The following is a 57,671-nucleotide window of genomic DNA, read 5'->3' as shown; positions in this document are numbered from 1 at the left end:
AGCCAGTCGTTTTAAAACATACATATGTCATGGCATCGACTGGATTACTTAGGACAATGATGTAGCTGTTTGGGGCATATTTTTTAACATTCTCCGAAACATCTTTAATAATCTTTTCATTTGTTGCAACTAAATCATCGCGGCTCATCCCTGGCTTTCTTGGAAGTCCAGCAGTAATTAACACAACATCTGCATTTTGAATATCTTCATAGTTGGAAGTTCCAGTAATTTTTGAATTAAAGCCTTGAACTGGTCCAGCTTCTAGCATATCGAGTGCTTTCCCTTTTGTCGGATTGCATTGTGCAGGGATGTCAACTAATACAACATCTCCCAGCTCTTTTTGTGCCAGCATAAAAGCAGCGGTTGCACCTGTGAATCCAGCTCCGATAACCGCTATTTTTCTTCGTGTAAAGGCCATGTTTCTCCCCCGTTCAAAAAAATTTAGGATTATTGATCCTCTTCGGATTTATTTGCTATTTTCTTCTTGCTGGAACTTTTCGCCTCGGAAGGAACTTTGGCAGCTTCTTTGCTCTTATCATCCTTTTTTAATAAAACATCCCTGATAGATTCATCTGGATGTGGAATGACATGGGCGGAAACGAGTTCTCCAACTCGTGCTGCTGCGGCTTTACCTGCATCGACAGCCGCTTGAACTGCGCTGACATCACCTTGAACTAATACTGTTACAAGGGCTGCGTCTACTTTCTCTTGCTTAACCAAAGTGACATCTGCCGATTTTAACATAGCATCTGCGGCTTCTATCGATCCGATTAACCCTCTTGTTTCAATCATTCCTAATGCTCTTGCCATGATCATTCACCTCGTTTCGTATCTATATCAACAGAATCTATAATGCCAATAATCAGGGCATCAATTGGCAATTTTGTTTTACCGGACATATTGGCAGCTGCGCTTCCTCTAGTGACGATGACTTGGTCGCCAAAGCCTGCGCCGATACGGTCCACCGCGATAAACGGTGATCCAGCTGGAGTTCGGTCTGGGTTTTCCGGCTGGATAAATAAAAATTTTAACCCCAGTAAATCATCCTCTTTCCTAGTAGCCCAAACATTACCAATCACTGTCCCTTTTTGCATTAACCTTTCGCCCCTTTTAATTCTATTACCTTAATGCTTTTTCCCATCGCCCGTGCCGTATCACGCGCTAAAGGAGTAATAATGGTACTTTTCTCAATCACAATTTGGTCTTCTTTACTTTCCTCTACATCTCTCTGTGTTAACAGCTTTTTCTTACGGGAATTTGATACTGGGTCCAGCTTGACTTCGGTTCCATTGCTCATAAAGCTCTCAAATGTCTCAAATTTAACTCCAAATTTCTCCAAATTTTCCTTATATCCAAGCAAGTGCTGTACATAAGCCTTGTTCTTTGAATTTTTTTCCAACAACTGTTCCTGTAAAAAAGCGGTTGGAATGAGAGAAACGGGTATCGATTCCATTATACAGCGTGAAAGCAATTTACTATCGTCCGTATCGAAAAAACCAAGTGCTCCCTTTACCAGCAAATCCTGTGTTACATGGAGGAAAAGCACTTGGTCGAGCATGTGTAATTCTTTTCCTGTAAAGGATTCAGCTTTTAATACATTCCAATGATCCTTCATTTTCTCTAATAGTGTTGGTTCAATATATATGGGTTCCCCGACTAAAAGAAGATTTGGTTTTTGTTTGCTTACTGGTACAGAAAGTTGCTTCATTACTTCATGTACAATTTGCTCAACCATTTTGTGATCAATCATAATGATGCTTCCTCGTATTTTATGAGTCTACCCATTGTTTTCCCGGTAATAAAACCGGCATTGGCTTCATCTGTATCGACATGCATTTCAAGCTTGTATCTTGGAGAAACGCGAATTAGAACCTTGCCAAGTATGACAGGGCGTTCCCCATCAACCTCCACCTTAACATATTCCCCATTCTCAACAGTAAAGTGGTCAGCATCTTCCGGCGTCATGTGAATATGAGCCTGGGCAATGATCAGCCCCTCTTTTTTATAGAGACTCCCCTTTGGTCCAACCAATGTAATCGGAGCAGAACCCTTGATATCTCCAGATTCTCTTAACGGCGGCTTCAAACCTAGTTTAACGGAATCTGTTTGACTCACTTCCACTTGGGTCATATTACGGGCAGGACCAAGAATGCGCACTTTTTCAAGGCTCCCTCTTGGTCCTACAATCGTAATGGTTTCATTCGCAGCGAATTGACCTGGCTGTGATAATTCCGCTTTTTTTGTTAATTCATAACCCTCACCAAAAAGGGCTTCCAAGTCGCTTTTACTTAAATGACAATGCCGGGCAGAAACAGCCATAGGTATCGATAAAGGATTGATAGAAATTCCCTTTAACCGTGAAACTACTTCATTCACAATCGATTGTATGGCCTGTTGTTCCATGTTATATGCTCCTAACCTATTAAACTTTTATTATAGTTGAACCTCTAATTTTGGTAAAATGCTTTCTAATTCATTATGTGGGCGTGGGATTACGTGAACAGACATAAGCTCACCAACACGTGTTGCTGCTGCTGCACCTGCTTCTGTTGCTGCTTTAACAGCACCTACATCACCACGGACAAGAACGGTAACAATCCCGCCGCCGACATGAACTTTCCCAACTAAATGAACATTTGCTGCCTTAACCATTGCGTCTGCCGCTTCTACAGATGCTACTAATCCTTTAGTTTCAATCATACCTAATGCTGTTAATTCTCTACTCATTTTTATTTCCCCCTAATTAGTTAGTTTGATATTGTTTAATAACTTGATTTACCATTTGTGCGATTACATTTGCGTCAACTTCGCCCTTAGGATTAACTTGTTTTAATACTTGGTCAACGATAAACTCAACATCTTTCGCATCATTTGTTTGTTTATTTTCAAGTGATGGTTTCGGGATTGAGGCCTCTCTAATTCCATAGGCCATTCTCTTAATGTTGATTAGATGACGGGCTGTCACATTATCTGAAGTTATATTTCCTCCAAATGAACCACAACCCAGTGTCAGCGATGGCTTTAATCCTGTTGTTGCTCCAACTGCTCCAATCGACGAAAGGGTATTGACCATGAGTCTTGATACAGGCATTTCAAGCGCAAAGTCTTTTGCAACTTTTTCATCATTCGTATGAAGCGATAGACTATGCCCTCTTCCACCAAGATTGAGAAGCTTTAGACAGTAATCCTTTGCCTCCTCATAACTATCCGCTGTATATAAAGCAAAGATTGGCGATAGTTTTTCAATCGAAAATGGAACCTCTTTCCCTACTCTTGATTCTTCTGCGATTAATACCCTCGTATCGGATGGAACAGTAATTCCTGCCATTGCCGCAATTTTAATGGCACTTTGGCCCACAATATCCGGGTTTAATTTACCTGGTGCAGGAGAAATTACTTTTTCAAGGATTACTTTCTCTTCAGCATTTAAAATGTACGCCCCGTTATTCCTTAGCTCCCGGATAACTACCTGCAAGATATTACGGTCGACTACAAGAGATTGCTCTGTTGCACAAATTGTCCCATTATCAAATGATTTACTATCAATAATCATCGATACTGACTTAGCAATATTGGCACTTTTTTCAATATAGCAAGGGACATTCCCCGGTCCTACACCAAATGCAGGTTTACCAGAGCTATAGGCTGCACGGACTAAGGCTCCTCCGCCGGTTGCTAAAATTAGATTCACATCACGGTGCTTCAGTAATTCGTTTGTTGCAGCCATCGACGGCTTGGAAATCCAGCCGATGAGACCTTCTGGCGCGCCCGCTTCAATCGCAGCCTGTTCACAGATTTTTAGTGCTTCTATCGTACATTTGGCAGCGCGTGGATGCGGGCTGACGACGATGGCGTTTCTTGTTTTTAAAGAAATTAATGTTTTAAAAATAGCTGTTGATGTTGGGTTTGTTGTTGGGATGATCCCCGCAACCACTCCATAGGGATAGGCAACCTCGGTTACCTTATTAACACGATCCTCATGAATAATCCCAACTGTCTTTTCATTCATAATCGATTCATAAACAGCCATGGAACCGACTTCATTTTTTATTTTTTTATGCTCCACAATACCCATGCCTGTTTCTTCTACTGCCATTTTGGCAAGTTCAAGAGATTTAGCATATGCCGCATGTGCGGCGCGCTTAACAATTTCATTTACTTGTTCCTGTGTGTAGGTCAAGTATTTCAATTGCGCCTCCTTTGCCCGCTGGACAGCATCACGCATTTCTTGGATGGATTGGAGATCCTGATCAAATTGCACCATTACACACTCCCTCATTCAGTAAATCAATATTTAATTGGTTTCTCAGCTATATCCATGATTGCCTCCCGGAACGCATCTGCTGCCGCTTGGCATGCTGATTGACTTCCTGTCAAAAGGCCGCCGCCAAAGTTGGTTTCAGATGGCGGACCGAAAAATTTTACTAGTTTTACATCTGCGGCTTTTAAAGCCGCATCTAAGCCATAAACAGCTTCTAATGGAGGAGCTATTAAATATGCCAATGGTTCGCCTATTCTAATTCCTGCCTCAGAAGATAAATAGGAACCAGTGCTTGAAACGACATGCGCATATAATGCATGTGTTTTTTCCTGATTTAGTGCTACGAAATAAGCACCTGATTCAGCTGTTTGTTGAACAGCATCCATCCCGCTTTGAACTTCATCTGGTGATGGTCCAGCAATAATCCCAATCATTTCTCCCGATAATGGACCGGAGGCGTTTCCTGAACCAGCGTAAAAGGACTTCGCATACACCACATCAACATCCGCCCGTTTCGTTGCTTCATCAAGGGCTGTGTAGCCAATATCATCAACGGTTGAGGTAAAGATGGCCAGACTTCGATGATACGGCTTTAGGTTAAACTGTTTTGCCAAATCAGGGTCAACATTTGGAATCACGCGAACTGCTAATATATCAGCGTAAATACGTTCTAAAGCCAAACTTATTACCCCCTAGCTTTCCTTTTGAACAAGCGAAACTCCGCTAGCTTCATATTTTAGTATTTTTTGAATGACAGTCCCAATATACGCACCAGCCTCAACAGGAGGAATCCCGCCTTTATGGATATTCGAAATGACCATTCGGTCTGCTTCAATCGTCCCTCTTCTTGGCATATAGCATAAATAGGTACTAAGGGATTCAGCACTAACAAGACCCGGTCGTTCACCAATTAACAAAACTACTACCTTCGGCTGAAGCAATTCACCGACATCATCCATGACGGCAACACGGCCTTTTTCAATATAAAATGGCGTTCCGACATCGATACTTAGGCTTTGCAGTGATTGCTGGAGAGATAAATAGACATCCTCTGCATTCTCTTCGATCGCACTGGAGCTCAGCCCATCGGAAATAATAATTTGTACAGTTGGTTCTTTACGGCACTTTTCACTGATTAATTGCTTTGTCTCATCTGACAGCTTTCGTCCATAATCTGGGCGCCTAATGTATACTTCTTTATCGCTTACCCTCGTGCTTACTTTAAAGAGACCAAGACGATTTAAAAGTTCTTCCTTTACATCTCCATATACTGCGTCTACTGCAGCAGCATGGTCAAAACGGAATTTTAACCATGTGTCGGTTTTCGGACGCAGACCCGCTCTTCCGACCCCAATCCGTGACGGTGTTTTCGCAATAAGCTCTTGCAGCTCTTCAGGATTAGATGGATTTTCAATTTGTGAAGAAGTCAGCACAACACTTTCAGTGAAATCATCCTTTGGATTTTCTGTCCCATAATCCCCAAATTGTATCAGTCCCCCGGTATCCTTTTCTTTCACGTTAGATTCAGTTATTGGTGGATGATTCGTATTTTTGGGTTTTCCATTTGACGTATGATCCCAAAATTTCACGACCGAACTAGGTACGTCGCTGGTTCCCGTCACGTGTGTTTCAGATTCATTTGCAGATTGTAATTTTTCAACAATTAGCTTTGTAACTTTTTCTATAAGCTCAGGATTCATTTTCTTCAACTCCTATCGGGAAAAAATGGTTGGATCCCCAGCAATCTTACTCAGTTTGCCATTTTCAAGGATTCCCATTTTCTCGAGCCATTCACTAAAAATTGGCGAAGGGCGCTTATTCATCGTTTGTCTTAAGGTAGCGACATCATGGTAGCTCATCGATTGGTAATTTAACATGCAATCATCACCCATTGGCGTCGCGATGATAAAATTAACCCCAGCAGCCGTTAATAGTACACCCAAATCCTCAATGTCATTTTGGTCTGCTTTAATGTGGTTCGTATAACAAATATCAACACCCATCGGAATGCCATGCATTTTCCCCATGAAATGATCCTCTAAGCCGGCGCGAATAACCTGCTTACTGTTATACAAGTATTCCGGTCCAATAAATCCAACAACGGTATTAACGATGTATGGATCGTAATGGCGGGCAAAACCGTAATTTCTTGATTCCAGTGTCAGTTGATCAATCCCATAATGAGCTTCTGCTGATAACTCTGAACCTTGGCCTGTCTCAAAATACAAACCCTGTGGCCCAGTTCCTGTCCCTAAGGTTTTTGCCATATGATTGGCTTCCTCAAGTAAAGAGGCGGTGATACCAAATGAGCGATTCGCTGCTTCTGTCCCAGCAATACTTTGAAAAATCATGTCCGCTGGCGCCCCTTGCTCAATGGCCTTCATTTGTGCGGTAACGTGGGCAAGGACACAGTTTTGCGAAGGAATTTCCCACTCCTTAATAAAATTATGGGTAGCATGAAGCAAACGCTTAACACTCTCAACAGAATCATCGACTGGGTTAATCCCGATTACCGCATCACCAATCCCATACGATAGTCCTTCCTTTAGGGAGGCTATCATTCCTTCGACATTGTCCGTCGGGTGGTTAGGCTGTAGACGTGAGGCGAGTGTCCCTTTATAGCCAATGGTAATATTACATTTTGTTAAGATTTCGATTTTGTTTGCTGCGTGAATGAGGTCAAGGTTAGACATCAATTTAGCCACAGCAGCGATCATTTCACTATTAAGTCCACGGCTAAGTCTTTTTAGTTCCTCACCCGTTGTCGAATCGTTTAAAATATATTCTCTTAGCTCGGCTACGGACCAATTTTTAATAGATTGATAGACAGGTTCGTTGATTTGACCTTCAATAATCCGTGATACTTCATCCTCTTCGGGAGAAAGTAATGGGTTTTCACGTATATCCGAAAGCGTTAAATGACTAAGCACTAATTTAGCAGCAATCCGTTCTTGGACGGTTTCAGCTGCTAAACCCGCTAAACGGTCTCCAGACTTTTCTTCGTTTGCTTTCGCAAATAGATCCTTTAAGGAAGCAAATTGATAAACGGTTCCTAAGTAATTCGTTTGCAGCTTCAAGGAAAAATCCTCCTTTCCTAATGATGAAACGTTAATGTTTTGATAACAACTGGCACCACACTTGTTTGCAGTAAATGTCCAATATCGATATAATCTCCATTTTCCACCCGAATTTGATCGATGCAGATGATGTTTTGCTTCGGATTTTGGACTTTAATGGTTTGACCAAGAACCTTTGCATGATCGCTTTCCAAAACAATCACTAACGGCTGTTCACCATTCGGTTTTACTTTCACAGATTCCAAGATTGCTGCGGCTAATTGTTGAATATCACGAAAACCTAAATACGGGATTTCGGTTAAAAACAAGGCAAAGTTTTGTCCTTCCCGCTGTGAGTCATACACTTCTACGGCGTGTTGAACAGCTCCAGGCAATTTCTTTAAGCCCTTTTGCAAATCATGATCAAAGGAAATCTGATAAACGGGTAAATTGCGCAGTGGTAATTGACTGCTGTCCACTTGAATGGTCGCACCGCTGATTTCGGTTGTCTGTGTCCCCGCTCCAAGTACGGTAGCGCGTACGGTTTCATCCGGTTTGATCCATGGCCACTGAGCTAATTCCTTGCTTTCCCTAAGTGACGCAGCAAGAATTTCTCCGATATCATCATATTGTGCGGTTACTGGGGAACCGCTTTCGTATTTATAAAGGCATTCACTGATTCCACCTGAAAACATAATCGCAGAAATGTCTTCCTGCCAATTCGGTGCGTGACCTAAAAGTAAGGGTTTATCCGTTTTGAGCAATTGTCTGTTTAACATCCTTGCAATGACAGATGCCATAAATTCTGTTAAACCTTTTATGATTGAATCTTTTCGCTGATCGCCTTCTTTAACTAGTACCCGCCACTGTTGAAACAATTCTCTTACAGGTGGCGATATACTAGTAATCTTTGAACCCGCAAATTCTATCAGCCTGCCGCCAATATGCAAGGTACAGGTTCCGAGTAGTTTCCCTGATTTATAAATAGCAACATTGGCGGTTCCCCCGCCAATATCGATATTGGCAATCACTTTCCCTGACTTCTTTGAATATTCAAAGGCACCCGAACCTTTAGCAGCTATAATACCCTCAAGATCGGGTCCGGCAGTAGCGACGAGAAAGTCTCCTGCATGATTGGACAAATGATGAACCATTTCCTGGGCATTTTGTTTTGTTGCTGTCTCACCAGTGATAATGACAGCTCCTGTTTTGATGTCATTTGGCTTTATCCCAGCCTTTAAATATTCTCTCTGAACCAAAGATTCTACCTCACTACTATTAATGGACGTCGAAGACAATAATGGTGTCCGGTAGATTGGGCTGCGATATAATACTTCCTTGTTAATAATCTCAATTCGCGGCATATGCATCCCGCCTGCCACATTCATGAGCGAAAACTTGCTAATTACAAGCTTTGTCGTACTGGTCCCAATATCAATACCCGCGCTAAGAATTTCCTCATGTTGAGGCTCGTATCGTTTAATGGAGATCACCTCATATTTTAAAAACCAAAAAGGCGCCCTATACAATCCATCGGAAAAATGACAGATTGTATAAGGCGCCTTTGCCTACTATATTCACTTGTTATATTAGTATTTTAGTCTATTAATTCTTTTTTGTAAAGGGTTTCATAAAAAAATAGCTATTTCTTCAGGGATGGTCTTTGTGTAATTCTTCATTTCCTCCATAGTGTTGCATTTTACTAGATCTTTTATTTCTTGCATTCCTTGTCCAGTAAATGCCGATGTCATGACAATCGGTCCACTTGGTATCACCCTTTTTAATTGACGAACCGCTTCCTTGATATCTGCCTTTTCTGAATCACATTTCGTTACAACCCCGATTGGTAACTTCGTAATACCTGTACTAAATCCTGGAGGAAAGATTGTTTTTAGCTTTGTCGCATCCTGCATGTATAAAACGTGAGTAACTTCCAGTGCCGTTGCCATAATATTTTTGTAGAAAAACGGATTTTCCGTATACTCACCTGGCGTATCGACAAGCCAGTCACGATAGACAAGTGCTTGGGTCTTAACCGCCGGAACTTTACTTCCAAGGAGAGCATTCGTTAATGTTGATTTCCCAGCACCAATGGAGCCAATCAGCATCGCCCGATTTTTCTTCGTCATCGCCCTTACCCCCATTATGATTTAGTAATTTCTGCAGGTGTGTAACGTAAAACATCAGATAAGAATCGGTTAATTTCTTCCATTGCCATTTGTACCGAGGAAACGCTGCCAACAATGACCAGACTGCCTGTAAAACGATCTAAAAAGCCAATTTGCACGTCGGCCGCTTTCGTTGCTAAATCTCCAGCGATAATAACCGTCTCACTAGGCGTCAACGTTAAGATTCCCATTGCTCCCCCCTCTGCAATTCCTAGTTTATCAAACATATCCGGATCAGGGTTGGCAATTACATGACTCAATGTCACCTGTTTTCCTGGTACAAATTCTTGTATAAATCGTTTTTTCTCTTCACTCATTTCAATTACACTACTTTCTTTTCATATTCTTTTGCTGGTAAATACTCATCCTTACCAATGATACCAGCTTCACGGTCCTTTTTCTCTAGCTCAAGTGCTTTAGGTACTGATAACCAATAGGCAAGTCCGATACCGATGACACCAGCAGAAATTTTTCCAATAATGATTGGCAGGATTAAAGTCGGCTGAAAGTTTGCGGTAAAGGATAAATGGTCCCCTAATAAAAACGCTGCACAGACGGCAAAAGAAATATTGATCACTTTATCCTTCGGCGGCATCGTTTTAACCAATTTAAACATCGCAAGGATATTGGCAATCGTTGCAACCAATCCGGCGCTGCCTTCTTTACTTAACCCAAGCCTACGACCAAGTGCTTCTAGCGGGCCCCCCGCATACTTTTGCAATAAGTAAACCATTGGAAAGGCACCAGCAAGCATGATACCAATATACCCAGCGGTTTCTAATGCGCGGAATTGATCTGCTTTATCCGCCATGATTGGGTGGAAGCCCCAACCACCTAAAACGTTGGAAAAAAGTCCTGTGAAAATTTCCACGATGGAGAAAACAAGAACAAGCTTGATACCTGCATCTAAAATTCTTCCAAACCACATAAATGCATTAATCATTAAATCTGGAAGGAAATATAAGCCTACTGCAATTACAAGAACGAATAATAATAGCGGGCTTAAATTCAACAATATTTGTCCATAACCTAAGGCAAATTGGAATTTCGCCTCTCCAGAAGTCGATATAAAATCACGGACTTTTGAATTTGAAAGAGCAATAATTGTACTAGAAATAAGTGCTCCAATTGGAATCGTTAATACCCCTGCCATTACACCAAGGGCCATATATTTATGGTCTCGCTTATCAAGCATCGCAAGCCCCATTGGAATCGAGAAAACGATTGTCGCACCAGCCATGAAGCCAACGATCATCGCCATGATCCATCCCTCTTGCGTTTGTTTTAACACTTCAGCTAATTGGTATCCACCCATATCTGTGGCTAGTATGGCTGTTGCCGCAATCGCTGGATCTGCACCAATTGCCGCAAAAAATGGACCGCAAACTTTGTCAATAAACCATGATAGATATGGAATTGAAGCCATGATCCCCGCTGCAGGCACGAAAATATGCCCAACAGCATGTAACCCTTCCATAAATTGTTTACCCAAGCCATCATCACTATTACGGATCGCCGCAACTGCCCCCATTACTGCACAAGTCATGATGATGTAAATGACTATTTTTCCTACCATCTCCATGTTTAACCCCTCCTCGATCGTATAAAAAATATATAGTAAATGGAAAATGAGACAATCCCTCCTGTGAATACGCTTCTACATTTTGCAGAAAAAGACAAAAAGGTGCCGTACGGTTCCAAAAGTCAAAACCGCATAGCACCCTTGCCTAAGTTTATTCACTTGTAAAAGATTTTAAGCATTGTATTTCAAAATAATTTGCTTCGCCACATTTTCCAGTGGAACCTGTTTGTTCATACTAATTTTTCGCATTTTTCGAAAGGCGGCCTCTTCTGGAAGATTATATTTCTCCATGAGGATCCCTTTTGCTTTTTCAACCATTTTTCTGCCCAACAGCTGTTTGTTCATGTTTTCTACTTGCTCCCGATAAACCTGGGTATTCTCTGCTTGTCTTAGCGCTATTTCTACTGCTGGAATCAAATTGGCTTCTGTGATCGGTTTAACTAGGTAACCCATAATATTCGCCTGCTTCGCCTTATCAATATACTCTCTTTGGCTATAAGCGGTTAAGATAAGGATTGGTGTATTCATTTTTTTCGAAATGATTTCGCTTGCTTTTAAACCATTTAATTTTGGCATTTTAATATCCATTATGATTAAATCTGGCTTTAATGAAAAAGCAAGTTCTATTGCTTTTTCACCATCACCTGCTTGAGCAATTACCTCATATCCTGCATCCTCGAGCATTATAGTCACATCAAGGCGGACAATGGATTCATCCTCCACCACGATAATTCTTTTTTTCACGATAGACTCATCTCCCTTTCTACGGGGAATGTAACAGTGGCCAACGTCCCTAGATCGGTTCGTTGAATCGAAAAACAACCAGATAAATCATGCTCAACCATCATTCTGACAATATCTAATCCTAATGAGGGTTTTGACTTTGGCGAATATCCTTCCCCATTGTCGATCACTTGAACCTCAATATCATTGCCTTTTTGCTCAAATAGGACATCAATTTTACCTTCATCCATCGTTTTAAAGGCATGTTTTACACAATTTTGGATTAATTCATTTATCACCAAGGCAACTGATACTGCTTTATTTGATTTAATCTGCAGGTGCTGCCCCGAATAGGAAATCATTATTTTTTTATTTTCATGCTCAGATTCCCAAACAAGCATGTTGCCGATTTTTTCAAGCAACTTATAAATATCAACATCATCCACACTTGAATTGGACAATATGACTTCATAAACCGAGGCTATACTTGTAATGCGATTTAAGCTTTCCACAAAATGGACTTTGCTTTCCTCGGGCAGGCCTCTTCTCATTTGAAGCCGCAAAAGACTGGCAACCGTTTGCAAATTATTTTTAACACGGTGGTGAATTTCACGTATTGCCACTGATTTAACAATCAATTCTTTTTCTTTCTCTCTTAGTTCAGTAATATTTTTAAAAATAACAAACATGCCATTTGCTTTGTCAAAATGATCAAGCTTTATTTTTTTTACCTGAAAAACCTTATTTAACATCTCCACTTCCTGAATCATGAGTTCTTCAGGTTCATTGAGGATTGCTTGAATTCTAGGAAAATAAGAAACTAATGGCTGTACTATCGAACTATCATTTTCGCCCATTTCCTGAATTAGGTTAATTGCTGAAGGATTACAATAGAGTATTTTCCCCTCTTGATCGATAAAGAAGAGAGATTCTTCAATCATCTCAGGTATAATTGGACGATTTTCAGTCAAACCGATAAGAATTTCACTCAATGTTTCATTCGCTTCTGACAACGCTTCCATTTTTTGCTGATTTTGAAGCTGTTCACTAACGTCCTTTTCCATTATGAGCGCACCAATTACCCGGTCATTAGCGCCATTAATTGGAACAACACTTTGATCTACCGTTTTTCCCTCTTGGGTTAATGCCCGGTTTTGAAACGCTGGCTTCCCAGTCCTTAATGTATAGAGAACGGAAGGCTCAAACGCTTCATATGCAAATTTTCCCACAACAGATTTTTTATAAACTGGTTTAGTCGTTGTCGGTGCAGCCTCTGCGACGACAATCGCATGCTTTCCTTCTTTTGTTAAACAATCAACAAAAATATTTGCTTTATTCAAGTCAGCGATTAAAGGTAAATTTCCGACTAACTCTTGTAATTGTAAAACGTCTTCCTTCGATAGATTTGTATGAAGGTAGCATAATTCTTCCAGCATGTTTTTTTTCATATGTCGAATCTCCTAATAAAATGAGAAGAATTTATGACATTATTATAGTGTTTATAAGAGGTTTTTGTCAATAATCCGAAAACCTTTCAATCTCTTACTTTAATTGGGCAAATTTGATGCCGCTTACCTTAGGGGAAGTGGGGTCAGTCCCTCATCACGTTAAAGCATTAACTCACTGGGGGACTGACCCTTTATTTCACATTTCTACTTGTGAGGACATTTTTAGGGCGAAACGTCAAAAAAAGCCTTTAAAAAAGATTTTTGAAGGCGTTTTTTGCATTTTGGATAGATTTTCAATTGAATTTGTTTAAATTGCTCCTGACGAATTTCAAATGCATCAAAATCCAAATATTCCATCTTTAAATACTAGCTCGCTTGTAGGATATTGTTTTCTGTAGGTTTCTTTTTTCCATGAAGTATAAAGTACAAAAATATACTCGCAAATACGACCACTGCCAGGGTTAAATACAAGCCTCGAAAACCAACAAAAGGAATCATAAATCCTAATAGAAAAGGACCAATTCCTACGCCCGAATCCATAAATACGTAAAAGGTTGAGGTTGCAAGCCCCACTCGGTGATGCGGTGATTCCTTAATGGCAATTGCTTGACAGCAAGACGACATCGTTCCAAATCCAAGACCAATGAGCGCTCCTGCTAAAAGGAATGTGAATCCTTGGTGGGCTTGACTAAGGGTAACTAATCCGAACACAAAAAATAGTAAGGCTGGATACATCACAATGTTATCCCCTTTTTTATCTAATAACCGCCCAGTAAATGGCCTTGAAATCAAGATGAAGATAGCATATACAAGAAAGAAGAAACTTGCAGCCTCCATTAAATCAATTTCTTTTGCATAAGCAGTCATAAATGACAGGATACCAGAGTATGCAAACCCCATAATGGCAATAATGATGGAGATTGGAACAGCCTTTATTTCAAAAAAATCTTTCAACTTGAAACCTTTCAATTCATTAAGCTGATCTTTTGTGATGTGTCCTTCTGGGATACGCACAAATAATAAGATAATCGTACTTATTAGAGAAAAAAGGGTACAAACTACAAATATCATCGTAAAACTTCCTTGTTGGCTTAAATAAAGACCTAGGAAGGGACCAATGGCCATTGCAAGGGTTATACTTAATGAAAAATAGCTTATACCTTCCCCTCGACGATCATTTGGAATAATATCCATGAGAACAATTGATATAGCTGTGGTAAACACCCCAAACGCTGCTCCGTGAACAAAACGAATAAACAATAATACGTTCATGTTTTCTACAAAAAAATATAACAACATCATAATCAAAAATAAAAATAGTCCGCCATAAAGCATTTTCTTACGTCCAATGATCTCAATATATTTTCCAGCAAAAAGGCGTGAAACGAGTGCGCCCACTACAAATATACTTGACGCAAGACCCGCCATGCTTTGTGAGGCGTTAAATTCTTCAATCGCATAAACGGTTAAAGTTGTTATTAATAAATAAAAGGTTAATCCCCCAAAAAAAGTGGATACGGACATGATGATAAAATCTTTGGTCCATAATTTTGATTTATTCACCTCTATGCCTCCAATCTCTGTTATTTTTATGTTTAGTAGTGTTTTTTATACTATTTTCGATAGACCTCCTAAAAAGCGGTTTACAAAGAAAAAACGGACATCCATAAGATGTTCGTTTGAGAAAAATTATTTTTCAGTTGCTACATTGCCCATTGCAATAGAAATTCTGTTCCAAGTGTTAATTTGATTAATGATTAAAACAAGGTCAACATACTTTTTCTCATCATAGTGTTCACGCACTCGTTGATAAAGCTCATCTGGAACACGTTTTGTCGGGATTAATGTTACATGTTCTGCCAACTCTAAAGCTACTTTTTCTGCTTCTGTATAAAATTCACACTCTTTCCATGCACTGACACAATATATTCGTTGTTCGGTTTCACCCATTTTTCGAGCATCTGCTGTGTGCATATTCAAACAATATGCACAGCCATTAATTTGAGAAACTCGAATTTTAATAAGCTCACGAAGTTTTCGTTCGATTGTTGTCGTTTTCGTGTATTTTTCCATATCCATCATTATTTTCATACCATCTGGTGCAATTTCATAGTAAGAAACTCTTTGACTCATAAAGAAGGACCCCTTTGCTTTAGTATACGATCATTATACCCTATGTGTATCCCCATAGCTAAAGCTAGGGGTTTCGAAAGAATTGGCTTTAAAAGCATATTGTCTTTACGTGGGCTACTACGAGTCCCTAAACTGGCACCAATGTTAAGGACACATAAAAAAAATCTTTTTCATATGCCTTTTTCCACCTATAAGACTAATCCCCATATCTTTAAGTTTTAAGTATATAAAAAAATACCTACAGATAAAACACTCTTTTTCAAGTGTACTATCTATAGGTACCATATTATTTTTCGTTGTCTCCTTCTTTTCGTTTCAAATAATGAAGTTGTGTTTTATATCGGTTTCTACTTTTTTAAAAAATGTCGCCAATAGCCCTATCTGACACACCAAGGACTATGCAACAATTACCTGTATATTTAGAGAACTTCCCTTTTCTGAGCACTTTTAATCAGCTTAATCTCTCCATTTTTAGGGATTAATTCACTGATGTTTTCATATTTGTCTTCCCTTTTTGACTGGTTTAAGTCTTCCGCTACATATTCCTTAAAGGAGTAGCAAAAGAGTTTACGGGCCACTCTTCCTTTTTCACGAATTAAGTTAAACCAACTTTGCCCAACATAAAAAGGATTCGTTAGTATTCTATCAATTACATTTGCTATCCGGTCATCTTCTTCCCCTGGATTAAATCTTGTTTTAGTAGAAAGGGCCAAGATAAAATAGTTTTTAAACTTATCTAATTCTAGTAATTGAAGATGGTACATCTCACGCTGCATTTGATTAAAATCCCTTAGAACCGTTTTGATACTTTTCTCAATATCAATTTCAAATTTACTTGCATCTTTCCAGGTTGATAAACGGGAATCGAAAATGGACAGTGTTAGTATATAATATCCAGCATACTTTTTGGGATCAAATACTTCATTATTAACTTGGCTTTCATCTTCCGGTAAAACAACAAATTTTTTATAGTCAGCAAAGAAATTTTCAATCATATCGTATCCCTTCTTTCATAGTTTGATAAATTTGCTGAATAAAATGGCTTAATCTAAAGCTATCTGCAGCTATTTTCATTATGGAAAAAACAACCAGGGCGATCTACTCATTATCTTTTTATAGCGCAGTTCTTCTCGTAATCTGTCAAAATAACTTCTATGGTCCGTTAAATTAAAATTTGTATATATATATTTCTTTATTCATATTAAAAGTCCTCCTTATTCTTTCAAAAATCCTCATCTTTCTCAGTTTTTAATTAAATAGTCCCATGAGCGAATTGGTAATTTGTCGTAACAGGTCTTTTGGCCGAGCTGGTTCTATACACCGCAGGGATTATTGTATATACGATTTTCCGTATTGAAAAACATTAATATTTTGCTGCCTCTACGTCATGAATACTCTCAGGTTTTCTAACGGATCTTGGAGGCAAATCATTTTAAAGGTCTGCTGATAGAGTGCTAGACTATACCGGGTGCTAGCACCGATGAAAGTAAATTTCGTTCAAGATTGCAAAATAAATTGATCTCTTATCGCTCACTCCTTTATCGACCGGAAAGGCAGTCTTCTCGGGTTTGTGGAACTTGGGGATGGTCCGACTATTCTTCTTTCTGCTCATTTGGAGATAAGTTAACGAAATAGTGGAAGGTAGGGAACATTATAATAGGACTAAAAGAACATGATTTAGAAGATGCGTACCGAAAGTTGTATGGGTATTCAAAGGAAGGATTCAGCTGGCTATTAAAAATGAAGGAAAAAACATGGAAGAGAAGATTCGATTATGTGTTTGCTTCAAATGAATTATATCCAGTCCAGGCAGAGTACCTGCATGAAGCGCGTATTGAAAAAGAAAGTGATCATGCCACGCTAGAGGTTATTTTTGGCGAAAGATCCCTCCAGCATTTCAATCTTAATCCAGCCATTTGAACTTCCAGGTGGGATGTGAGTGGTATGGATTTTTACAGGTACATGCGGTGTATGTACCTGTAAAAATCGTTCCGGCCACGGTATTAGTTCATCGCCAATTTTAGGATGGGTTAGATCCCATTTCGAGACAGTTAGTAGTCCGTATCTTCTAAGACCTTTTAGAAAACTGACCTTACTGGAATTGGTTGCACTGGGCTGAAAAGTTTGGAAGGCACCTGTCACTTTTATTAGCAAAAAAGTAGAATGCTATAGGTAACGGGTTTCGTTCCCTATAGCAAAACCAAAAAAAACAATAGAAAATGTAGCATAATTAGTACTGCCTTTTGTATCTGTTTTTGCATTAAATATAGGCTTTTTTCGCATATATTGTTGTTAAAATCTTAAAGCCGATTTTAACGTGGAAATATCTATTTTGCGCTTTAGAATTCAGTTTGCTGCTCTTTTCTTAATAAACTTTTGCTGCTTTTCTGTGGGAATTTATCAAAAACATAAATTTTTGTTCTAAAAGGCAACAAAGTTTAAGAAAAGAGCCTAAATATAAAATGGCCCAGGTCACCATACTGAGCCATTTTTAATATCCATTTTTAGTAGCTTGTTTAACTTACGCACCCTTAGTTAAATAAGAAAAGGAACACTTATTAAACAAAAGCACCCTTTTGTGAGAGATATAATCTTGAAAAAAGTGTATTAATACAGTCTTTCACCATATGTTTTCTTTTTTCAGTATACCCGTTTTCGTAAGCGTCGATATCTTTATTGAGATGACTACAACTTTGTTGAATTTCTCCATTTTTATCTTGCTGGATATAAACGTAGGTTTCTTCTGGTTCATCTTTAAAAATGACATAAGCACGTGTTCTTTTTAGTCCTGCATCTTTTTTCATTGAATAGAATACTTTAACTTCTAGCAAGTCATCAGAATTATACCCCACATTATAAAGGTGGTCTTTTGTTGCGTTTTCCATAAATAAGGAGTGAATAGGATTTCCATATAATCCATCATAAACGAGAAAAGGAACCGCTATAATAACTAGTAAAAGACATAATAGTATAATTTTCTTCAAAACGAACCTCCTATTTCAGAGAATTTTTTCACTTTAAAAATAACTCAACTTTTAATCTTTGCAACAATTTAGTACTCCCTTTAATTTCTGACACAAAACTTAAACTTATATTTAAATTATATACGGAAAAGTTTGAAAAATGTTTCGTCCACATCAGTAAATATTGAAGTATTCTGCTTCGTTAATTTAACAAGAAAAAAGACCGCCGCAGCGATCTTCATCTTTAACCAAAGCTCCCCTTTGGTTAAAGTACATTTATACGGAAAAAGCCATTAACCCATTTCGAATCAACAAATAAGGATATAAGTTTATTTAGTTATTGCCAAAAAAAGGAAGTGGAACACTCCTTTTTTTAATTGAAAATTTAAGCAATCAGGCTTCGGCATGTTTCTGCACATTTAAAACAAGCATCAGCACATTTTTGGCAGTGTTCGTGGTTGTGTTTTTTGCATTCATTACCGCATGCTTCACAAATTTTTGCACATACTTTTGCCAATTCAGAAATAAATGGAGTTCCTCTGCCCATCGCCTGTTCAAAGTAAGCACAAATATCAGCACACTCTCTATCAAGACGAATGCATTCTGACATCATTTTGACATCTTCTTCTTTCAAACAAGCATCATAACAATGATTACACGCAACCATACATTCAATGAAGTGACTCAAATACAGATTGATATTGTTCATGTGTCATTATAATTTCTCTCCTTCAATTTATTCTTTATTTTAATACCCTACGTATTCTAAAACATGATTAATACTACAAAATCTACTTAAATTAACCTGCAAAGTTTGCACAATAAGACCCTTTATGCTTTAACATTTGATTTTATATTTTCAAAAATTACGAGTAAAAAATATAAAAGAATGAATGCTATAGAAATGCCCAGATATAATTCGAATTTTGATAAAAACATTTCTTTTGTCCAACCATCTTCCGGCAATAAAAAAGCAGCTAAAAAATTGGAGATTCCTATGCCATCATTTACTTCAGGAATTAAACTTGTTGTGTAATTTTGACCTAAAGCAATACTTGAAAGAATTGCGAATGCTATCATTGGTATTACTGCTTGAGAAATTTTCATTTTTCTCTTTGAAATAAAAACTCCCGCTATAATTCCGTACAACAATAAAATGAAAACCATAAAATCCCTCCCTAATTATTCCCTTATAGTTAGTACGATTTATAATCCTATAAGTTCCATTTTTAGATTGATCTAATCTGCGCCGTTAGTTCAAAAAGAAATAGCTGCCACGATGACAGCCCTGGTCTTAACCTCTTGCACCCGTTGGCTTAACAAGACTAGAACACAAAATAACCCCTCTGACTTCAAACTCAGACGGGGTTAATACAAATTCAGTTTCATCTACCTATCGGAATATTAAAATAGATTATAAAAAAGGAAATAATGGGAATAGAGATGAGCAAAGCTGTTATCGGATACTTATAATGTAATCTTAGCATTGTGAACATTATTATATTGAATATAACTGACCATCCCATTGTCCAATTATTATGATGCGATACTAAATCTAAATATCGTAAATTTATGTATTCTATTAATGAAAATAAAGTCACCCAGAACAAACCCATATCACAATGTAAATTGTCTTGCTTGGGAATTTCCCAAGATAGATTAAAACAGTGGCTGGATAACAAACAAACATAATTAATAATGATATGACCAAATGATTTGGTAGAAGATTTAAACCAAGTATGCTTTCCTTATACTCCCACATAATATAGTCGTTACAAAGAAAATTATAAAGTAAATCACCAAACCATAAGAACAAAATCGTGGAATGATATTTACCCCAATCTCTCCAGTCACCCCATTTTATTGCTGCAAATAGAAAAAATGCATTAAATACTATGTGCATAATTTGAGCTCCAAAGTTTTTATAATACTATGATTCCCGATTTTCAACTAATTAATTGTAAAATTTCGCTGTTATTACCTAAATATAAATTTCTTTTCTTTATTAAATTAACCTGCTTTGTTACTTTAAGTACATAATTTCACAATACCCTTTATATTTGGCATAAGGTTCCAATTTCCCTTAAAGAAGTTGCTCCACAATCTGGGCTGTTTACAGAAAACTAATCTTATTGAAATTCCGAAGCTTAATTGAAGTTGCAGGTGTGGGTAATGAGCGTACAGGTGTTTCCGTTTAAATATCTTCAAATGACAAAGAATAATGAGTAATCACAACACATGGAGGACTACTACGTGAACCAATTTTTAGAATTGCCTGCCCTGCTCATCCTCGACGTTCAAAGCGGCTTTGACGATCCTTTTTGGGGAGAACGTAACAACCACGATGCTGAGCACAACATTGCGAGATTGCAAAAAGAATGGAGAAAGAGAACCGGACACATCATTTACACCAAACACCTATCCTTGCTGCCAGAGTCTCCACTAAATTATAAAAACAAACAGGGCACAGAATTTAAAACTCTTGTAAAGCCATTGCCGAACGAAATCGTGTATACCAAAAATGTCAACAGTGGTTTTATTGGTACAGAATTGGAAACCTATCTCAAAGCGAATCAAATCCCTACGGTTGTGATAACAGGCTTGTCTACTCAGCATTGTGTTTCAACCACGACTCGGATGAGTGCCAACCTAGGATACCAAACATTTTTAGTAGAAGATGCTATTGCGGCATTCGGCATTACTGACCATAAAGGGGTTTATCATGACGCGGCCTCTATTCAGGAGCATGAATTAGCCATGCTGCAAAAAGAATTTGCAACGATTGTAACTACTGATGATATTCTCAACGAACTCAGTCAATTAAAAGCCTAAAGCGCAGAAAGACTCCTGCGCTGTTTATTTTTCTAGCTTTAAAAGTTTTAGCATTCGATGGTAAGGACATTTTGATATGGAAGTTTCATCATCCCGCAAAAAATATTGTCTCCACTCAAAGTTATCTTCGGCACCGTAACTGTTCAAGTCTGGATGGATCGGGGCCGAATCGTAGTTGACTAATCTTCTACGTATGCTAGCTTTAATATTCCTCGCAAAACTCTCCTTCCTACTAAACTCCTGAAGGACCCACCGAGGCGTGATGGCCAGCATCATGACATCAAAATGCCGACTATGGCGGTTCACATGGGCTGGAGTTGCACAATACATAAAATATTTTTCACCATTAAAACAAAACTCCCAGATGGGATTATCAGGATCCACCGGTATATCGGCCGGCCAGTCAGAGGAGTCAAGTGCCGTCAGTCCGCTTAGTTGCTTCCAAAATATCTGCTCATAATCCTCCACCGTATAGGTATCCCTTAGATCCATTGGTGTTTGACAAAAAATAATCAGCGAGGTATAAGAACCGAACTCTCTTGACTCGCGTGTGAACTCGCTCATCAATTCTGCCAGTTCATGTAACGTATCTGTTTTCCTCGGATCCCCGATAAATCCATAACGTAAGTGATTCTTTGAGAAACCGATTGTTGCCGGGATACAAGGGAATGGCCGATTTTTATCCCTCATCTTCGCAGAAAAATTCTCCATTGCAGTTCGTTCCCAGTCGTCGAGCTGCTCTCGATGTGAGGGGGCATCCATGTATAATTCTCTCACGTTGTTCACCTCCCGTTGTTTCCTCAATATATTCAGATGCCTATACAAATGAGAGATGTCCGTGGACAAATGGGCTGTTCTAAGAATAGTAAAAATTTTCTATGACCATACTGTACTATGCAAAAGAACATCTAGTTTGGAGGGGGGTTTTTAGATGACTTGGATATCTACCACGCTTAGAATGGACCAAAAATTCAACTTCCAATTAGTGCACGGCCCGTCATCGATCCTGATGATGTGTGGGTACCTGAGGGATATTGGGTGGAGGTTGTGGCTACTGGCCTCTCTTTTCCTACAGGAATGGGGTTTGCTGATGATGGTACATTGTACATTCTAGAAGGGGAAGTACGTGGCCTACACGTCCGGTATTACCTCCGCGAATCCTGCGCTTGCTTCCATCTGGAGAACTCGAGGTGTTTGCGGTAGAAACACTCGGCGGCCATAGAGCGATCAGCTATCGTGATGGCTATATTTATGTAAGTAGTCAAGGAGGATACCTTGCAAGAATTATTCGTTATGATGTAAGAACAGGTGAACGGGAAGTATTGATAGAAAAAATACCAAGCGGCGGCTGGCATGAACCCGGTGGCCCAGTATTCAGCCCGCATGACGGCCTGATGTATTTTGCCAATGGTGCCGTTTCACAAAATGGTGTTGTCCTTCCGTCAGGTTTTACTGTCGATATAGCCAAGCATCCAGAAGCCCATGATATTCCAGGTGTTGATATCGCTTTGACCGGAAATAATGTCACGTCAAGAAATCCGCTAATGCCCTTTCCGTTTTTAACGGAGACCGGCCTTGCGTTCTGAACTTCCCCGTCGAACATGCCTAAATGCAAATCCAAATTTTCCGTTTTAAGGGAAACCTTAAAAGCACAAAGATCTCTTAGAGAATAGGTGATCCCAGGAACGCCTCTATCCCACATATTAGAATCGGATATGACCACCACATCACAGGCTAGTTTTTCTTTATTTTGTGATAAAAACTGTGGAAGATGAGAACTTCCGATTTCTTCTTCTCCTTTTCGATTTTATGTCTCCTACATTATATTTTCTTGCTTTCTATTGTTCTATCATAGTGCGTGGATGCTGTGGTCTTTCAGAACGGTCCCCCAACGGTCATGGACATCAATCTACCGAATATAAACCAAAAAACCGCTCAAGTGAAAAACTCACTATGCGGTAAAATGTGTAATAGTATCACCGTTTTTGGGACCGTCTGGGAATCGAACCCACCAGGATCTGGCAAGCAGGTCTCAAGCAGTTTTGAAGTTTGCTGCCACCTGTTTTTCTAGTGTAATGTCACCTGAAGTACTGATAACTAAATTAATAAAAGCAGTGATAGTATGAACATATCACTGCCTTAAGCTTTTTTATTTACTGGAATTATCGTGATTCACGATAATCTTTTGAGTCGTAACAGTAGAATTTCCCGCATTGTCTGTTGCCTGATAAGTGACGGTATAAATACGGTCTCCTCTGCCCCTTCTCTCTCCACGAATCAAGAAATTAGTATCGAATGTTCCAAAATCCGCTTCTTGGATATCTTGTGTGGAATTTCCATCACCTATTCCATTATCAGACTGATTGCTAACAATAGATAACAGCTGCACGGCAGCAACGCCCGAAAAAGAATCATTCGCATTGACAGTTGCTGTAATTGGAACCATCTTATGATTTCGGTCATTGATGACTGATTGATTAAATGAAAAGGCTAAGGTTGGTGCAGTTTTGTCAATCTTCACTTCAACCGATTTTGTATCTTCCGTATTCCCTGCCTTATCTACGCTCCGATAGTAAACCGTATTCACACCTTCGTTGGTAACTTGAATTCCATCTGTATAAGGGACCCACTCGTCATTATTAATCTTATATTCGGTTTTCGCAACACCTGAATTTTCATCAGAGGCTGATAATTTTACTGAAACGTCTTGATTGGTCCAATTAGTTGGTACGCCGTTTGCTGTTGTTACTGGATCCTCACGATCTACTGGCTCTTCGCTATTACCCTCAGGCCAATTAACAAGAAGTGTATCGGGCTTCCCGCCCTCTCCAACTTTTTCCACCTTAATCCAATTGATGGAGAAGGCGTTACCACCTCCGCCGCCACGGATGGCGATGTTACCAATTAGACCATCAGCAGGTTGTGAACCATCTACTTTTATTTTAGTCGTTAACGTGTAGCTTCCCATATTCACCATACCACTGTTGAAATACGCGGGTATATGCTTAGCCACTTCGTTAGCAGAATACGGGTGGCTGTTTACGTTCGCTCCATCAGCATTTGTATAACTACCATTTGAATTATCTTTTATCCAACGTACACGGATAGAGGTAGTACCTTTTGCAGTATAGTTAAAACTTAAACGGTAGGTTGCGTCTTTCTCGGGAGTGAAAGCAACTTTTCCTCCTTCATCGGTAGTAGACCATGGCCACTGGGTTGTTTCGTTACCCAGGATGATATTTGCTCCGGACCAATTATCTCCTTTGCTAGTATCATACACATAGACACCGTCGATTTGCTTTTGCTCTTCCTTTTCCGGTTCAATATATTCGTGGGTTGCAAGAAACTCGGCAGGGTAGAGAATCCCTAGCAATGCTTCTTTGGCTTTCCCATCATAGTCAAACGGCATCGCGAATTCGCCGCCCTTCCAGCCAGTGAGTACATCTCTCACGCCGGCGAGTTTGACTGTTGTGATAACCTTTGGATTGCCCGTAGTGTTGGCTGGACCTGCAGCATACTTTCGATAGATTTGGAACAATTCAGCATACTTCATACCTTGATTATTTTCATTTTCAGGTGTAAGTTCACCGGGTGGTAAAGCAATGTCCATCTCGGTAATGTTAACCTTTACTCCTGGGAGTGTCGCAAACAGTTTGATGTTTTCTTCTACGTTTTGAACATTGGTAGAGAGATTATAGTGTCCCTGCATACCAATCACTTCAATCAGAGGTTTACCATCTGGACGGACACCTGCATACCGCTCATTAATATCTTTTACCATCTCATACACAACGCGAGCTTTGGCAGGGGAATCAAGACCAAAATCGTTGTAGATCAGTTTGACATCCCATCCATTGTTATCAACAACTTCGGCTGCTTTCAAAAAGGCAAGCTCTACCCATTCCCAGCCTAGCGCCATATACCAGCCTTCTCCTTTGGCTAAGGACGCTTTCCAATCGCCAGGGATTGAGTTTCCAATCGCTTCGTTTACAACATCCATACCTTCAATGGTGCTGCCATAGTGGCCAAGTACATTTTCAATATGAGTATTGAGGTTTACAAGAGCTGTTTCTCTATCAAATTTACCTGGCTGATTGTATCTAGCCGGTGGTGCATCCCACATCCACGTAGGTGACTGTGAATGCCACGCGAGAGTATGTCCGTAGAAAAGTATATCTGGGTTTCTATCAGAATAGGTTTTCATCACATTATCAGCACTAGTATATGTAAAAATACCTTTTTCTCTTTGAGTACTCTCAGGTTTCATCTCATTTCCAGGTGTATACGAAGCGTAATTATAAAGCAGTCCCTCAATCTCACCTTTACCAAAGATACCAAAAGAGAAGTAATCTTTATAGACATCCTTTAGTGCTGGGTAATTTTCGTAGGTTAGTCCTTTGGGAGGTAAGTCGGTGGTGGCCGCGTCGGCAACTAACGGCGAAACGCTATTTAGGACTGGTGCCGCCAGCATTACTGACAGTGATAAAGACAAAGCCCCCTTAGCGGCTTTTTTCATCAGCACTTTAAGAGATCGTTTATTTTCCATGAATATGTCCTCCAAGAAGAATTTTTCCCTGATTTATTTTGAGTGGGGTTCTCCGTGTTCATTCCCATTGGTGTCGTACAACGATGTTAAGCGCTTTCTTTTTCTAGTAAATTGTAAAATAATATTTTTCCTTATCACCTCCTTTACGTGGGAATACCGCTACAGACAGTATCAAAAGCTCATTTTTCTACTTTCATTGTTCTATGACCTTAAAAAATTTCTTATCTCTTGAGAATTTAGCTCCGTTCTATTAAGTTAATAAAGGGGGTGTACAAATGGATATTGAAATGCTGCAAAACTTGGTTCCACATATTCTTCTTTTTGTTGATAGACGTTGTACTCCCAGTTGGGAAATCATTAACAAAAAAATTGGCTTCCAGGACCTGACTTTCGTTGTGGCTGGGAAAGCCAACTATTTTATTAATGGAGTAAAATATACTGTCGAACCCGGGGACGTCATATACATACCTGAAGGCAGCGTCCGCGAAGCACATACATTCTACGAAAATCCAATGCATTCTTTCGCTTTTAATTTCAATTGGACGCCGGCGGGCAGTCCTATACCTCTGCCATTGGAACCCGTGACGAAAAATGTTATTACAAGTGAGATTAGAGGTTATATCAAGCAGATCACACAGATATGGATGAGTAAACAGCCGGGATATATCATGCAAGGTAGAGCTCTATTTATGCTGATTATCCATAAGCTTCTATTGATTTCCTCTCATAAATCAACCTATATACAAACAGATTTAAGAGTGAAAAAAGTGTTGGATTACGTTAATGAGCGCTACCCGGATAAACTTGAGTTGTCTGGAATAGCCACTCTCTTCAATCTTCATCCGGTTTATTTCGGAAAGCTATTTAAAGAAAATACTGGTTACTCGTTCAAAGGATATTTAAATTTAATTCGTTGCAATAATGCTGAGATGTTGTTGTCCACAGGTGGATTTTCTGTAACTGAGGTTGCTGAACGGTGCGGATTCAATGATGTTTCATATTTTAGTAATGTGTTTAAATTGATAAAGGGCTATCCGCCATCTAATGTTTCCAAATAAGTGGTTTCATAGAGTTATATAAGTGTTACCTAATTATAAAAATAGAGCGAGTTATTCATCCATAGAGGAACTAGATATTTTTTGTAATTATTAAATGTAATTTTCTTTTCACGCTAAATCGCTAACGAGTGCTAATTCTTGTTTACTATTAATAAAACAACAAAAATAGAGTGCTAAAACATTTAAGCTTTAGCACTCTATTATTAATGTTATGTTTACTTTCTCTTCAAAAATTGAACTACTTACTTTTCATCTGTCCGATCTAAAATGTCTTTATGACAAAATTCCCTCAATTTTTTCAATAACCTCACTCGTAAGTTCAATTTCAATGGCTTTGACATTTTCTTCTACTTGGCTTGGTCTACTTGCACCAATTAATGCGCTTGACACATTAGGCTGACGTAAAATCCATGCTAACGCAAGGCTAGGTAGAGTGATTTCTAATTCCTTAGCGATCTTCTCTAACTGTTCCACCTTAGTAAAGGTAGTCTCGGTCAACATACCCTTTATGAAGTTGTTGATTTCTGCATTTGAGGCACGGCTATCCTCTGGAATGGAATTTCCTTTATATTTTCCTGTTAAAATCCCCTGAGCGAGAGGAGAAAAAACCACCTGTCCGATCCCATGCTTTGAACTCACCGGAATAACTTCCTTTTCAATATAGCGGTTTAACATGTTATATACAGGCTGGTTCACGACAATTCGATCTAAAAGGAATTTATCAGCCACACGGACTGCCTCTTCAATCTGAGCTGCACTCCATTCACTTACACCAGCATAAAGAATCTTTCCTTGACGAATTAAATCATCAATGGCTCTCAACGTTTCTTCAACTGGCGTTTCTTGATCATAGCGGTGACAGTAAAAAATATCAACATAATCTAAGTTCATTCGCTTCAAGCTCGCATTGGCTTGTTCAATCACATGCTTCCTGGATAATCCGCGATCATTCGGACCTTCACCCATTGGCCAGAACGCTTTTGTCGTAATGACATAGGATTCACGTGGATACTCCTTTAATGCCCCTGCCATAACTCGTTCACCTTCGCCACGCTCGTAAACATTGGCAGAATCAAAAAAGTTAATCCCTAGTTCATAAGCTTTATGTATTGTTTTCTCAGCCGTGTTATCTTCAACCGTTTTCCCGTAGGTTAACCAGCTTCCTAAACTTATTTCACTTACCTTTAACCCACTATTCCCTAAACGTCTGTACTTCATCGAAATTATCCCTCCTGAATATCCAATAATAACCATGGAGCCATGGAGCCATGGGGACGGTTCTTCTGGACTACTTTTGAGAAACGTCGATGTGAGAGGGCCATGAGAACCGTCCCTATGGTGTTAATATATAAATCTTCCTTAATTATAAAAATAAAGCCGTTATTCATCCATAGAGGAACTAGATATTTTTTGTAATTATTAAATGTAATTTTCTTAGCTATCCAAAATCTATTCTTCAAGTGGAAGTTCCATAATCCTTTTAATCCCAAGATCCTTATTTAATCGGCCCATTGTTTAAGAACTTGTTCTTTTGCTATACGATAAATTTCTTCTTCTGTTTGGTTTTTGGTAGCTATTACGTTGGTTTGATAAACTTTACCTTTATGTGTTACATAGATTGTATACTTGTACACTTTTGTTCTTCCCCTTTTTATAATTCTAATAATTCTAACTCTTCATTCATTCCACTTCACTAATAAATCCACTTTCATTTAGTTATTCCTACAATTTTTTGACTTTTTTATATTTTACAAATAACGTGAAAGTTATTAAAGCTAAAAAAAAGGTCAAGATTTGACAAATACTCAACTTAACAAAAATTAATATACTCACTAGCCACGTTAATGACTGGCAAAGTCAATAAAATCAACAAACTTTTTATGATTCTAATCTCTTATGTATTTTGTTACACTTCTTAGAATGCAGAAAAATGTCGAAAAATAAAAACTAAAAAAGGCTGGCTTCTGATACCGATCTTAAATTACATTTTTGTTTTAATCCTTCAAATTAAATAACCACAAAGAAAAAAAACCACCTTAGATAAGATGGTTTTCTTGCTTATTTATTAAACTAACGCACCCCGTTAGTTCAAGAACAAAAAAGACCTGCGAAACACTTCGCAGGCTTGTTTTTATTTTACAGATTTTAGTATAGCAATCATTTGAGCAAGTTCTTTTTGTTCTTTTTCAGAAGGAGCAAATTTAAATCCAACTGCTTCCCCGAAAGTAATTTGTTATTTATTGGATGAAATTGATTATCTTATTAATTTTCGTCCTAAAAGATTCCCTAATAGAAATATTGGTACCATTAGAATGCTTAGGGGAATACTTTTGAATAGTAAATGACCGTCTATGAGTCCTAATTCAAACAAGCGATAATAGGAGAAAAAAGAATAGGGAATGACGATGAATAACGCCGTTATGACACCAGGTGTATAACTGCGAAAAATGATTGTTTGTCCAATATGCGAAAATGACTGAATAAAAAATACATTTAATGTTGCAGTAAATAGAAGAAAGTTTGCCCCGATTGGGAGTTGGCAAACGGTCATAAATGTGATTAATGATATAAAAAGTAAAATCCATGCCATACTAATAGAAAGTTGGACGGATTTCGCACCCTTAATTTTTTTAATCGATATCGTAAGTTTGGCAAGAAAAGTTTCCGGAATCTTATTTTTGTACTTTGTAATAAAACTCTCAACAGTAATAATCTCCTCTAAGCCATGAAACATAAAAGTGACAGGGAACAACCAAATAATTGTTGCAATATAATAAAGTTCATGAATTGTCTCTAGCATCTTTAGCCTCCTCAAAGGGATACCTGTGCATGTCTAATTAAGATATTGTATGCTATGGAACGAGTTTAAGAATTAAACCGTGACTATGTAGGTGATTTTATGAAGATTTTCTTGGTTCTATCTAGTATTGTACTTCCTGTAATTATGTTCTTTCTACAGAAATTCCGAATGATATTCCGTATTATTTTTAATCTAGTTGCCGTCGTATCAGCAATTATATTTGGAGATATTGCTTCTGTTTCAGTTTATGAAATCATTAAAGATCATACTGTATTTATGACAAATATCCATTCCATATTCCTAAATCCATTTTTCTTATCAACTGGAGGTTATTTAGGTATTTATCTCATTTATCGACTGATATTCATAACCCTGGATGAAGGATAAATGTGCTTTGTAATCTTCTGTCTTTTAAAGTATCATTAATAATTGTAAAAAAGACCAAAATACGCAAGTAATGCAAAACTTGCATATTTTGGTCTTATCAATTTTATTCCTTATTGTGGTAAAGCACCCGTTAGCTTAAGTACAATTCTTCACAATCAAATGGTACAATTGAAAGGTTGTCCCCAACTTATTTGTGGGAAAATACCCATCTCACAATCGCTTGTTTTTTATCCGATGAAACCAAAATTACTCTAAATTATTATTTATTTTTTTTACAACTTTTGCTGGCACTCCTGCAACAACAGTATTTTCTGGGACATCCTTAGTGACGACTGCTCCTGCCGCAACAACAGAGTTGTCCCCAATCGTCACACCAGGTAATATTGTTGCGTTCGATCCAATCCAAACATTCTCACCAATATTAACAGGTGATGGGTATGTCGTGTTTCTAGTATCTAAAGATACCCCATGATTAAGTGTTGCTATTGTAACATTCATACCAATCATTGTACCGTCTCCGATAGTAATTCCACCTCTATCTTGGAATGAACACCCTGTGTTAAAAAACACGTTTTTTCCAATCGAGATATTTTTACCAAAGTCTGTATAAAAAGGCGGAAAACACATAAAAGATGAATCCACCTTTTCACCTGTCAATTCACTAAAAATCTCTACTATTTCTTCTCTTGAATGATAGGATGTATTCAATTCCATCGTGATTTTTTGGGCTTCATAACTACATTGGATTAATAGCCCATGCAATTCTTTATCCTCACCTGAAATTGGATTGCCTTTCTTACAAAAATCTATAAAATCCTTCATCTCCATTATTAAAAATCACCTTTCTTTTTTGCTACTAATTTAATTATACTTCTTGTTTTGTTGGGTGAATAATCATATCACTTACGGATACTCTTTCAGGTATATCAATTACATAAGTAACTGATTGAGCAATATCTTCCGTAGAAGCCCCACTTTTTTGTGCTGTATGGAGTTCATCTGAAACTTTTTTATCACAAATTGTCTTATATATTTCGATTTAAATATAGACCGAATAACCACTTTGACCATTTTAAGTCCTTTCAGTATTAACTTTATATAGATGCCCACTATTACTAATTAAAATGCGTATTCTTATACAACTAACTTGCCCTTTAGTCGAACAAGCAGGGAGTAAGTTCACAATAGGTTCGTATTGATCACTTAATAAATAATCTAATTATTGGGAACGATATTCAGCAAAGGGCAAGGTAATAAACTTAAACACCTTAGAAATTTCCTCCACAAAATGTCTTGCCCAAAAATTCATTCAGTACATAGACGAATACCCAAGAATAATCAACTCAAATCACATATAATAAATTCAAATACTGACCTTCAACCAGTATTGCTTCGTAGTGACACATTCCATTGTGTCTTTGCCAGGGGAAATCCTGGCTTTTTTATTTCGCAAAAATAGTCAAATGTGGCATTAAGAGGGATACTTTTAATCCCCTTCTTCAATTAACCTGCCCATTAGCTCAAAACAGCTGCCAGAAATGGTAGCTGAATCTTATACTCTTGCACCCGTTAGCTGAAGAGTGGATAAATTTTCATAACAGCCCATACCGTAATTACGACCCAAATCAATATTATTATTAAACCGCCTATCCAATTCTTCGGCTTACCATTTCTCATCAGTTCTTCTGCTTTAACTTCACAGTCAGGTAATACATCTTTCGGTATCATCTTCAATGCTAACATTATCCCTAACGGAAGAAGAATTACCTCATCTAAATAGCCAAGAATGGGTATGAAATCTGGTATTAGATCAATCGGACTGAACGCATAAGCGACAACACAAGCAGTAAATACTTTTGCATACCAAGGTACTCGGTCATCTTTATAAGCATAATAAAGAATAAATATCTGTCGTTTTAAATTTTTCGCCCAAGCCTTAATTTTTTTAAACATTTTTATCTCCTAATAATAGTTAAGATTTTGCTTTTATTATAACAAAAGTGATTTTGATTATTGAACTATCCTGCAACGTTAGTGGAACAAGAAAAAAGCCGCCGAAGAAGCTGTTGATCTTCAACTATCGCACCCGTTAGTTTAAGTACATTTTTTCACAAACTTATTTTTTAACAGGAAAAAGGCTGCAGAAACAGCCTTACATTAATCTACGAAAATACCCAATATTTTTTATGTTCCTTGTATATGAGATTTTATAACTAAACAATTCTTGCAAAAATAAAAGAAAATATTCATCTCACCTAATTGAAAATCCACAACTGAAATAAGTTCCTGTTACCCGAGGTCTTGTGTAACTGTGGCAATGTATTTCATTTTATCGTGGGTTTTATTTACTATTTCTTCGTATGTACCTGTGCGTACAAAAGATAAAAATAAAAAAGCCCTTTTTAGGGGCTTGGCTTTAATAATCAGCACATGTCCCATTCAGTTTTATTCTGAGTGCATATGTTATAACTACCACCGCAGCAACATCTTGCATTTAGAAATACCTCCGAAGAGGCGTTTGCATGTATTGCAGACGCTTTTTTATTTTTAGAAATTGTTTAATCAAAACGCATATTTTGTCCTATCACTTATGACAATTGTCCAATCCCTCCTTGTCTTAAGAAATATATATACATAGTGAGAGTTTTTTCCTTCAGATATTCCAATAGGAGGTGTAATGATATGTGGGGCTTATGTGGCGGTTACGGATACGACGGTGGCTATGACGGTGGCTATGGCGGCAGTACTTTTGTATTAGTCGTTGTATTGTTCATTTTGTTAATAATCGTACTTGCTAGTTTTTGCTAATGTTAAATAAGCAAAATAGTTGGGATTTTTTTAAGCAAAGTCAATTGACATAAGAATAGTTGGGGGGTGCTATATATGGGTGATGGAATGGGAAGTGCTTTTGCGTTAATCGTTGTGTTGTTCATTCTACTGATCATTGTCGGAACTTCTTTCATGAGCTACTAAAATGCACAGAACAAAGGGCTAGGTTAAGTTAATCTGCCCTTTGTTCTAGAGACTTCTGAAATGAAAGGAGGATGAAGCAAATCCCATTTGATCGAAGAGAATTGAAAGGATACCACTCTAAAAAATTGTACAACATAACTTTATGACAAGTAAAACGACCATAAGGGTGAATGTTAAATATGAAAAAAACAAGGGTAACTACATTATTAGAACTATTGAATGCTATTTCTGAAAATGTGCCACAAGTTTTAGAAGTACAAGGTTCTATTCTTTCCCCTCATTCGATTACTATGCCTGAAGGCTATCATTTAACTGGAAAAAATATCGAATCATGTATAGTAAGCTTTAATAATAGTGATGGTTTTGGAGTGACTCGCAACAATACCATCTCAAACCTAACTGTAATGACAAAACAATCAAACCGAGCCATTTATACGGTGTGTGGCATTCCGGATATGGGGAATCTTGTCCTTGAAAATTTACATATTTCAGGTCAGGTTTCCATTATTTCTAGGCAAGGAACGAACAGGATTAATCTTTATGGGAACAACATCCATATTACCTCTTGCGATTCGAGGCATCACAGTGAGCAACCTCAAAAGTATGGCGTTAATGTGTACCAAGGAGCAATGACTGTATACAATTTTAATTCAAATCCAAACAGTCAAATCGATTGCAAATTAACAAACATCTCCATAGGTATTAAAAATGCTCCTGTACTCGGCTCAGGTATTTTTGTTTGCGGTTTTGGCGATGAAGGTGGCAAGGTTAATTTAGAAGCACTGACTACAGGTGCAGTCTATTCAAATGGAATGCTGCCGTATGGGACAGCAAATATTATTACCGCGGCAGTATTCATTGTGTATGGTGTGGAAGCAAAAATAGTTGAACATCATGACGAGATTGTGACTTACGGTGTGAATGATATGGTTCTGGATACATGGGGAAAAGTTGAAAAGTGGATTAGCCATGGTCAGGTTATATCTTATGGACCAAGCGGCATTGGATTTGTGAATTTTGGAACAGTAAAAGATTTCTTGGCACAGGATATTATTACATATGGATTAGGAGCAAGAGGGTTTAACCAATATGACGGTACAGTAGAAAATATTAAATTTAAATCCATCACAACCTATGGGGATGGTTCCATTGGAATACAAGTCAGTAAGCCTATTGGAAATATGATTATTGAAGAAAATGTCACAACCTATGGCTCTGTTGGCAACTCCCTAGTTAAAGGCGTAATCATGAAACTTGCGGCAAATGCCGTAAGTATTAAATCAGGGGGCAAAGTTGAAAGTTTGACCGTTAATGGAGACATTATTACGCACGGTGATGGTGTTATAAGTTACGCATTAGAAGGTGGAGAAGTGAAGGAACTTAACATTGGGGGTAACATCATTGCTAATGGTAAAAATTCGAAGGAAAGCACAAAATAATTGCAATAAAGGGGAGTATTATCTTTGTTAACCGGAGATTTAGCGTTTTTATCTTTAGGTAACAAATTATCCTAGCTTTAGAATCCGATGATGCACTTGTTGCCTTTATAGGTGGCGAAAAAATTAAATGAAATATTTACTTTTCTGGACCTTTTGTTACAGCGAGTATAGAAGGTATCCGAAGGCTGAGAAGAATTTTATTGCCGGAAAAATAGGAACGCTTGAAGGTGTGCCATTTTAATTTCCTAATATAGCTAAATTAGTAGGTGTTTGGGTACTGGGACTTGGTTTTCCGCAACTTTGATAAAAGGAATTCGCTTTTTATGTTGTAATCGTTTATGCATTAATTTATTCGATTAAATCGTCCGATCGATGAACAAAAGTTAAACACCACTCTTAAACTAAACTGCTTCGTTAGCAGAATAAGAAAAAATGCTGCAGCTGTAGCACCTTGTTTAACTCTTTCCCCCTTAGTTGAAGAGTGGGGGTTTTCTATATTTTGTAATTTGTTCAAAAGAATACGCTAGCTTAATTAATGTTCCTTCACTAAAGGCACCGCCAGCAAAAGTTATTCCGAAAGGTCTTCCATTTTCCATATAACTTGCAGGGACTGCGATGGAAGGATAGCCAGCTTTAGCACTAATAGTAGAACCGATATAAGAAGGAAACAATATTGCATCCAGATTATACTCTTTTAAAGCAAAATCAATACCTTGCACTTGGGAAAAATATAAATCTTCAAGTTTTGCATTTAAATATTCAGGATTCGCCAATGTGTTATGTTGTAATCCCTGTCTATAATCTAGCATATTCTGCCCATACTTTAACGTCTTTTCTTCATTCTTAGTATTAAATTCAATTAATTCTGTATCTGAATGTACAGGCAGATAAAAAGGAAGCTGGGAAAGGTAATTTCCTAATGCATGTTTCATTTCATAAATAGGAACCCCCCAACTCCATTCCCTGTGAAAAGATGGAATATCAAGTTGCTCGATAACTTCTGCTCCTTTACTTCTCACTATCCGAATGGCACTTTTAAAAATGTCTTCATCGTACTCACCTGAATCCCTGTAATAATCTTCAGAAGCATTGTTAAATATACCAATTCTTGCACCATTTAGTCCTTCTTTATCTAAAAAGGCTGTATAATCTTGACAAGTAAAACCTTCACTCTTATATGTAGCTGGGTCAAACTGGTCGACACCAGTTAAAGTCCCTAATAAAATAGCTGCGTCAGTAACTGTCCTTGCAAAAGGACCTGGGGTATCTTGTGTGTAAGTAAAAGGAATAATTCCACTTCGGCTAATTAAACCAACTGTTGGTTTAATCCCCACCACCGAGTTTTGAATGGCAGGACTAAGAATGGAAGCGTCAGTTTCTGTTCCGATGGACAATATGGTTAAATTGGCTGCAACCGCCACAGCCGAGCCTGAACTAGAACCCCCAACAAAAAATTCACCTGGACCATAAGGATTTAGCGTTTGACCACCTCTTGAACTGTAACCTGCCCACATCGTTGTAGACATTCCATTCGCTAATTCGGTCGTATTAGTCTTCCCAATAATAACAGCTCCTGCTTCCCGTAGTTTTTCTACTAAAAATGCATCTTTTGTACTCAAATGATTTTCTAAAGCTAAGGCTCCTGCACTTGTATGCATTTTATCTTTTGTTTCGATATTGTCTTTAAGCAAAACAGGAATACCGTGAAGTAGACCTCTCGCTCCTTTTATTTTTCTTTCATGGTCTAAACCCTCTGCAATAAAGATTGCGTCAGGATTTATCTCAAGTATAGAATTCAACTTTGATCCACTTTGGTCATACTTAGCTATCCTGTATAGGTAGTACATTACGAGTTCTTTTGAAGTTAAAACTCCCGTCTCGAATGCTTCTTGGATTTCTTTAATTGTTAATTCTTCTTTGAGAATTTTATTAAAAATTATCTCCAAAAATTATTCACCCTTTCCCCTTATGCAAAAAATTTTATTCATTATTTTATCACGTTTAGCTTTTGTTTCTTCAACTAAACTCCCTCTATAAAGAAAGGAAAATCTCTCGATTTCTCTCATTTTCTTCAAATTACGTGGTAGTTTGTTTTAATATTCATTTGAGGAATGGAATAATGGTGTATTCAAGGATAATTTTGGGGACAAAGTGAAAAAGCGACTGATAGCTACCAAACCCCACTTATCCAAAAAGTGGATAACTAGTTAAAGTATGGTTGCACTGGTGGATCTCTACATTTCTCATGGAGGTCATCCCTCCCATATCTCACAGAGTCTTCGCTCCAAAATTCCTTCGTCCAACCTTTCCATGAGGTGGATGTCAGTCATGCTGCCCGACAGGGTCCTTGCCCGTATTTTAGTTGTTTTACTGACTAATCCGTGCTTCAAATGTTTAAAACAATTAACCTACTAAATAATTTCAATCAAAAAATAAATTAGGCTGCTACCTGTAATACAGCCATATGAGGAATGTCCTTTAACATACGTTCTTCACTAAATTCACACTGCTTTTTACCGATGGTAAACAGAATACGTATGAGCTTATTACATATTGCAATTAGAGATTGCATCTTCTTCAAAGGATTATTTGGCCGTTTTGTAAAATACTCATGTAATCCTTATAAATATGTATTATTTTAAAATTCGACAAATTTGTTGTTATTTCCTTCTTCGACTAACCTGCCAAGTTAGTACATAGATATTGGGATTCTTGGTCTAAAATGCGAAAATTTACCATATATTTTTTGGTGAAGAAACATAAATTTAGAAATTAGTTATCTTTGAAGTTTCAAAAAGAAAGGTGGAAAAAACTTATGGAAATATCGGTTACAGGTTATATTGTAGAATCATCTAGTTCAAATCAAGATGCCGAACATACACATGTTTTATATCTTACTTCATGGGATGGCAGACCTGTTCATAGACATCATTTCTCAGGAGTAACCACTATTAATGATGGACATAAACATCGATATGCAGGAAGTACCGAACCAGCCCCTACTGGAGTACCTCATACACATCATTATTTTACGATTACTTCCTTCAATGACGGGCATAAACATGAAATTAGAGGAGTTACAGGGCCTGCTGTCCCCTTGCCTGAAGGAGGGCATTATCATAAATTTCACGGAGTAACCACTGTAAGCGGCACTCATCCTCATTCACATAAATATAGTGGCAACACAAGTCCTAGTAATTAAACAATCTTAATAATTTTTTGATGCAGTCACTATGTTACAGTACTTTAAATCTAAGGAAATATGCCACCACCCTCCTCCATGTTAACTTTTTTACACTTGTTATATCCTACAATAGTCTTTAGATATTTTTTCAAAAAAAGCTGAGTCTTTTTTAGAATCAGCTTTTTTATTTTTAAATAATTGTCCTTCTTTCTTCTTGTACTAACCTGCTTCGTTAGTCCAAAAGGGTGAGGTTTTAAAAACCCCACCATACTAAAAATTAAAATGATTCTTCATTTCTGCGTCTATTTCTCCGTCTACGTCTGCGTCTGCGTCTTTCTTCAATATCAAGATCAACATTTAAATTTTGATCCTGATCATTCTCTTGTTCTTGCTCAGCTGCAACCCTCGAATTACTTCTACTGTTTAGTGCAATATCTACTCTTGAATTACCAGAGTTTGTTATTGTTGCACGAGCTTCATTGGTATTTCTATCAACGTTGCGAACATCTGCCTCAGCCTCTGATTCGCTACGATTTCTTACTCTATTATCGATATCTGTATCGATATCAACATTTGTATCGACATTATTTCTGTTTCGTTCGTTTCTTGCCATTGATATTTCCTCCTTTATTTGTACTGGATAATATTTTATTCCTAAGTTTAAAAATGGAATGGTTACTTGTCCTAGGTTAATTACCCGTTTAATACAAAAAAAACTGTCTATAATAATTGGTTTTTTATAGTGAAATGGTATCAAAACATTTTAAGCGTTTTTTCTTATTCAACTAAACTGCTGCCTCGTTACTAGAATAAGAAAAATGCCTTGCTTACTAAAGCAAAACACCTGTTTGTTTGAAGAAATCAAATAATTGTTTGGTTAGAGATTCGGGTATTGCAGCAAACGATTTGGGTGCACTATCATCTGATTAAACTAATCCACACTAACAAAACCAGGTAGATGTGACTAGTTATGACTTCCCCCTCCATTACTCCCTCTCTACTTAAGCTATTTTCTTCAAAAATAATTCCAACTATAGTCTTTTTTACCCCAAAAAGGGCGTTTGTCTTCGGCATCATGTCCAATCTAGAGAGGCGATTAAAGAATAAAATGCTAAAGAGAAATAGGAAAAAGTGTTGGTCTAAATGAAAAGGGAAAGAGAGTTTGATAATCGAAGAAACCAATCTGTGTTTAGAGGTTCTGCAAAAAACAATGACACTAACAACAACGGGAACAGGAACAGGAACAGGAACACAAATGTCGATGTTGATGTGGATATTGATAATGAATTTGATAATGAAGTGAGAAATACTTCAGAATCAGAAGCAGATGCAGAAGTACAAAACACCGATAATAACGCAAATGTGGCAAGAGCTACTATCAATAACTCAGCAAATTCTCGTGTGGATGTTCGATTAAACAGCAACAGCAATGCTCGTGTAAGATCGGACCAAGAACAAGATAATGAACAAGATCAAGACACAAATGTTGATGTTGACTTTTAAGCATCTATTCTAACAAATTATCACTTTTGAATTCTAAAAAAAGGTGGTAATAAAATGTCAAGAAGACAAAATAACCGCCGTAATAACACAAACACAGATGAGAATGATGGAAATAATGATTTTGAAAACGATATTCGTAATCGTTCAGAGTCAGACGCAGAAGCGGACGTACGCAATGTTGACAGAAAACACAAATGTGGCTAGAGCAACTATCAATAACTCAGGTAATTCCCGTGTAGATATTAACTTAAATAGTAGAAGTAATGCACGTTCAAGATCAAGATAACGATCAAGATCAAAATTATGATGTAGATGTAGATTTTTAATTTAACAATAAATGGTGGGGCCATGTTATTAGGATAGATGGAAATAATGAAAAAAACACAGGCAAGAGTAAGTACCTCTCTCCTGGTTGGTATAATTCAGAAAATAATAACTCTTCCGAACCTTTTGCTATCAAAGAAGATATCGTAAGAATTAAAAGCGAAAACATAAATACGATTGGACAAAGTGTCAACTCTGATGTAGATGTGCAAGTTAATGTACATGGGGATACTACACCAATTGCGTTTGCCAATCTAACTTAGCTACTTGCTACTAAACAAATGACGGTGGAAGAGTTTGAAGAAGCGGTAAGACGTCTTGAAAATCTTATCCATGGAAAGTGGTTTAATTGTATCACTCTTCTTTTTAATAAGATTTATAAGAGAACAAGGGAATAGTATTTTAATAGCTTTGGAGAGGAAAGATGAAATGTCAGCAAAAAACGCTTTTGATTATATTGTAATCGGTGCTGGAACGGCTGGGGGGGTAATTGCTAAAGAATTATCAGATGATAAATATACATCTGTGCTTGTCCTTGAACCAGGCACAAATATGACAGAAGAATTAAGTAGTCCTAATGGTGGAACTGCACTTACCTTATCCTCTGATAATAAATTCTCCTTCAATATCCTGTCTAAATTAGAACAAACTATTGGACGTCAGCTCCTATTATCAGGTGGAAGAGTTATTGGAGGAAGTTCTGAGCATAACGCAATGCTCGCTGTACGTGGGAGCAGCAACCTTTATAATGAATGGGCTAATATTGCAGGACCCCAATGGAGCTATAATAATGTTCGCGATTTATTTATAGAAAATGAAACCTACACGGGTGAAACACAAGACCAAAACGAAAGAGGAACCGATGGACCCATCTTTATTAGACAACAAATGATTCCTACAAAGGGGCTTACTACTATCTTAGCAACAGCAACATCCGATGTCTTAAGAATCCCGATTGTCGAAGATTATAATACTGGGATAAGAGATTGTACCTTCTTTAAGTCACAATATACTCAAAAAGAAGTGGGTAGAAAAAAGTTTGTTCGTTCTTCTACTGCAACTGGATATTTAAACAAATATATTGTGACTGAAGGCGATGAATTCGATCCTGATGAGTTTGGAGTTGGTCGCAGAAGACTGGGAGTAATTGCAAAAAGCACTGTTAATAAAATTTTATTTGAACAAAATGGTGCAATCCAAATTGCTGTGGGCGTTGAATTTATTAGAAACGGCAAATCACAAAGAGCTTTTGCTCGTAAAGGGATAATCGTCTCAGCGGGGAATTTTTCATCCGTTATACTACAACGTTCAGGAATTGGTAATTCTTCTGATTTAGCTAAGGCTGGTATAAACACCTTAGTTGAAAGTCCAAATGTCGGTTACAACTTTCAAACACATTATGCTGTTGGTATAGGGGTAGAAGTGGAGACAACTCGACTATTAATGGTTATGTCATCTGATCCAGATCAACCTATACCATTAGGTGCCTTTAAAAAGGATTATGTAGCAGGACAGCGGGAAGGTCGCCGCCTTCAATTATTAGGTAACATATTTCCACGATTTATTCCTGTTCAAGATGTCTTCATTAACAACTGGAATTTTAACGAGAATAAACCGAGCAATATAATGAGTATTGGGATTGTAGATCTTAATCCTAAAAGTAAAGGGACTATTATGGCAGCACATAGCGATCCCGAAGCATACCCTTCTGTTGACTTTAATCCCTTGGATAACCCTGATGATTTAGCATATATGGTTGACTATTATATTGAGACCTTTAATATCATTGAAAGGGCACGTAAGTTAGACCCAGAGGGGATTTATAGGGTCGTTTATCCTTCAGAGGATATTTTTAACTTAAAGGATGAAACTGAGAAGCGAGCTCAACTTGCTAATTTTGCAAAGGCATCATATAACGCATTAAATCACTATGGTGGTCAATGCAGGATGGGAAGGAATATTGAAGAAGGAGTTGTGGATGGATTTCTGAATGTATTTGGTACGGAAAACCTGAAAGTTGCAGATCTTTCCATCTCTCCTATATTACCAGACGGTAATACAGCATTAGCAGCCCAAATGATTGGTTTAAATGCTGTTAGATTTATTAGATACCAAAAATAATGTAGTTTGTATAAGTAAATTAAAATAAGTTTGGGTATTTCTCTTTGAATTATATGATTGAAAAAACGTTGGTTAGAATTAATCAACGTTTTTTTGTTTAGAGACATTAATAGTCAATCTGTCATGGCAGCTACAAAGGATAATCTTTCTGATGCATGGGTCAGCGTTTGGACATTCATTGGTATTATTGGAACACTGATTATTCACTCCATGTCTAGACCCCTTAACAGGAATCATGGTGGGGTTACTTATTTTTGTATTAAAAAACTTTGTCATTTGAAGGCAAGGTTTTAATTTATTAATTAACTTTACAGGTATTTTTCCTAATGACATTCTCCTTATTAAAAGTAAACTGCCACGTTCGTATTATGAGGTCACCAGATATTTCTGGTTGACCATTTTTTATATGGTCTTTTTATAACAGTAGCCAGGGTAAAATGTAACTGCCAGTAGGACCTTGACCCCGTCAGCTAAACGGTTCGCCCCCTACTTATAGAAACATGATAGAGGCTGGTTGGGACTTAGAGCTCGTATAACAAGTGAAGCTAGGAAAACCAAGAGAAAACTCTTGGTTATTTAGTTATCTTATTCTCCAGTTTCTGAAAACGTTTGATTCTTTCACCAATTTCATAACGTACCCCTTGGAAGAACGCCCACTTTTCCTCTTCTGTTCCTTCAGTTTTGGCTGGATCATCAAATCCCCATTGTACGCGTTTTACATGTGGAGGTGTAACTAGACAATGATCGGCAGCATTCCCGCATAATGTTACTACTAAATCAGCATTGTATACAAAATTGGACAGCACCATTAATTTACAAAGACCTACTAGACGTTTCAGATTACATAGACAAGTTACCTCAAGAAGATTATCCTAAATATCAAGAACAAGTGAAAAGATCCTGCCCCGTTACCTTAGTAAGAATAAGGGATAATTCATAATTAAAGCATCACACCCTTTAGTTCAAGAAAAAGACCTTCAATGGAAGATCAAAAAAAATAATTGACTAGCCATTAGAAAAAGGCAAGGCCGGCTTCTCTCGCAGCTTCAAAACTTCTTCTAGCAAACTCAAACGGATCCATTCCCGCATTCTCCCAATGCATATACATTAACCGTGGTTCTTCAAACAGCCAGTGGTTATGAAATGCTGTTACGATAAGCCCTCTTCTTCGTAATGCATCGAGCATTGGGTTAACCTCTCTTTAAAGGAGTACAGTTTCACCTAGGTTAAGACCATTATTTTCAAAGGACAACATGAATGGAAGTGCTAATGGAGAACGAGTACGACGACCTAAAATAGTTGCTTGAATATCACGAAGACGCATAATTGTACAAACAGGAGCAGCTGAAATAACTTCACCACCGATAATATCTGCAAGTCTTTGACAAGTGGACATATTTTCCCCTCCTTTCGTTATTTTCTCACTATAACTTATGAAGAAGATGGAAGGCTTGTCTGGGTTAATGAAATATAGACCTAAATAAAATTTTCTAATCCAAAGTACTAATAGCCGTAACTTTGAACCTATCAGTAATTATGAAGAATCTCGTTATTTAGGAAATTTACTTTTCCATAAAGATCATCCTATTTTTTACGATCTAATTGAATAATCATGCAACTTTAGTAAAATAAGAAAAAGGCAGTGCCCGTTATTCATGCGAAAGCACCCCTTAATTACATTTTTCACCTGGATTATAAAAGGATGAAGTTAAAAAACTCCATCCCATTATAAAAAGATAAAAACTTTCCTCAAATTATCTACGTCTACGTCCGTCTTCAACATTAATATCAATATCAAAGTCTTGATCCTGGTCGTTTTCTTGTTCTTGGTCAGATCTAACTCTCGCATTACTTCTGCTGTTTAAACGAACATCTACCCTTGAATTACCTGAGTTCGTTATTGTTGCACGAGCTACATTGGTATTTTTATCAACGTTTCGTACGTCTGCCTCGGCCTCTGATTCGGATCGATTTCTTAATCGATTGTCAATATCTGTATCGATATCAACATTTGTATTATTTCTTCGTCTATTTTCCATTCAAAAATCCTCCTTAATTTGTTCCTTCAAAGTATAATATTCTTTATTTATATAATGGCTTGGTCAAACGCATCAGCACAACTGCCCTTTTATAATAGAACGAAATACACATCAAATCCGTATACAGTATTATTTTTGTGTTGAGTTAAAAAAATGATTATAAACCCAGTGCTACTGAAAAAACGAACAGTTCAAAAAAGACGATTATGTTTCAGGATTAAATGATAAAGAAATTATTACAATACCAACAATCAATACAAAAAAAGCCTTCCAAAAAAAAAGAGCCTGTGGGCTCTTTGAAACACTGTTTAAAGTTCCTTATTAATATTCTCTTCTTCTTCTTCTTCTTTTTCCTGTTTTGGCTTCCCGTCTTCTTCTTCTTCTTGTTCCCTCGAAGTCGTCAAAGAAGCCATCAAAGAAGGCATCATTAAAATCATCAAAAAAGTCGACTTCGAATTCATCCTCGAAGTCGTCGTCAAAGTCTTCTTCAAATTCGTGTCTCCTTCTTTCGAATTCATCTTAAAAGCGAGGCATAAGTTCAACCTCCTTCCATTTCAGAAGTAAATGAGAAAAAAGGAACGATTTACCCTAAAACTAACCAGATTTTTTCAAGTTAATAGTTGCCTCACACAAAAGATGAAATAAATTACAACTCACTAAGACCAATATAAAGCTACAGCCTCTGTATCCGATTTTAGGAAGGAAAAATTTTCTCTATGTATATATATTTTTTCGACAAGATTTGATTGGACAAGCATCATAGTTTTTTTAAAAAATTTTTCTGAATACAAAATGTAAAATAAATTAATTCCTTTTTTAACCACCCAACCGCTTTAGTTGAATAAAGAAAAAACTGCCAAAAATAGCAGCTGGTTCATAAACTCTTGCACCCGTTAGTTTAAGTGCAATTTTTCACAAACTTATGTTTTTAAAATTGTTCTATAAATTTAGTTTATAATCAACTATTAAATTAAGTAAACCCTTTTACAACGAAACACACCTTTAGATCTTTGCAGCATCATTCTTGAGGCACATCGGGTGAAGTAGAAGAACAAGCTACTAAGGACAAAACGAGAAAAGACATAAAAAATGAATAAAACATTTTTTTTGCTGGCATAATTTTAACATCTCTTATTTTGATTGATGTAATAAATGTAATTTACCTTGATTATTGAATTTTATTCGTTGTTCTTTCGTTTATTTGTAATAGTTTTCTCATTCTAATATACAATTCAAACCCTATTTATAAATGACAGTATTCTCAAATTACCTTTTGCTAGCCCGGTTTCTAAATTTCACATTACATTGGATACCTTTATTAAATCGAATAATTTTATCTGTTTCCTCAATTCCATTCATTTTAGCTTCTGTATAGATTGTCTTTCAGCAACAGGAACAAATTCTATTACACCAATGAATAATCCATCATTTTAGTATGGTAATATAGGGAACTTTCGATTTGAATATGCTACACAGGCAAGGGATAGGAAAACTAACACACAATTTTTAGTTAATAATAATGATGAAACAAAAAAATGGTTGACACTTAAGTTTTCGGAATTTCATTATATTAATTACCATAATGTTGCATCTGTACAAAGCTCAATTTTTCCATTTTAGTGTTGAGAAATTGGGCATATTAATTACAGAAACGTTCAAAACCACTAATAGAATTATGCTTGTAATGACTTTAAGTTTAAAACGAAAGACGTTAACCCCTTGGAGACCAAGGGATTTTTAGATTCTTACTTCCTGAAAATTGGCGATTATGTTAACTAGAAATGTATGTCATATACAATAATCTAATAGTTTTTAACAATTATTGTGTTAAGTGGTTCGTCATCATGTTATAAATCCTATCTTCTAGATCCCGCAGGTCCTTTTCTTCGAGTTTAGTGTTAGGTTGAGGATGAAACCACTGAATTTTTCCCTTATAATAAATCCCTTGATAATAATCCTCTTCAATGTTTAGTGTAAACTGATGACGTTCATGAAATTGATCTTCAAACAGTGGTTTTACTTTAAGGCCATGATATGCTTGGCTTGTCATCAACTCATTAACCTTCAATTCAATCTTCTGAACCACCTTTTTTTCATACTTACGGTGGGGAACGGGATAAAACCACATAATTTCTCTGTTTTTAAAAATCCCTTGATAGATATTATCTTTAAACTTTAATGTAAACTGATTGCCTTCATGATATTGGTTTTTAAACATTGGTTTAACTTTAAATTCTTGTAACATATGAATTCCTCCTACTAGTTTTTTTCTGTTAGCTTCCTATCTATATTCGATTCCTGCTTTCCCATAATCGTCACCTTCGACACTTAAAAACTTTCCATTGGCTGCATTTACTGTAACTTCCACTTCATGTTGATCAGCTGTCAATATTTCCACTACGTAGACAAGCTGCTTGTCCTCGTGATCCCAATTTTGCTTCCGTAATTATACCTTTTATTTCAACTTAGGCTATATTCTTGGCGTTTCTTATGAAATGGCTGTTGAAACATCTTTAGGAACATCTCTAGTCTTATCTTTTATTTCTTGTTTGAAATCCAGGATCTCCCCTGTTGTAGCGTTTATTTCTACATCAAATGTTCCATTTTGCTTGATGATGGTTATTTCATATTTTTTCATGCCGTTTTCTTCCACGATCTTGCTTTTTGTGATGACTCCTCCTTTGGTTTGGACTATGGCAATTTCTTTTGCTTTTATTTGACTAATTGTATTTGATGTTTCAATTATTTGTCCCGCAGTTGGCTGATGATTGAACATCCCCAAAGTACTTGCCCCTAAAACACCTGTGATTAAACTACCGGATAATAGAATCGAGAGTAAATTCATTCTTGATAACCTCCTGTTGATTTGTAATTACATCATAACTAACCAATATTAAAGAACTTGAAGGAGAAGTTTAAAATTGTCTTAGAAAAGACAAAGAATATATAGTAACAGCATTAGACTGGTCTTAGTCATATCAAAATTTTAATAAAAAAGAAAACGTGCAGCATTTAAGCTGCACGTTTAGTCATCTTCATCTGTTTCAAATGTAATAGATTCAATTTTTCCGGAGTAGGCATTAATAATCACTTCTGCTTTTTTAGTTTTCGATTGATCTATGTCAACCTCGTATACGAGTTGATCATCTTCCTCATCCAATTTGATTGAAGTGATCGTACCGCTAACTTTTTCTAACGCTAATTCTTCTGCTTTTGCGATTGTGATGGGGGTATCAGCCGAAGTAGTAGGTTGATTACCCTTTTGCGGTTCCTTGCTTTCTGATTGGCGACTATCGTGCGTTACAGGGGATGATTGTTTGACAAAAGAATCCACTTTCCCTGTTCGTCGATTTACAATAATGTCATATAGTATCTGATCTTTTACTAGAGTAAGTTTATAGTTTTCCCGATCCAGGCTTATATTCTTAATTGTACCTCCATATTTTTCTATAATCATTTGACTAACCCTGTCTTCTGAATGGGTGGAATGAGCACGATTAAACATTTTTGTTCCACCATACCAAATAATGGCACCCAGGATGAGAATTAGTAAAACGATTACGGCTATTTTTTTCATTCAATCACCTCACCTCATAAATTATTCTAAAACAGTGTATCATGGGTTCTTTAATAATCGATTAAAGGAATCTTAGAATTGCCTGAGAAGTTTATTGGCAATTTTAGCGTAACTGTTGTCCCTTTTCCTTCCTCACTTTCAATCTTAATTTCACCATGATGGGCAGCGATGATTTTCTTAGCGATTGGTAATCCTAACCCTGAACCGCCTGATTCACGGTTTCTAGCTTTATCTACTCGAAAAAATCGCTCGTATACACGTTCTAATTCTTCTTTTGGAATGCCAATTCCATAATCTGTAATAGCAATGAATAAAAAATTTCTGCTCCTGGAAATGGATATGTCAATTGATTTTTCACTGTATTTTATGGCATTGTCAATAAGTATATAAAGTAATTGTTTGATTTTCTTTTCATCAGCCATAATCAATGGGTAATCTGTGTTTACATGAATCGAAATCTCACGCTGGAACGCTTGCTGTAGATATTTCGATGTTTCACTGCAAATAGCAGCGATGTTTACTTGCTCTATTTTTAATTCCCACTGTGTATCACCCTTCGCTAGTAAAAGCATCTGTTCCGTTAGCTCCTTCATCCGGATTGACTCGGAATAAATGGCTTCAATGGCTTCTTCCAAAATATCAAGGCGCTTCATTCCCCACCGTTTTAACATATTAGCATAGCTTATTACAACGGTAAGGGGAGTCTTTAATTCATGCGAGGCATCTGAAACGAATTGTTCCTGCTTTTTATAATTTTCCTCCAATAAATCCATCATGTTATTAAACGTGTTGGCCATTTGGTCCAACTCATCATTAGATGATTGGTCTCTTCCTATTTTTTTAAATGTCTTTGAGTTTTGAATCTCTTCCATTGTCTGAATCAGTGTTTTGATGGGACGAAGGATGACTTGACTTAGTATCCGACCACCAATAACGGTTGGAATTAAAATGACGAGAGACGCAACTACTAAAATTATTTTTAAGATTCTTAGTGAATGTTCTACATCTGTTAAGGGTTCTGTTACTTCTAGTGAAACAATTTCATTATTTGTCCAAATAATCGGTATGTGTCCCACTGCGTATAAATGATAATCGATCCTCTCCACATTTATTTGCTCACCTGCTTCATATGAATACGGAAGATGTTGTAGATTGGTGTTGCCTTTTACCACTATTAGAATGGGATTGCCATTAGGAGGTAGGATCCGGATCATTCCATTTGGCGGTAAATAAGACCTTAATAAACTATTATAATTAACGGTGGAACGATTGGCTTGTTTTATTCCCTCTAATACATTGCTGATTTCTGTATCAAGTCGTTTGATTGCGTTATCCGTCATTGTTTTATTGAAAATAAAGTAAATGGAGCTATTGGTTACGACTAACAGAATAAACAGCCAAAGGGTGGATGTCAGAATAATTTTTGTTTGTATCTTCATTTCTTATTCCTTTAACTTATATCCAACACCACGAACTGTGTGAATATAAGGTCTTGAAAATGGAGTGTCAATCTTTTTACGTAAATAACGAATGTATACATAGACAATATTGGTATCACCGTAATAATCAAACCCCCATACATTTGATAAAAGTTGGTCGAATGTTAGGACTTGATTTTGGTTTTGTAATAAGTATAGAAGTAAATCGTATTCTTTTGGTGTTAGTTCAATGGATTGGCCAGCTCGCTTTACTTCCCGTGTTTTTTCATTTAAGGATAAATCGCCAATGCTAAGAGAATAAGCTGTTTCTTCTTGGGAAAATGAGTGCCGCATCCAGACTCGAATTCGGGCAAGCAATTCTTCGATTTCAAATGGTTTTGTAATATAGTCATTGGCACCTAAGTCTAACCCGCTTACTTTATCTGGCAAGGCATCACGGGCAGTTAATAAAATAACAGGTATCTCGTTATTGACAGAACGGATTCTCCTTAACACTTCAAGTCCGCTTAATTCAGGTAGCATCACATCTAATAACAGTAGATCCCAATTTCCATTTTGAAATAATGAATAACCTTCTGAACCAGTGACGGCAGTGCCTGTTTCATATCCTTCATGTTCAAGTTCTAATTGAATCAGCCGTGCAATTTTCTTTTCATCTTCAACAATCAATATTTTTCCTGCGCCCATTCTCAATTGGACCTCCATTTCTTTCACCACTTTAAATTACTTTTTTAATGCAAATCAACTTCTCCCTGGTAGGCTACTCCTTCTTAATCTAATAGGAATGGATTTATTAGCAATATTAGTGCCACCTTCATATGAAGTCCGAGGTTTAAAGGAAGAGCGCCTAATTTGCTATCTATTGTAAGGAAGTTGTACTTACTCATTTATTTTTTCTGATTAGAGTTATAAGGTTTTAAGAAGTGATCTTGAATACTGTTAACAGACGAGAAGAGTTATAGTTGAAAATCATGTAAATTTATTAAGTTAATGAGACACTGATATTATTTTATCTAAAGTCAAGAAAACAATTATGAAATCCTAAAATTAAATGATTCATTACAATGTCACACATCATATAGAGGTAAAAAGAAAAATTGGGTAGCAGGAACAATAATAATATTAATTTGGGTAGGGGTTATCTTTTGGATTGGTTCGTTATTTTTCTAAATACTAAAAAAGCTACTGAAATGTCAGTAGCTTTTTTAAAAAACTTATTTAACTATTCTGCTACCTTAGCACAATAAAAAAAAGGCTATCGCAGCATCCTGATCTTAAAGTAAAGCACCCGTTTAAGTGTAAATTTTCACAAACTATTTCTTTTTACGATTATCTCTACGTTGTTTTCTGGTCTTTTTGGCTAATTTGGTGTGAGGTGGGTCGATAATAGCGGAGCTTTGCCTTTCAGCTCGAATTTTTTCCCAAAATTCTAGAACTTCTTTTGCCAGTTCTTTTGTGTTAGGTCCCATAAACTTATATGATTTTCTTATCTGTTCGTCACTTAGCCCCTCTATTACTCCAAAGGCAGCTAATTCTTGAACACGAATGTCTGTTGACATAGCCATTATCTCTAAAAGGTCAAAAATCCGCTTAATTAAATCAGGATTTGTTTCCGTTTCAACTAAGTCCCGTAATATTGGATTCAAAGTGTCCCCAAATACAATGTACGGTAATTCCTGCATCTCTTCATGAAGTTCTTGAAAGGAAGGTATAACTTCAGGGATTACAGACAGGAGCTCATGTATTACAGATGTATAGTCCATGTTTTTCCCTCCACACTAACATTTTTAAATTTATATTCTGCAAAGATCTATAGTAATCCTTCTTAAACTAAATTGCCTCTTTACTTCAATAAGAAGTGCCAAACTTCTTATTGAAGTATGGCACCCATTAGTTGTAAACCATTATTTCATTGACCTTGCGATTTCTAACATTCTTTCTTTCGGTAACCTGGAACTATACATTTTTACATAAGTCCCATCTTGCACCCAATTAAGTAAGCCCCTAGCTATCGTTTCTCCATTTTTATCAACATTACCACTATCAATCCATTCCTGAAAATAACCTTTGTTTCCATTAATATTAACTTGCTGAGAATGAGGAAAGTCTTCATCGGATAATGGGAATCCACTTCTCAAATCAATAGAGACCATCAGCTTTGTATCCTTACTATCCATATAATGCAGCATTATCCAAGGGGAAGTTTTAGTATCTAATGTCCAATCGTCAGGAATCTTTTTTGGAGTCAAAATGGTAAAATCAACTTTTTTCTTTATTTCTGAAATGGTTTCGCTGTTGTGGTTATACTTTATCCCTTTAGCCATACTTAACATTGGACTACTAACTAAAAGGATTATAATGAGTAATAAACGAAAAAGAAGTTTCATCTTTTTGATACCCCAATTCAACTAATTTTGGAAATAGTATCCCCGTTTTGATACTTCTTATTAAACTAACCTGCCTCTATAGTTGAAGAAGTCTTAATGAAATAAATCAATCAATTGTTCCCTAATCTCTTTCCAAATCCCCATTTGAGTTGATACGTCCTTAATCTGTTGAAGGACTGACTCTTTTAGGTTGATTTTCTCTTCAAATACGGCTGCACAAAGGTGTTCCAATGCAACTCCCCACTCACGGTGTTCTAAAAATTCTAATACAATAACTTGGTCGCTTTTTGGCAATCCATCCACTTGTTGAACTATATCTTTTATTTTCATCTCGATGTCCAATTAAAACCACACCTTATTCTGATTTAAACGCTAACCTTTAATAGCTTATCATATCCTTGTTAAACAAACCTGCTTCGTTAACACAATATCGAGTTGCCCTTTTAGATGAATAAGAATTATGGTTTTTTGTTGTTTCTCAGGTTACCAAGTACATCGGCAACCCAATGCCTAAACTTATCAGTAACATCATCTCGGTCTTTTGCATTGAAAAGGAATAAGCCTGTCGGAGTGTCTTGGTAATGATTTTCTTTTATAAAGAAACTATTTTCATAATCATCTATTGGTTCGTCTAAGAACACATCCCAACTACCATCTATTCTTTCTTCAACAATTGTTTCAATATAGCATTTATATATTGGTTCCCAGCATTCCTCGTGGTAATGATAACCAGTGTAGTTTCTTTCGTTAAAGTATTTATCAGAACTCATAGGATTCACCCCAAATATCTCAATAATGACTGATATTCTTCAAATACATCAGTAAATCCTTCTTGAGCTAAACTGCCCGTTAGCACAATAAGAAAAGCTGCCACAATGACAGCTCCGATTTTGAACTCTTGCACCCAGTTAGTTGAAAATCTAGCTTATAAATCTCAGTAAAACTGTGGAACTACCTTAAATAAGGAGAATTGAAAGCTTCAACATATAACCCAGACTTTTCGACCTTTTGACGTGCGTAAGGAATATCCTTAATCGCCCCAATAAACATATAATAATCGTATCCGAAGTGGACAAAAAAATGGTTTTTGTAACTTAATTTACACCAAATAACATTCCGTAATGTTAATTTAGCTAACTCTTTAATTTCTTGTGTATTTATGGGTTTTCCCACCCACATTTTTGACAAAAAGGAAGTAGCGTTTTGATTTTCAACCTCCTCAGACCATACCTCTAATTCATTTAAATAAAGTTTTTTAATACCCAATTCTTCCATAAAAGTAGTGATAGCGTTTATGTAATTTGATTCTGTTTTCAAATAATCTTCTTTGGTTACTGTAGTTCCTACCTCTGAAAAACAAGTCCATTCCTTGTCATCCAGATAATTACCTTTTTCATCTCTGTTTTTCGGGTTATATTTTGTTATTCTCCAAGAAAACAATTGGTTACACCCCTGTATTTTTTATTTTTATTATAGGGTATTGTGAGATTTTGAGACAATTTCTTATCGAAGTAACCTCGCCCGTTAGTACCATCAGCAAAAAGATCGCCGCAGCAATCTCCATCTCTAACTCTTGAACTTGTTAGTTGAACAACATCTCAACTATAATATATTAAATATTCACCTTTTGGGTTTATAGTCACTAAAGGTGCATCGTGGTCATTTTCAATTGAGATTGAAACGTTTTTACAAAGTAGATTTGATAATTTTTCCATAAATTCAAAAACTGCTTTTGCTTCCATTAAATTATTTATTCCTCGAGGGCATACATCAAACTCTATTTCTTCTATACAAAAGAAATGACAATTGAAATCAACACCTTTGTAACCAATAGATAGGTATATTGATACCTCTTTCCTTGCTTTAAAAACTTCGGATACATCTTCAGGAATACCATTAATTGTTTCTGTTTCCCCATCAATCGAGATACTTAAACCCTTTACCAATTCCCAAATGGAAATCCAGTCATTTAGGTTGGTTTGTTCTATATAAATATCCCTCAAACTGCCGTCATCAAAAAAGACGTTGGTTAAGACATCTTCATTAATATTACACAAAAAAACTCACAACCTTTTTTTCGTCATACCTCTTTTGGCATCTTTTTATTAGAGTATATTCTACATATTTGGTCCCTAAACCTTCTTCAACTATCTAGATTCTTATGTGGGCTAAAAGCAATACGAAAAAGCCACCGATAATGGCAGCTCTATCTTAAAGTAAAGCACCCCGTTACTTTAAGTGTAATATTTCACAATCTTTCTTTGAAAAAAGGGGAGTTATCCTTTTTGGATTCAACTCCACCATTAATTAAACAAATATTTGTTCAAAATACTTTTTCGGTTTGTTCATATTAACTTTCAGATTAAACAATTTAATTATTTTATCTTTCAGTAATTCAGTGTATTCCTGGGTTATTGTAATATCTAACCTTCCACTTTTTTCTTCGCCTTCATCTAAATCATCTTCATCAATAATATATATTCTTAAATACCATCTTGATTGATTATCATATAAACCTATGTTTACCCAACTATCTTCACTTCGTTCTGAGTAAAACGTATTGTCATCTTTGACTAAATAGGACAAATAGCTAATCGGAACAATTTCTTTCACAGTTAAAAATCCATCGTGTTGTTGCCAATCAAAGCATTTATATACTTCATCTAAAATGTTGTATTCCTTTAAAAATTCTATAATCGATTTTGTAAGCTCTCTTAGTGTGTTTAAGGGGATTAATTCATCATTTTTAGTAGAGCAACTAATTACCATTCCATTAAAAGGTGAAAGTTCCTTTTCATACTTTTCTCGTATTTCTTTATCCATTTAATCCCCTCCTCTTTTAACATTATACCAAATCCTTCTTAAACTAACCTGCAACTTTAGCTGAACAAGAAAAGCGACTGCTCGTATTGAACAATCGCTACCCGTTACTTTAAGTACATTTTTTCACAATCTTTACATATGGATTCCCCTCCAGGAAAGTACCACGATCCCCCAGGACCAGATGCATGACCCGCGTGGTGGGCTACTACAAGGATAATTAGAGCTATTTTTGTTTTGGATCATATCATTTAAAATACCTATTTTTCTTTTAAGTTATAAATAAACAGGCTATTTTATTAGGACAACATCATCCCGTGACACATATAGATATGGTGTAAATCAATATATTTAATTTAAAAGGAGAGAATTTTTTGAGTAGAGACATAATGAAATATTTTATAGGTAAAGTAATCAGGGTTAATCGTAATGGACCAGAATCCAGAATTGGGAAGTTAATGGATGCAAGTGACGATTATATCGCCCTTCTCACGGAAGATGATGGGGTCGTTTATTACAACGCTAAACATATTAAAAGTTTAACTGATAATTTGAAGGGTGAGATGAAATTCAACATTGAAGTTCCTATCGATTTCGAATTTAAAAAGGCGGCTAATTTCCAAGACCTGCTTGAGTCATTGAAATCAAAATGGGTAAAAATTAATCGTGGCGGCCCTGAGAAGTTAGAGGGTGTAATCACTGAGGTAAATAAAGATTTCGTTTTTTTGATCAGTAATCAGGAAATCGTTCAACTTTCCATGTTCCACATTAAAAATATCAGTTATGGGGTAAAAATTGAAAAGGCTGAAAAAGAAAAATCTGATAACCAATCTAGTAACAAAGCTGGAAGCCAAACAAGAAATAAAGGTCGAAGCCAAGATAGTAACCCAGCTGGAAGCCAATCAAGAAACAAAGGTCGAAGCCAAGATAGTAACCTAGCTGAAAGCGATTCAAGTAACACAGGTCGAAGCCAGGATAGTAACCTAGCTGGAAGCAATTCAAGTAACAAAGGTCGAAGCCAAGATAGTAACCTAGCTAGAAGCGATTCAAGTAACACAGGTCGAAGCCAAGATAGTAACCTAGCTAGAAGCCATTCAAGAAACAAAGGTCGAAGCCAAGATAGTAACCTAGCTAAAAGCGATTGAAGTAACAAAGGTCGAAGCCAGGATAGTAACCTAGCTGGAAGCCAATCAAGTAACCAATCAAAAATGGCTGAATCCGAAAAACAACAATCACTTCAAAAAGTTGTAAAAACAAACGATGACAGAGAAAATAAAAAAAATAGGACCATAAATAGAACAAAGGTAACTTCGCAAAAAACAGCTGCAGTAGATGTTGAAAGTGATCTATCTGATCTCTTATCCACAATGGAAAAGTTCTTACGAAATCATTCTAAAACCAACTAATATTAAGTTTTTTTAAGATCCTCACGCACAGGTCGGAGAGTAGTTGAATGAGGGGACACTGTCAAGAAAACGCTTGATAGTACCCCCTCATTCATTTTTTTAGTAAAAATATATTAAGTTTTAATATTGGTGGTATTCTATACCTCCCTAGTCATTTCTCTACTTCAACCACCTGACCATTAGCACAACAAGAAAAAAGCCGCAGCAGCGATTATTCTTGAGCAAGTCGAGTAGAAGGGGGCCTTTCTACCTTGCGGTAGATTGTACTCCTCCCCCCTCACAGAACCGTGCTTGCGCTATTAACGCACACGGCTCCTCCTAGTCATCATTTACAAAATATAGCTAATTTCTTTTCTTAAGTCGTATATATTAACCTTAACTCTTGCGTAAGATAATGGATATTTATTAAGAAAGAGTCTGAATTTATCCCAAGTAAATGATTTCCTTTGACTTCTTCTATTGAGCCATTTAAACAGTAAGTACCCGATTTTGTCTCTGAATTTGTTTACACTTTGGGTATTATCTGTGATGCAATAGTAGTTGTAATAACCTAATAGTGAGCGTTTAAATCTATCCATAATCATATGAATGTCTTTATTTCTGTTAATTTTCAACCATTCTTTAGTTTCTTTTATTTTAGCTTGGACTTTCTTCCTGCTTGTTCTCCGTTTTACTCGAAATTTCCCTTGTTTACTCCTACCGCAATAGTGTGTAAATCCAAGGAAATCAAAAGTTGCCGGTTTACTTCTTCCCTGTTGATTTGCATTTTGCACCGCAAACCGCCCAAAGGGTATGATTTTGGTTTTATCCTCAGCTATTTCTAGATTAAATTTCTTTAATCTCAACTTTAATGAATGGAAGAATTGCTCGGCTTCACATTTATATTGAAAACAACAAACAAAATCGTCTGCATATCTCACTATGTATGCTTGTCCCTTGCACTGTTTCCTAACCCTTTTCTCAAACCATAGGTCAAGGACATAATGGAGGTATACATTGGCTAATATCGGAGATATTACTCCACCTTGCGGTGTGCCTTTGTCTGTTTTATATTTCTTACCTTCTTCCATGTATCCACCTTTAAGGAATCTACCAATGATTCTTAGTAGGCTAGGGTCAGCGATTCGCAGTTTTAAGAAATCCATCATCCATGTGTGGTCAACGTTGTCAAAGAATCCTTTAATATCTACATCTACTACATAATTTACTGTTCTCTTTTCAATATAGTGGTTAAGTATTTTCAAGGCATCGTGGCAGTTACGATTTGGACGGAATCCAAATGAACAGTCCAGAAAATCATTTTCATAGATGGTGTTTAGTATTTTCGTAATGCCTCTTTGAACAATCTTATCTTCATGTTCCGGGATCCCCAATGGTCTTTTCTTGTTTGAATTAAGCTTTAGAATATACATTCTCCTTACTGGAACAGGACGATAACTTTTGCTTTTAAGACTATTTACTAAATTCTTTATGTTTTCTTTTAGATTTTCACTGTATTGCTCTTTAGTTGTACCCTTAACCCCAGTTGCCTTCTTGTTAGGTAGCTCCTGGTGACATTGAAATAGTGATTGCTCATTTAATAAATGTGCAAGAGATGTAAATTTCATTTTAGGATTTGATTTTGCTAATTCTGCTATCCTTAATAGTTTTGTTTCCATTTATTATCCCTACCTCTGTGTGTAGTAAATGTGTCCCTAGTAAGGGTGATAACTGGTAGCTAGCCTTTCCTCCGTCGGCATTACCCAACTTCATTGGTACTACGCTGCTATCCGACTCCCTACATCGGCATTTGGTTTCCTTGCTTGTTATCGCTTGTACACCATACTCTTCTAAAAAAAAGAAAAGACCGGTAGGGTCTCCCGAGTTGCCATATCATATCAATGTATAACGTGCCAAGGTCTCTGACTCCAGAGTGGTTTTATCTTTCTTGCCTTTAACGAAAGATAAATTGTAGCTTTCTGCTGTGCTTAAGGCATCAGCCCTCTCGAATTACTAACATTATGGAGCTCAATCCCTTCAACCATTTGGCTTTCGGCCCGCCACCTAACTGTCTACGCTTAAAGACTAAAGTTACCTTTAGCCCTCCAAGACTCGCTACGAGCGAATGGCTAGTTCTTACTCGACGGGAATCCCACCCGCTATATGATACGACCTATGCTCGGCCGCACAAGCACCCTATAGTTTAAGTACATTTCTTCACAAACTTCCTTTATGAAAGTGTACACTTTCAGCAATTTGAACTATTTTTTGAATAACATCATTAACTTCCTCATTATTTTTAATTACAAATAAATGGTCCGCTTCACCTTCGATTGGGTCAACTACATCTTCTTTTAAAGATTCAGCCTGTTGTCTAACAAGCACTTCCTCAAAATTTGAATACGCACCCCTAAATATATTCCTACTTCTTTGACTTTGTCTAACTCGTTCTTGAAGAACATCATCAGGAATATCAAAATTAACCAAGATTCGGACAAACTCATCAGAAGTAAACAACTCTTC

The 57,671-nt window shown here is 36.9% G+C and carries 62 protein-coding genes and 4 pseudogenes (2 of these 66 only partly in view); 13 read left to right on the top strand and 53 right to left on the bottom strand.

The window, feature by feature from the left end; genetic code table 11:
- From mdh to AC2TFD_RS13715, 19 genes are all read right to left on the bottom strand, one after another.
- Positions 1-418 carry the beginning of a malate dehydrogenase gene (mdh, locus tag AC2TFD_RS13805; RefSeq protein ID WP_484676015.1) on the bottom strand. Its footprint begins 533 nt before the window's first position, so 418 of the gene's 951 nt are visible here — the first part of the coding sequence; its start codon is at positions 416-418; its stop codon lies beyond the left edge, outside the window.
- 29 nt (positions 419-447) lie between these two features.
- Entirely contained in the window at positions 448-810 is a 363-nt protein-coding gene (locus AC2TFD_RS13800; protein WP_484676014.1) for a BMC domain-containing protein, read from the bottom strand.
- A gap of 2 nt (positions 811-812) precedes the next feature.
- On the bottom strand, positions 813-1,094 hold the full coding sequence (locus AC2TFD_RS13795) for a EutN/CcmL family microcompartment protein (RefSeq protein WP_484676013.1): 282 nt from the start codon (positions 1,092-1,094) through the stop codon (positions 813-815).
- Positions 1,094-1,750: a hypothetical protein gene (locus AC2TFD_RS13790; protein ID WP_484676012.1), complete on the bottom strand. Its 657-nt coding sequence runs from the start codon at positions 1,748-1,750 to the stop codon at positions 1,094-1,096. Before AC2TFD_RS13790 ends, AC2TFD_RS13795 begins: the two co-directional genes overlap by 1 nt.
- Positions 1,747-2,403, bottom strand: a complete 657-nt coding sequence (gene pduL, locus AC2TFD_RS13785) for a phosphate propanoyltransferase (RefSeq protein WP_484676011.1) — start codon at positions 2,401-2,403, stop codon at positions 1,747-1,749. Before pduL ends, AC2TFD_RS13790 begins: the two co-directional genes overlap by 4 nt.
- A 30-nt stretch (positions 2,404-2,433) precedes the next feature.
- Entirely contained in the window at positions 2,434-2,727 is a 294-nt protein-coding gene (locus AC2TFD_RS13780) for a BMC domain-containing protein (RefSeq protein ID WP_063255493.1), read from the bottom strand.
- 16 nt (positions 2,728-2,743) lie between these two features.
- Positions 2,744-4,264, bottom strand: a complete 1,521-nt coding sequence (locus AC2TFD_RS13775; protein ID WP_484676010.1) for an acetaldehyde dehydrogenase (acetylating) — start codon at positions 4,262-4,264, stop codon at positions 2,744-2,746.
- A gap of 23 nt (positions 4,265-4,287) precedes the next feature.
- Complete coding sequence (eutL, locus tag AC2TFD_RS13770) at positions 4,288-4,941, bottom strand: ethanolamine utilization microcompartment protein EutL (protein ID WP_484676009.1); 654 nt, start codon at positions 4,939-4,941, stop codon at positions 4,288-4,290.
- Between the two features lie 12 nt (positions 4,942-4,953).
- The gene (eutC, locus tag AC2TFD_RS13765; RefSeq protein ID WP_484676008.1) at positions 4,954-5,961 is read right to left on the bottom strand and encodes an ethanolamine ammonia-lyase subunit EutC; all 1,008 of its coding nucleotides are present in this window, start codon (positions 5,959-5,961) and stop codon (positions 4,954-4,956) included.
- A gap of 12 nt (positions 5,962-5,973) precedes the next feature.
- The gene (locus tag AC2TFD_RS13760) at positions 5,974-7,338 is read right to left on the bottom strand and encodes an ethanolamine ammonia-lyase subunit EutB (protein WP_484676007.1); all 1,365 of its coding nucleotides are present in this window, start codon (positions 7,336-7,338) and stop codon (positions 5,974-5,976) included.
- Positions 7,339-7,355: 17 nt separating this feature from the next.
- Complete coding sequence (locus AC2TFD_RS13755) at positions 7,356-8,801, bottom strand: ethanolamine ammonia-lyase reactivating factor EutA (RefSeq protein ID WP_484676312.1); 1,446 nt, start codon at positions 8,799-8,801, stop codon at positions 7,356-7,358.
- A 144-nt stretch (positions 8,802-8,945) separates the two neighbouring features.
- Positions 8,946-9,446: a EutP/PduV family microcompartment system protein gene (locus tag AC2TFD_RS13750; RefSeq protein ID WP_484676006.1), complete on the bottom strand. Its 501-nt coding sequence runs from the start codon at positions 9,444-9,446 to the stop codon at positions 8,946-8,948.
- 14 nt (positions 9,447-9,460) lie between these two features.
- Positions 9,461-9,802 carry an ethanolamine utilization microcompartment protein EutS gene (gene eutS, locus AC2TFD_RS13745; protein WP_484676005.1) on the bottom strand — a complete coding sequence of 114 codons (342 nt, stop codon included), beginning with the start codon at positions 9,800-9,802 and terminating at the stop codon, positions 9,461-9,463.
- Between the two features lie 5 nt (positions 9,803-9,807).
- The gene (gene eutH / locus AC2TFD_RS13740) at positions 9,808-11,067 is read right to left on the bottom strand and encodes an ethanolamine utilization protein EutH (protein ID WP_484676004.1); all 1,260 of its coding nucleotides are present in this window, start codon (positions 11,065-11,067) and stop codon (positions 9,808-9,810) included.
- A 171-nt stretch (positions 11,068-11,238) separates the two neighbouring features.
- The gene (locus tag AC2TFD_RS13735) at positions 11,239-11,811 is read right to left on the bottom strand and encodes an ANTAR domain-containing response regulator (RefSeq protein WP_484676003.1); all 573 of its coding nucleotides are present in this window, start codon (positions 11,809-11,811) and stop codon (positions 11,239-11,241) included.
- Complete coding sequence (locus AC2TFD_RS13730; RefSeq protein WP_484676002.1) at positions 11,808-13,238, bottom strand: sensor histidine kinase; 1,431 nt, start codon at positions 13,236-13,238, stop codon at positions 11,808-11,810. The genes AC2TFD_RS13735 and AC2TFD_RS13730 overlap by 4 nt, the downstream gene beginning before the upstream one ends.
- Positions 13,239-13,604: 366 nt before the next feature.
- Positions 13,605-14,801, bottom strand: a complete 1,197-nt coding sequence (locus AC2TFD_RS13725; RefSeq protein WP_484676001.1) for an MFS transporter — start codon at positions 14,799-14,801, stop codon at positions 13,605-13,607.
- Between the two features lie 126 nt (positions 14,802-14,927).
- Complete coding sequence (locus AC2TFD_RS13720) at positions 14,928-15,371, bottom strand: carboxymuconolactone decarboxylase family protein (RefSeq protein ID WP_484676000.1); 444 nt, start codon at positions 15,369-15,371, stop codon at positions 14,928-14,930.
- A 419-nt stretch (positions 15,372-15,790) separates the two neighbouring features.
- Positions 15,791-16,366: a hypothetical protein gene (locus AC2TFD_RS13715; RefSeq protein ID WP_484675999.1), complete on the bottom strand. Its 576-nt coding sequence runs from the start codon at positions 16,364-16,366 to the stop codon at positions 15,791-15,793.
- A 745-nt stretch (positions 16,367-17,111) separates the two neighbouring features.
- Here AC2TFD_RS13715 and AC2TFD_RS13710 point away from each other — a divergent pair.
- On the top strand, positions 17,112-17,291 hold the full coding sequence (locus AC2TFD_RS13710) for a hypothetical protein (RefSeq protein ID WP_484675998.1): 180 nt from the start codon (positions 17,112-17,114) through the stop codon (positions 17,289-17,291).
- 638 nt (positions 17,292-17,929) lie between these two features.
- On the opposite strand, the gene AC2TFD_RS13705 is transcribed toward AC2TFD_RS13710, so the two are convergent.
- From AC2TFD_RS13705 to AC2TFD_RS13690, 4 genes and pseudogenes are all read right to left on the bottom strand, one after another.
- A complete protein-coding gene (locus tag AC2TFD_RS13705) occupies positions 17,930-18,355 on the bottom strand; it encodes a DUF3139 domain-containing protein (protein ID WP_484675997.1) in 426 nt (141 codons plus the stop codon).
- Between the two features lie 364 nt (positions 18,356-18,719).
- Positions 18,720-19,050 (bottom strand): annotated as a pseudogene (locus AC2TFD_RS13700) (four-helix bundle copper-binding protein).
- Positions 19,051-19,165: 115 nt separating this feature from the next.
- The gene (locus AC2TFD_RS13695; protein WP_484675996.1) at positions 19,166-19,501 is read right to left on the bottom strand and encodes a hypothetical protein; all 336 of its coding nucleotides are present in this window, start codon (positions 19,499-19,501) and stop codon (positions 19,166-19,168) included.
- 430 nt (positions 19,502-19,931) lie between these two features.
- Positions 19,932-20,237, bottom strand: coding sequence for a hypothetical protein (locus AC2TFD_RS13690; protein ID WP_484675995.1), 306 nt, complete (start codon positions 20,235-20,237; stop codon positions 19,932-19,934).
- Positions 20,238-20,587: 350 nt separating this feature from the next.
- Here AC2TFD_RS13690 and AC2TFD_RS13685 point away from each other — a divergent pair, with 350 nt between their 5' ends.
- Positions 20,588-21,166: a cysteine hydrolase family protein gene (locus AC2TFD_RS13685; protein ID WP_484675994.1), complete on the top strand. Its 579-nt coding sequence runs from the start codon at positions 20,588-20,590 to the stop codon at positions 21,164-21,166.
- A gap of 24 nt (positions 21,167-21,190) precedes the next feature.
- Here the strand turns inward: AC2TFD_RS13685 and AC2TFD_RS13680 are convergent, their stop codons facing one another.
- Positions 21,191-21,928, bottom strand: coding sequence for a YqcI/YcgG family protein (locus AC2TFD_RS13680; protein ID WP_484676311.1), 738 nt, complete (start codon positions 21,926-21,928; stop codon positions 21,191-21,193).
- 404 nt (positions 21,929-22,332) lie between these two features.
- Here AC2TFD_RS13680 and AC2TFD_RS13675 point away from each other — a divergent pair, with 404 nt between their 5' ends.
- Positions 22,333-22,752, top strand: a complete 420-nt coding sequence (locus AC2TFD_RS13675) for a hypothetical protein (protein WP_484675993.1) — start codon at positions 22,333-22,335, stop codon at positions 22,750-22,752.
- Positions 22,753-23,315: 563 nt separating this feature from the next.
- On the opposite strand, the gene AC2TFD_RS13670 is transcribed toward AC2TFD_RS13675, so the two are convergent.
- Complete coding sequence (locus AC2TFD_RS13670) at positions 23,316-25,712, bottom strand: endo-1,4-beta-xylanase (protein ID WP_484675992.1); 2,397 nt, start codon at positions 25,710-25,712, stop codon at positions 23,316-23,318.
- A 275-nt stretch (positions 25,713-25,987) separates the two neighbouring features.
- On the opposite strand from AC2TFD_RS13670, the gene AC2TFD_RS13665 reads away from it, so the two are divergent.
- Positions 25,988-26,770, top strand: a complete 783-nt coding sequence (locus tag AC2TFD_RS13665) for an AraC family transcriptional regulator (RefSeq protein WP_484675991.1) — start codon at positions 25,988-25,990, stop codon at positions 26,768-26,770.
- Between the two features lie 273 nt (positions 26,771-27,043).
- Here the strand turns inward: AC2TFD_RS13665 and AC2TFD_RS13660 are convergent, their stop codons facing one another.
- The 3 genes from AC2TFD_RS13660 to AC2TFD_RS13650 form a co-directional block, all read right to left on the bottom strand.
- Complete coding sequence (locus tag AC2TFD_RS13660) at positions 27,044-27,988, bottom strand: aldo/keto reductase family protein (RefSeq protein ID WP_484675990.1); 945 nt, start codon at positions 27,986-27,988, stop codon at positions 27,044-27,046.
- A gap of 281 nt (positions 27,989-28,269) precedes the next feature.
- Positions 28,270-28,404, bottom strand: coding sequence for a BA3454 family stress response protein (locus tag AC2TFD_RS13655; RefSeq protein WP_484675989.1), 135 nt, complete (start codon positions 28,402-28,404; stop codon positions 28,270-28,272).
- Positions 28,405-29,024: 620 nt separating this feature from the next.
- On the bottom strand, positions 29,025-29,570 hold the full coding sequence (locus AC2TFD_RS13650; protein WP_484675988.1) for an HXXEE domain-containing protein: 546 nt from the start codon (positions 29,568-29,570) through the stop codon (positions 29,025-29,027).
- A 99-nt stretch (positions 29,571-29,669) separates the two neighbouring features.
- Here AC2TFD_RS13650 and AC2TFD_RS13645 point away from each other — a divergent pair, with 99 nt between their 5' ends.
- Positions 29,670-29,957: a transposase gene (locus AC2TFD_RS13645; RefSeq protein ID WP_484675987.1), complete on the top strand. Its 288-nt coding sequence runs from the start codon at positions 29,670-29,672 to the stop codon at positions 29,955-29,957.
- A 246-nt stretch (positions 29,958-30,203) separates the two neighbouring features.
- On the opposite strand, the gene AC2TFD_RS13640 is transcribed toward AC2TFD_RS13645, so the two are convergent.
- Complete coding sequence (locus tag AC2TFD_RS13640) at positions 30,204-30,785, bottom strand: sugar O-acetyltransferase (RefSeq protein ID WP_484675986.1); 582 nt, start codon at positions 30,783-30,785, stop codon at positions 30,204-30,206.
- A gap of 741 nt (positions 30,786-31,526) precedes the next feature.
- On the bottom strand, positions 31,527-31,910 hold the full coding sequence (locus tag AC2TFD_RS13635; RefSeq protein ID WP_484675985.1) for a YkvA family protein: 384 nt from the start codon (positions 31,908-31,910) through the stop codon (positions 31,527-31,529).
- Positions 31,911-32,639: 729 nt separating this feature from the next.
- Here AC2TFD_RS13635 and AC2TFD_RS13630 point away from each other — a divergent pair.
- The 3 genes from AC2TFD_RS13630 to AC2TFD_RS13620 all read left to right on the top strand — a co-directional run bounded on the left by AC2TFD_RS13630 (position 32,640) and on the right by AC2TFD_RS13620 (position 34,369).
- Positions 32,640-32,765 carry a YjcZ family sporulation protein gene (locus AC2TFD_RS13630; protein WP_484675984.1) on the top strand — a complete coding sequence of 42 codons (126 nt, stop codon included), beginning with the start codon at positions 32,640-32,642 and terminating at the stop codon, positions 32,763-32,765.
- 87 nt (positions 32,766-32,852) lie between these two features.
- Positions 32,853-32,930, top strand: a complete 78-nt coding sequence (locus AC2TFD_RS13625) for a YjcZ family sporulation protein (protein WP_484676310.1) — start codon at positions 32,853-32,855, stop codon at positions 32,928-32,930.
- 179 nt (positions 32,931-33,109) lie between these two features.
- Entirely contained in the window at positions 33,110-34,369 is a 1,260-nt protein-coding gene (locus AC2TFD_RS13620) for a hypothetical protein (protein ID WP_484675983.1), read from the top strand.
- Positions 34,370-34,839: 470 nt separating this feature from the next.
- Here AC2TFD_RS13620 and AC2TFD_RS13615 read toward each other — a convergent pair whose 3' ends face one another.
- Positions 34,840-36,315 (bottom strand): amidase family protein, encoded by a 1,476-nt coding sequence (locus AC2TFD_RS13615; RefSeq protein ID WP_484675982.1) that lies wholly within the window; start codon positions 36,313-36,315, stop codon positions 34,840-34,842.
- A 491-nt stretch (positions 36,316-36,806) separates the two neighbouring features.
- A pseudogene (locus tag AC2TFD_RS13610) lies at positions 36,807-36,986 on the bottom strand (IS110 family transposase); the annotation flags it as partial.
- 198 nt (positions 36,987-37,184) lie between these two features.
- Between AC2TFD_RS13610 and AC2TFD_RS13605 the strand changes: the two are divergent.
- Positions 37,185-37,571, top strand: a complete 387-nt coding sequence (locus AC2TFD_RS13605; protein WP_484675981.1) for a YmaF family protein — start codon at positions 37,185-37,187, stop codon at positions 37,569-37,571.
- Between the two features lie 259 nt (positions 37,572-37,830).
- Here the strand turns inward: AC2TFD_RS13605 and AC2TFD_RS13600 are convergent, their stop codons facing one another.
- On the bottom strand, positions 37,831-38,166 hold the full coding sequence (locus tag AC2TFD_RS13600; RefSeq protein ID WP_484675980.1) for a hypothetical protein: 336 nt from the start codon (positions 38,164-38,166) through the stop codon (positions 37,831-37,833).
- A 530-nt stretch (positions 38,167-38,696) separates the two neighbouring features.
- On the opposite strand from AC2TFD_RS13600, the gene AC2TFD_RS13595 reads away from it, so the two are divergent.
- The 3 genes from AC2TFD_RS13595 to AC2TFD_RS13585 all read left to right on the top strand — a co-directional run bounded on the left by AC2TFD_RS13595 (position 38,697) and on the right by AC2TFD_RS13585 (position 41,501).
- Positions 38,697-39,056 (top strand): hypothetical protein, encoded by a 360-nt coding sequence (locus tag AC2TFD_RS13595; protein WP_484675979.1) that lies wholly within the window; start codon positions 38,697-38,699, stop codon positions 39,054-39,056.
- Between the two features lie 54 nt (positions 39,057-39,110).
- A complete protein-coding gene (locus AC2TFD_RS13590; RefSeq protein ID WP_484675978.1) occupies positions 39,111-39,260 on the top strand; it encodes a hypothetical protein in 150 nt (49 codons plus the stop codon).
- A 549-nt stretch (positions 39,261-39,809) separates the two neighbouring features.
- Entirely contained in the window at positions 39,810-41,501 is a 1,692-nt protein-coding gene (locus AC2TFD_RS13585) for a GMC family oxidoreductase (protein ID WP_484675977.1), read from the top strand.
- Positions 41,502-42,076: 575 nt separating this feature from the next.
- Here AC2TFD_RS13585 and AC2TFD_RS13580 read toward each other — a convergent pair.
- The 18 genes and pseudogenes from AC2TFD_RS13580 to AC2TFD_RS13495 form a co-directional block, all read right to left on the bottom strand.
- Positions 42,077-42,286 (bottom strand): annotated as a pseudogene (locus AC2TFD_RS13580) (low molecular weight phosphatase family protein); the annotation flags it as partial.
- A gap of 227 nt (positions 42,287-42,513) precedes the next feature.
- Positions 42,514-42,687 (bottom strand): DUF1259 domain-containing protein, encoded by a 174-nt coding sequence (locus AC2TFD_RS13575; protein ID WP_484675976.1) that lies wholly within the window; start codon positions 42,685-42,687, stop codon positions 42,514-42,516.
- A gap of 15 nt (positions 42,688-42,702) precedes the next feature.
- Entirely contained in the window at positions 42,703-42,897 is a 195-nt protein-coding gene (locus AC2TFD_RS13570; protein WP_484675975.1) for a hypothetical protein, read from the bottom strand.
- A 358-nt stretch (positions 42,898-43,255) separates the two neighbouring features.
- Positions 43,256-43,540 carry a hypothetical protein gene (locus tag AC2TFD_RS13565; RefSeq protein WP_484675974.1) on the bottom strand — a complete coding sequence of 95 codons (285 nt, stop codon included), beginning with the start codon at positions 43,538-43,540 and terminating at the stop codon, positions 43,256-43,258.
- A gap of 308 nt (positions 43,541-43,848) precedes the next feature.
- Positions 43,849-44,031, bottom strand: coding sequence for a hypothetical protein (locus tag AC2TFD_RS13560; protein WP_484675973.1), 183 nt, complete (start codon positions 44,029-44,031; stop codon positions 43,849-43,851).
- 1,328 nt (positions 44,032-45,359) lie between these two features.
- Entirely contained in the window at positions 45,360-45,785 is a 426-nt protein-coding gene (locus AC2TFD_RS13555; protein ID WP_484675972.1) for a DUF5342 family protein, read from the bottom strand.
- A gap of 36 nt (positions 45,786-45,821) precedes the next feature.
- Positions 45,822-45,956, bottom strand: a pseudogene (locus AC2TFD_RS13550) (PepSY domain-containing protein); the annotation flags it as partial.
- Between the two features lie 72 nt (positions 45,957-46,028).
- Positions 46,029-46,385 carry a PepSY domain-containing protein gene (locus AC2TFD_RS13545; protein WP_484675971.1) on the bottom strand — a complete coding sequence of 119 codons (357 nt, stop codon included), beginning with the start codon at positions 46,383-46,385 and terminating at the stop codon, positions 46,029-46,031.
- Positions 46,386-46,565: 180 nt separating this feature from the next.
- A complete protein-coding gene (locus tag AC2TFD_RS13540; RefSeq protein ID WP_484675970.1) occupies positions 46,566-47,117 on the bottom strand; it encodes a PepSY domain-containing protein in 552 nt (183 codons plus the stop codon).
- Between the two features lie 50 nt (positions 47,118-47,167).
- Entirely contained in the window at positions 47,168-48,556 is a 1,389-nt protein-coding gene (locus AC2TFD_RS13535; protein WP_484675969.1) for a sensor histidine kinase, read from the bottom strand.
- Positions 48,557-48,559: 3 nt separating this feature from the next.
- Positions 48,560-49,243: a response regulator transcription factor gene (locus tag AC2TFD_RS13530; RefSeq protein WP_484675968.1), complete on the bottom strand. Its 684-nt coding sequence runs from the start codon at positions 49,241-49,243 to the stop codon at positions 48,560-48,562.
- A gap of 626 nt (positions 49,244-49,869) precedes the next feature.
- Positions 49,870-50,319, bottom strand: coding sequence for a DUF7674 family protein (locus tag AC2TFD_RS13525; protein ID WP_484675967.1), 450 nt, complete (start codon positions 50,317-50,319; stop codon positions 49,870-49,872).
- 141 nt (positions 50,320-50,460) lie between these two features.
- On the bottom strand, positions 50,461-50,943 hold the full coding sequence (locus AC2TFD_RS13520) for a DUF4367 domain-containing protein (RefSeq protein ID WP_484675966.1): 483 nt from the start codon (positions 50,941-50,943) through the stop codon (positions 50,461-50,463).
- A 93-nt stretch (positions 50,944-51,036) separates the two neighbouring features.
- Positions 51,037-51,285 carry a MafI family immunity protein gene (locus AC2TFD_RS13515; RefSeq protein WP_484675965.1) on the bottom strand — a complete coding sequence of 83 codons (249 nt, stop codon included), beginning with the start codon at positions 51,283-51,285 and terminating at the stop codon, positions 51,037-51,039.
- Between the two features lie 116 nt (positions 51,286-51,401).
- Positions 51,402-51,713: a hypothetical protein gene (locus AC2TFD_RS13510; RefSeq protein WP_484675964.1), complete on the bottom strand. Its 312-nt coding sequence runs from the start codon at positions 51,711-51,713 to the stop codon at positions 51,402-51,404.
- A 181-nt stretch (positions 51,714-51,894) separates the two neighbouring features.
- On the bottom strand, positions 51,895-52,383 hold the full coding sequence (locus tag AC2TFD_RS13505; RefSeq protein ID WP_484675963.1) for a hypothetical protein: 489 nt from the start codon (positions 52,381-52,383) through the stop codon (positions 51,895-51,897).
- A gap of 158 nt (positions 52,384-52,541) precedes the next feature.
- Positions 52,542-53,000 carry a hypothetical protein gene (locus AC2TFD_RS13500; RefSeq protein ID WP_484675962.1) on the bottom strand — a complete coding sequence of 153 codons (459 nt, stop codon included), beginning with the start codon at positions 52,998-53,000 and terminating at the stop codon, positions 52,542-52,544.
- 250 nt (positions 53,001-53,250) lie between these two features.
- Complete coding sequence (locus AC2TFD_RS13495; RefSeq protein ID WP_484675961.1) at positions 53,251-53,766, bottom strand: hypothetical protein; 516 nt, start codon at positions 53,764-53,766, stop codon at positions 53,251-53,253.
- 371 nt (positions 53,767-54,137) lie between these two features.
- Here AC2TFD_RS13495 and AC2TFD_RS13490 point away from each other — a divergent pair, with 371 nt between their 5' ends.
- Positions 54,138-54,908, top strand: coding sequence for a hypothetical protein (locus tag AC2TFD_RS13490; protein WP_484675960.1), 771 nt, complete (start codon positions 54,138-54,140; stop codon positions 54,906-54,908).
- A gap of 590 nt (positions 54,909-55,498) precedes the next feature.
- Here the strand turns inward: AC2TFD_RS13490 and ltrA are convergent.
- Together ltrA and AC2TFD_RS13480 are read right to left on the bottom strand one after the other, a co-directional pair.
- Complete coding sequence (ltrA, locus tag AC2TFD_RS13485; RefSeq protein WP_484675959.1) at positions 55,499-56,827, bottom strand: group II intron reverse transcriptase/maturase; 1,329 nt, start codon at positions 56,825-56,827, stop codon at positions 55,499-55,501.
- A gap of 538 nt (positions 56,828-57,365) precedes the next feature.
- Positions 57,366-57,671: the 3' portion of an ATP-binding protein gene (locus AC2TFD_RS13480; protein WP_484675958.1), read on the bottom strand. Its footprint extends 282 nt past the window's final position; 306 of the gene's 588 nt are visible here — the last part of the coding sequence; the start codon falls outside the window, past its right edge — the gene reads right to left on this strand; its stop codon occupies positions 57,366-57,368.

The organism is Neobacillus sp. plas4 (assembly GCF_057221695.1).
The sequence above is the reverse complement of the archived record's forward strand: the minus strand, read 5'-3'. Positions and strand labels throughout refer to the sequence as shown.

What these genes read in the sequence shown, in the direction of transcription:
- AC2TFD_RS13605 (WP_484675981.1), top strand. Translation starts at nt 37,185, where the DNA reads ATGGAAATATCGGTTACAGGTTATATTGTAGAATCATCTAGTTCAAAT.
- AC2TFD_RS13800 (WP_484676014.1), bottom strand. Translation starts at nt 810, where the DNA reads ATGGCAAGAGCATTAGGAATGATTGAAACAAGAGGGTTAATCGGATCG.
- AC2TFD_RS13565 (WP_484675974.1), bottom strand. Translation starts at nt 43,540, where the DNA reads ATGGAAAATAGACGAAGAAATAATACAAATGTTGATATCGATACAGAT.
- AC2TFD_RS13530 (WP_484675968.1), bottom strand. Translation starts at nt 49,243, where the DNA reads ATGGGCGCAGGAAAAATATTGATTGTTGAAGATGAAAAGAAAATTGCA.
- eutS (WP_484676005.1), bottom strand. Translation starts at nt 9,802, where the DNA reads ATGAGTGAAGAGAAAAAACGATTTATACAAGAATTTGTACCAGGAAAA.
- AC2TFD_RS13715 (WP_484675999.1), bottom strand. Translation starts at nt 16,366, where the DNA reads ATGATTGAAAATTTCTTTGCTGACTATAAAAAATTTGTTGTTTTACCG.
- AC2TFD_RS13595 (WP_484675979.1), top strand. Translation starts at nt 38,697, where the DNA reads ATGAAAAGGGAAAGAGAGTTTGATAATCGAAGAAACCAATCTGTGTTT.
- AC2TFD_RS13690 (WP_484675995.1), bottom strand. Translation starts at nt 20,237, where the DNA reads ATGCACATAGTATTTAATGCATTTTTTCTATTTGCAGCAATAAAATGG.
- AC2TFD_RS13635 (WP_484675985.1), bottom strand. Translation starts at nt 31,910, where the DNA reads ATGTTTAAAAAAATTAAGGCTTGGGCGAAAAATTTAAAACGACAGATA.
- AC2TFD_RS13680 (WP_484676311.1), bottom strand. Translation starts at nt 21,928, where the DNA reads ATGGATGCCCCCTCACATCGAGAGCAGCTCGACGACTGGGAACGAACT.
- AC2TFD_RS13645 (WP_484675987.1), top strand. Translation starts at nt 29,670, where the DNA reads ATGAAGATTTTCTTGGTTCTATCTAGTATTGTACTTCCTGTAATTATG.
- eutC (WP_484676008.1), bottom strand. Translation starts at nt 5,961, where the DNA reads ATGAATCCTGAGCTTATAGAAAAAGTTACAAAGCTAATTGTTGAAAAA.
- AC2TFD_RS13625 (WP_484676310.1), top strand. Translation starts at nt 32,853, where the DNA reads ATGGGAAGTGCTTTTGCGTTAATCGTTGTGTTGTTCATTCTACTGATC.
- AC2TFD_RS13775 (WP_484676010.1), bottom strand. Translation starts at nt 4,264, where the DNA reads ATGGTGCAATTTGATCAGGATCTCCAATCCATCCAAGAAATGCGTGAT.
- AC2TFD_RS13750 (WP_484676006.1), bottom strand. Translation starts at nt 9,446, where the DNA reads ATGACGAAGAAAAATCGGGCGATGCTGATTGGCTCCATTGGTGCTGGG.
- AC2TFD_RS13780 (WP_063255493.1), bottom strand. Translation starts at nt 2,727, where the DNA reads ATGAGTAGAGAATTAACAGCATTAGGTATGATTGAAACTAAAGGATTA.
- AC2TFD_RS13695 (WP_484675996.1), bottom strand. Translation starts at nt 19,501, where the DNA reads ATGGTTTTCATTTTATTGTTGTACGGAATTATAGCGGGAGTTTTTATT.
- AC2TFD_RS13630 (WP_484675984.1), top strand. Translation starts at nt 32,640, where the DNA reads ATGTGGGGCTTATGTGGCGGTTACGGATACGACGGTGGCTATGACGGT.
- AC2TFD_RS13540 (WP_484675970.1), bottom strand. Translation starts at nt 47,117, where the DNA reads ATGAAAAAAATAGCCGTAATCGTTTTACTAATTCTCATCCTGGGTGCC.
- AC2TFD_RS13790 (WP_484676012.1), bottom strand. Translation starts at nt 1,750, where the DNA reads ATGATTGATCACAAAATGGTTGAGCAAATTGTACATGAAGTAATGAAG.
- AC2TFD_RS13495 (WP_484675961.1), bottom strand. Translation starts at nt 53,766, where the DNA reads ATGGATAAAGAAATACGAGAAAAGTATGAAAAGGAACTTTCACCTTTT.
- AC2TFD_RS13795 (WP_484676013.1), bottom strand. Translation starts at nt 1,094, where the DNA reads ATGCAAAAAGGGACAGTGATTGGTAATGTTTGGGCTACTAGGAAAGAG.
- AC2TFD_RS13665 (WP_484675991.1), top strand. Translation starts at nt 25,988, where the DNA reads ATGGATATTGAAATGCTGCAAAACTTGGTTCCACATATTCTTCTTTTT.
- AC2TFD_RS13570 (WP_484675975.1), bottom strand. Translation starts at nt 42,897, where the DNA reads ATGTCCACTTGTCAAAGACTTGCAGATATTATCGGTGGTGAAGTTATT.
- AC2TFD_RS13535 (WP_484675969.1), bottom strand. Translation starts at nt 48,556, where the DNA reads ATGAAGATACAAACAAAAATTATTCTGACATCCACCCTTTGGCTGTTT.
- AC2TFD_RS13555 (WP_484675972.1), bottom strand. Translation starts at nt 45,785, where the DNA reads ATGTTACAAGAATTTAAAGTTAAACCAATGTTTAAAAACCAATATCAT.
- AC2TFD_RS13575 (WP_484675976.1), bottom strand. Translation starts at nt 42,687, where the DNA reads ATGCTCGATGCATTACGAAGAAGAGGGCTTATCGTAACAGCATTTCAT.
- AC2TFD_RS13650 (WP_484675988.1), bottom strand. Translation starts at nt 29,570, where the DNA reads ATGCTAGAGACAATTCATGAACTTTATTATATTGCAACAATTATTTGG.
- AC2TFD_RS13730 (WP_484676002.1), bottom strand. Translation starts at nt 13,238, where the DNA reads ATGAAAAAAAACATGCTGGAAGAATTATGCTACCTTCATACAAATCTA.
- AC2TFD_RS13590 (WP_484675978.1), top strand. Translation starts at nt 39,111, where the DNA reads ATGTCAAGAAGACAAAATAACCGCCGTAATAACACAAACACAGATGAG.
- eutH (WP_484676004.1), bottom strand. Translation starts at nt 11,067, where the DNA reads ATGGAGATGGTAGGAAAAATAGTCATTTACATCATCATGACTTGTGCA.
- AC2TFD_RS13545 (WP_484675971.1), bottom strand. Translation starts at nt 46,385, where the DNA reads ATGAATTTACTCTCGATTCTATTATCCGGTAGTTTAATCACAGGTGTT.
- AC2TFD_RS13710 (WP_484675998.1), top strand. Translation starts at nt 17,112, where the DNA reads ATGAAGGAAAAAACATGGAAGAGAAGATTCGATTATGTGTTTGCTTCA.
- AC2TFD_RS13585 (WP_484675977.1), top strand. Translation starts at nt 39,810, where the DNA reads ATGTCAGCAAAAAACGCTTTTGATTATATTGTAATCGGTGCTGGAACG.
- AC2TFD_RS13525 (WP_484675967.1), bottom strand. Translation starts at nt 50,319, where the DNA reads ATGGACTATACATCTGTAATACATGAGCTCCTGTCTGTAATCCCTGAA.
- AC2TFD_RS13510 (WP_484675964.1), bottom strand. Translation starts at nt 51,713, where the DNA reads ATGAGTTCTGATAAATACTTTAACGAAAGAAACTACACTGGTTATCAT.
- AC2TFD_RS13520 (WP_484675966.1), bottom strand. Translation starts at nt 50,943, where the DNA reads ATGAAACTTCTTTTTCGTTTATTACTCATTATAATCCTTTTAGTTAGT.
- pduL (WP_484676011.1), bottom strand. Translation starts at nt 2,403, where the DNA reads ATGGAACAACAGGCCATACAATCGATTGTGAATGAAGTAGTTTCACGG.
- ltrA (WP_484675959.1), bottom strand. Translation starts at nt 56,827, where the DNA reads ATGGAAACAAAACTATTAAGGATAGCAGAATTAGCAAAATCAAATCCT.
- AC2TFD_RS13600 (WP_484675980.1), bottom strand. Translation starts at nt 38,166, where the DNA reads ATGGCAAGAAACGAACGAAACAGAAATAATGTCGATACAAATGTTGAT.
- AC2TFD_RS13640 (WP_484675986.1), bottom strand. Translation starts at nt 30,785, where the DNA reads ATGGAGATGAAGGATTTTATAGATTTTTGTAAGAAAGGCAATCCAATT.
- AC2TFD_RS13620 (WP_484675983.1), top strand. Translation starts at nt 33,110, where the DNA reads ATGAAAAAAACAAGGGTAACTACATTATTAGAACTATTGAATGCTATT.
- AC2TFD_RS13660 (WP_484675990.1), bottom strand. Translation starts at nt 27,988, where the DNA reads ATGAAGTACAGACGTTTAGGGAATAGTGGGTTAAAGGTAAGTGAAATA.
- AC2TFD_RS13670 (WP_484675992.1), bottom strand. Translation starts at nt 25,712, where the DNA reads ATGGAAAATAAACGATCTCTTAAAGTGCTGATGAAAAAAGCCGCTAAG.
- AC2TFD_RS13720 (WP_484676000.1), bottom strand. Translation starts at nt 15,371, where the DNA reads ATGAGTCAAAGAGTTTCTTACTATGAAATTGCACCAGATGGTATGAAA.